General features: G+C 65.5%; 42 protein-coding genes. 22 read left to right on the plus strand and 20 right to left on the minus strand.

Features of this window, described 5'->3' with window-relative positions; genetic code table 11:
• Nucleotides 1–5,218 (minus strand): Ig-like domain-containing protein (locus ACAG25_RS23325; RefSeq protein WP_370490857.1); only part of this gene is annotated, 5,218 nt, incomplete at its 3' end.
• Between the two features lie 333 nt (nucleotides 5,219–5,551).
• On the opposite strand from ACAG25_RS23325, the gene ACAG25_RS23330 reads away from it, so the two are divergent.
• From ACAG25_RS23330 to ACAG25_RS23340, 3 genes are all read left to right on the plus strand, one after another.
• Nucleotides 5,552–6,589 (plus strand): flavin reductase family protein, encoded by a 1,038-nt coding sequence (locus ACAG25_RS23330; protein ID WP_370490858.1) that lies wholly within the window; start codon nucleotides 5,552–5,554, stop codon nucleotides 6,587–6,589.
• A gap of 24 nt (nucleotides 6,590–6,613) precedes the next feature.
• Nucleotides 6,614–7,714 (plus strand): fatty acid desaturase, encoded by a 1,101-nt coding sequence (locus ACAG25_RS23335; RefSeq protein WP_370490859.1) that lies wholly within the window; start codon nucleotides 6,614–6,616, stop codon nucleotides 7,712–7,714.
• A 94-nt stretch (nucleotides 7,715–7,808) separates the two neighbouring features.
• Complete coding sequence (locus tag ACAG25_RS23340) at nucleotides 7,809–8,234, plus strand: hypothetical protein (protein ID WP_370490860.1); 426 nt, start codon at nucleotides 7,809–7,811, stop codon at nucleotides 8,232–8,234.
• Nucleotides 8,235–8,346: 112 nt separating this feature from the next.
• On the opposite strand, the gene ACAG25_RS23345 is transcribed toward ACAG25_RS23340, so the two are convergent.
• From ACAG25_RS23345 to ACAG25_RS23355, 3 genes are all read right to left on the minus strand, one after another.
• Nucleotides 8,347–9,249, minus strand: a complete 903-nt coding sequence (locus ACAG25_RS23345; RefSeq protein WP_370490893.1) for a hypothetical protein — start codon at nucleotides 9,247–9,249, stop codon at nucleotides 8,347–8,349.
• Nucleotides 9,250–9,356: 107 nt separating this feature from the next.
• Entirely contained in the window at nucleotides 9,357–10,109 is a 753-nt protein-coding gene (nei2, locus tag ACAG25_RS23350; RefSeq protein ID WP_370490861.1) for an endonuclease VIII Nei2, read from the minus strand.
• Nucleotides 10,109–14,623: an ATP-dependent helicase gene (locus ACAG25_RS23355; protein WP_370490862.1), complete on the minus strand. Its 4,515-nt coding sequence runs from the start codon at nucleotides 14,621–14,623 to the stop codon at nucleotides 10,109–10,111. The genes nei2 and ACAG25_RS23355 overlap by 1 nt, the downstream gene beginning before the upstream one ends.
• Nucleotides 14,624–14,774: 151 nt before the next feature.
• Between ACAG25_RS23355 and ACAG25_RS23360 the strand changes: the two genes are divergently transcribed.
• Both ACAG25_RS23360 and ACAG25_RS23365 read left to right on the plus strand, forming a co-directional pair.
• Nucleotides 14,775–15,143, plus strand: a complete 369-nt coding sequence (locus tag ACAG25_RS23360; protein ID WP_370490863.1) for a heme-binding protein — start codon at nucleotides 14,775–14,777, stop codon at nucleotides 15,141–15,143.
• Between the two features lie 118 nt (nucleotides 15,144–15,261).
• Nucleotides 15,262–17,421 carry an AAA family ATPase gene (locus ACAG25_RS23365; RefSeq protein WP_370490894.1) on the plus strand — a complete coding sequence of 720 codons (2,160 nt, stop codon included), beginning with the start codon at nucleotides 15,262–15,264 and terminating at the stop codon, nucleotides 17,419–17,421.
• Here ACAG25_RS23365 and ACAG25_RS23370 read toward each other — a convergent pair whose 3' ends face one another.
• The 3 genes from ACAG25_RS23370 to ACAG25_RS23380 are packed head-to-tail and all read right to left on the minus strand — an operon-like array spanning nucleotide 17,422 to nucleotide 20,314.
• Nucleotides 17,422–18,435, minus strand: a complete 1,014-nt coding sequence (locus ACAG25_RS23370) for a hypothetical protein (protein WP_370490864.1) — start codon at nucleotides 18,433–18,435, stop codon at nucleotides 17,422–17,424.
• Nucleotides 18,432–19,760 carry a Dyp-type peroxidase gene (locus tag ACAG25_RS23375; RefSeq protein WP_370490865.1) on the minus strand — a complete coding sequence of 443 codons (1,329 nt, stop codon included), beginning with the start codon at nucleotides 19,758–19,760 and terminating at the stop codon, nucleotides 18,432–18,434. The genes ACAG25_RS23370 and ACAG25_RS23375 overlap by 4 nt, the downstream gene beginning before the upstream one ends.
• On the minus strand, nucleotides 19,757–20,314 hold the full coding sequence (locus tag ACAG25_RS23380; RefSeq protein WP_370490866.1) for a hypothetical protein: 558 nt from the start codon (nucleotides 20,312–20,314) through the stop codon (nucleotides 19,757–19,759). Before ACAG25_RS23380 ends, ACAG25_RS23375 begins: the two co-directional genes overlap by 4 nt.
• A gap of 323 nt (nucleotides 20,315–20,637) precedes the next feature.
• Here ACAG25_RS23380 and ACAG25_RS23385 point away from each other — a divergent pair, with 323 nt between their 5' ends.
• The 3 genes from ACAG25_RS23385 (at nucleotide 20,638) to ACAG25_RS23395 (ending at nucleotide 21,724) form a co-directional block, all read left to right on the plus strand.
• Nucleotides 20,638–20,985 (plus strand): hypothetical protein, encoded by a 348-nt coding sequence (locus tag ACAG25_RS23385; protein ID WP_370490867.1) that lies wholly within the window; start codon nucleotides 20,638–20,640, stop codon nucleotides 20,983–20,985.
• Between the two features lie 149 nt (nucleotides 20,986–21,134).
• A complete protein-coding gene (locus ACAG25_RS23390) occupies nucleotides 21,135–21,344 on the plus strand; it encodes a hypothetical protein (RefSeq protein WP_370490868.1) in 210 nt (69 codons plus the stop codon).
• 26 nt (nucleotides 21,345–21,370) lie between these two features.
• On the plus strand, nucleotides 21,371–21,724 hold the full coding sequence (locus ACAG25_RS23395) for a heme-binding protein (protein ID WP_370490869.1): 354 nt from the start codon (nucleotides 21,371–21,373) through the stop codon (nucleotides 21,722–21,724).
• Between the two features lie 12 nt (nucleotides 21,725–21,736).
• On the opposite strand, the gene ACAG25_RS23400 is transcribed toward ACAG25_RS23395, so the two are convergent.
• Nucleotides 21,737–22,537 (minus strand): SDR family oxidoreductase, encoded by an 801-nt coding sequence (locus tag ACAG25_RS23400; RefSeq protein WP_370490870.1) that lies wholly within the window; start codon nucleotides 22,535–22,537, stop codon nucleotides 21,737–21,739.
• 94 nt (nucleotides 22,538–22,631) lie between these two features.
• Nucleotides 22,632–23,174: a restriction endonuclease gene (locus ACAG25_RS23405; RefSeq protein WP_370490871.1), complete on the minus strand. Its 543-nt coding sequence runs from the start codon at nucleotides 23,172–23,174 to the stop codon at nucleotides 22,632–22,634.
• A 103-nt stretch (nucleotides 23,175–23,277) separates the two neighbouring features.
• Between ACAG25_RS23405 and ACAG25_RS23410 the strand changes: the two genes are divergently transcribed.
• Nucleotides 23,278–23,622, plus strand: coding sequence for a hypothetical protein (locus ACAG25_RS23410; protein WP_370490872.1), 345 nt, complete (start codon nucleotides 23,278–23,280; stop codon nucleotides 23,620–23,622).
• Between the two features lie 53 nt (nucleotides 23,623–23,675).
• On the opposite strand, the gene ACAG25_RS23415 is transcribed toward ACAG25_RS23410, so the two are convergent.
• On the minus strand, nucleotides 23,676–23,912 hold the full coding sequence (locus tag ACAG25_RS23415; protein ID WP_370490873.1) for a CsbD family protein: 237 nt from the start codon (nucleotides 23,910–23,912) through the stop codon (nucleotides 23,676–23,678).
• A gap of 184 nt (nucleotides 23,913–24,096) precedes the next feature.
• Complete coding sequence (locus ACAG25_RS23420; protein ID WP_370490874.1) at nucleotides 24,097–24,243, minus strand: hypothetical protein; 147 nt, start codon at nucleotides 24,241–24,243, stop codon at nucleotides 24,097–24,099.
• Between the two features lie 118 nt (nucleotides 24,244–24,361).
• Here ACAG25_RS23420 and ACAG25_RS23425 point away from each other — a divergent pair, with 118 nt between their 5' ends.
• Entirely contained in the window at nucleotides 24,362–24,793 is a 432-nt protein-coding gene (locus ACAG25_RS23425) for an ATP-binding protein (protein ID WP_370490875.1), read from the plus strand.
• 59 nt (nucleotides 24,794–24,852) lie between these two features.
• Nucleotides 24,853–25,578, plus strand: a complete 726-nt coding sequence (locus tag ACAG25_RS23430) for an RNA polymerase sigma factor SigF (RefSeq protein WP_370490895.1) — start codon at nucleotides 24,853–24,855, stop codon at nucleotides 25,576–25,578.
• Here the strand turns inward: ACAG25_RS23430 and ACAG25_RS23435 are convergent.
• On the minus strand, nucleotides 25,549–25,986 hold the full coding sequence (locus ACAG25_RS23435) for an STAS domain-containing protein (RefSeq protein ID WP_370490876.1): 438 nt from the start codon (nucleotides 25,984–25,986) through the stop codon (nucleotides 25,549–25,551). The genes ACAG25_RS23430 and ACAG25_RS23435 overlap by 30 nt on opposite strands.
• A gap of 228 nt (nucleotides 25,987–26,214) precedes the next feature.
• Here ACAG25_RS23435 and ACAG25_RS23440 point away from each other — a divergent pair, with 228 nt between their 5' ends.
• On the plus strand, nucleotides 26,215–26,769 hold the full coding sequence (locus ACAG25_RS23440; protein WP_370490877.1) for an NTP transferase domain-containing protein: 555 nt from the start codon (nucleotides 26,215–26,217) through the stop codon (nucleotides 26,767–26,769).
• A gap of 6 nt (nucleotides 26,770–26,775) precedes the next feature.
• On the opposite strand, the gene ACAG25_RS23445 is transcribed toward ACAG25_RS23440, so the two are convergent.
• Together ACAG25_RS23445 and ACAG25_RS23450 are read right to left on the minus strand one after the other, a co-directional pair.
• Nucleotides 26,776–27,090 carry a hypothetical protein gene (locus ACAG25_RS23445; RefSeq protein ID WP_370490878.1) on the minus strand — a complete coding sequence of 105 codons (315 nt, stop codon included), beginning with the start codon at nucleotides 27,088–27,090 and terminating at the stop codon, nucleotides 26,776–26,778.
• Nucleotides 27,091–27,397: 307 nt separating this feature from the next.
• On the minus strand, nucleotides 27,398–29,206 hold the full coding sequence (locus ACAG25_RS23450; protein WP_370490879.1) for a biotin carboxylase N-terminal domain-containing protein: 1,809 nt from the start codon (nucleotides 29,204–29,206) through the stop codon (nucleotides 27,398–27,400).
• A 168-nt stretch (nucleotides 29,207–29,374) separates the two neighbouring features.
• Here ACAG25_RS23450 and ACAG25_RS23455 point away from each other — a divergent pair, with 168 nt between their 5' ends.
• Both ACAG25_RS23455 and ACAG25_RS23460 read left to right on the plus strand, forming a co-directional pair.
• Nucleotides 29,375–29,506 carry an ANTAR domain-containing protein gene (locus ACAG25_RS23455; protein WP_370490880.1) on the plus strand — a complete coding sequence of 44 codons (132 nt, stop codon included), beginning with the start codon at nucleotides 29,375–29,377 and terminating at the stop codon, nucleotides 29,504–29,506.
• Nucleotides 29,507–29,788: 282 nt separating this feature from the next.
• Nucleotides 29,789–32,110 carry a putative bifunctional diguanylate cyclase/phosphodiesterase gene (locus tag ACAG25_RS23460; protein ID WP_370490881.1) on the plus strand — a complete coding sequence of 774 codons (2,322 nt, stop codon included), beginning with the start codon at nucleotides 29,789–29,791 and terminating at the stop codon, nucleotides 32,108–32,110.
• A 4-nt stretch (nucleotides 32,111–32,114) separates the two neighbouring features.
• Here the strand turns inward: ACAG25_RS23460 and ACAG25_RS23465 are convergent, their stop codons facing one another.
• From ACAG25_RS23465 to ACAG25_RS23475, 3 genes are all read right to left on the minus strand, one after another.
• On the minus strand, nucleotides 32,115–32,441 hold the full coding sequence (locus tag ACAG25_RS23465) for a hypothetical protein (protein WP_098003828.1): 327 nt from the start codon (nucleotides 32,439–32,441) through the stop codon (nucleotides 32,115–32,117).
• Nucleotides 32,442–32,539: 98 nt separating this feature from the next.
• Nucleotides 32,540–32,944 (minus strand): SufE family protein, encoded by a 405-nt coding sequence (locus ACAG25_RS23470; protein ID WP_370490896.1) that lies wholly within the window; start codon nucleotides 32,942–32,944, stop codon nucleotides 32,540–32,542.
• Nucleotides 32,945–32,946: 2 nt separating this feature from the next.
• On the minus strand, nucleotides 32,947–33,834 hold the full coding sequence (locus ACAG25_RS23475; protein WP_370490882.1) for a sulfurtransferase: 888 nt from the start codon (nucleotides 33,832–33,834) through the stop codon (nucleotides 32,947–32,949).
• A gap of 414 nt (nucleotides 33,835–34,248) precedes the next feature.
• Here ACAG25_RS23475 and ACAG25_RS23480 point away from each other — a divergent pair, with 414 nt between their 5' ends.
• The gene (locus ACAG25_RS23480) at nucleotides 34,249–34,560 is read left to right on the plus strand and encodes a hypothetical protein (protein WP_370490883.1); all 312 of its coding nucleotides are present in this window, start codon (nucleotides 34,249–34,251) and stop codon (nucleotides 34,558–34,560) included.
• A gap of 162 nt (nucleotides 34,561–34,722) precedes the next feature.
• The gene (locus ACAG25_RS23485; RefSeq protein ID WP_370490884.1) at nucleotides 34,723–35,166 is read left to right on the plus strand and encodes a hypothetical protein; all 444 of its coding nucleotides are present in this window, start codon (nucleotides 34,723–34,725) and stop codon (nucleotides 35,164–35,166) included.
• A 118-nt stretch (nucleotides 35,167–35,284) separates the two neighbouring features.
• On the opposite strand, the gene ACAG25_RS23490 is transcribed toward ACAG25_RS23485, so the two are convergent.
• Genes ACAG25_RS23490 through ACAG25_RS23500 form a run of 3 tightly spaced genes read right to left on the minus strand, consistent with a single transcriptional unit; the run spans nucleotide 35,285 to nucleotide 37,860 of the window.
• Entirely contained in the window at nucleotides 35,285–35,914 is a 630-nt protein-coding gene (locus ACAG25_RS23490) for a nucleoside triphosphate pyrophosphatase (protein WP_370490885.1), read from the minus strand.
• A complete protein-coding gene (locus ACAG25_RS23495) occupies nucleotides 35,914–36,195 on the minus strand; it encodes an acyl-CoA carboxylase subunit epsilon (RefSeq protein ID WP_370490886.1) in 282 nt (93 codons plus the stop codon). The genes ACAG25_RS23490 and ACAG25_RS23495 overlap by 1 nt, the downstream gene beginning before the upstream one ends.
• A 39-nt stretch (nucleotides 36,196–36,234) precedes the next feature.
• On the minus strand, nucleotides 36,235–37,860 hold the full coding sequence (locus ACAG25_RS23500) for an acyl-CoA carboxylase subunit beta (protein ID WP_370490887.1): 1,626 nt from the start codon (nucleotides 37,858–37,860) through the stop codon (nucleotides 36,235–36,237).
• 320 nt (nucleotides 37,861–38,180) lie between these two features.
• Here ACAG25_RS23500 and ACAG25_RS23505 point away from each other — a divergent pair, with 320 nt between their 5' ends.
• The 6 genes from ACAG25_RS23505 to ACAG25_RS23530 all read left to right on the plus strand — a co-directional run bounded on the left by ACAG25_RS23505 (nucleotide 38,181) and on the right by ACAG25_RS23530 (nucleotide 45,768).
• Nucleotides 38,181–38,996, plus strand: a complete 816-nt coding sequence (locus ACAG25_RS23505; RefSeq protein WP_370490888.1) for an endonuclease/exonuclease/phosphatase family protein — start codon at nucleotides 38,181–38,183, stop codon at nucleotides 38,994–38,996.
• Between the two features lie 270 nt (nucleotides 38,997–39,266).
• Nucleotides 39,267–39,698, plus strand: coding sequence for a hypothetical protein (locus tag ACAG25_RS23510; protein ID WP_370490889.1), 432 nt, complete (start codon nucleotides 39,267–39,269; stop codon nucleotides 39,696–39,698).
• Nucleotides 39,699–39,789: 91 nt separating this feature from the next.
• Nucleotides 39,790–41,643, plus strand: coding sequence for a DUF4012 domain-containing protein (locus ACAG25_RS23515; protein ID WP_370490890.1), 1,854 nt, complete (start codon nucleotides 39,790–39,792; stop codon nucleotides 41,641–41,643).
• A gap of 100 nt (nucleotides 41,644–41,743) precedes the next feature.
• The gene (locus ACAG25_RS23520) at nucleotides 41,744–43,198 is read left to right on the plus strand and encodes a polysaccharide biosynthesis tyrosine autokinase (RefSeq protein ID WP_370490891.1); all 1,455 of its coding nucleotides are present in this window, start codon (nucleotides 41,744–41,746) and stop codon (nucleotides 43,196–43,198) included.
• Nucleotides 43,199–43,540: 342 nt separating this feature from the next.
• Nucleotides 43,541–44,410: a glucose-1-phosphate thymidylyltransferase RfbA gene (rfbA, locus tag ACAG25_RS23525; RefSeq protein WP_370490897.1), complete on the plus strand. Its 870-nt coding sequence runs from the start codon at nucleotides 43,541–43,543 to the stop codon at nucleotides 44,408–44,410.
• A gap of 131 nt (nucleotides 44,411–44,541) precedes the next feature.
• Nucleotides 44,542–45,768, plus strand: a complete 1,227-nt coding sequence (locus ACAG25_RS23530) for a sugar nucleotide-binding protein (protein ID WP_370490892.1) — start codon at nucleotides 44,542–44,544, stop codon at nucleotides 45,766–45,768.
• The last annotated feature ends 64 nt before the right edge of the window (nucleotides 45,769–45,832 follow it).

The following is a 45,832-nucleotide window of genomic DNA, read 5'->3' on the forward strand; positions in this document are numbered from 1 at the left end:
TCACCGGGGCGTCGTCTTCGGTGCCGGTGTTGGTGTCGTCGATCGCAACGACCGGGTCGTTGACCGCGGCGATGCTGATCGTGACGGTGCCGGTCGAAGAGCTCACTCCGTCGGAGACGGTGTATTCGAACGAGTCGATGCCGTTGAAGTTGAGGCCGGGGGTGTAGGTGTAGTTGCCCTCGGCGTCCAGGGAATACGTGCCGCCGTTGGTGGTGGTGCCACTCACGACTGGTGTGACGGTGAGGGTTTCGTCGGTGCCGTCGACATTCTGGTCGCGGTCATTGGTCAGCACGTTGCCGGTGACCGGGGCGCCGTCTTCGGTGCCGGTGTTCGTGTCGTCGATCGCGACGACCGGATCGTTCACGGCGGCGATCGAGATCGTCACCGTACCCGTGGCGGTAGTGGTCCCGTCGGAGACGGTGTATTCGAACGAATCAGTGCCGTTGAAGTTGAGGCCGGGGGTGTAGGTGTAGTTGCCCTCGGCGTCAAGGGAATACGTTCCACCGTTGGCGGTGGTGCCGCCCGCGACCGGTGTGACCGTGAGGGTTTCGTCTTGGCCGTCGACGTTCTGGTCACGGTCGTTGTCCAGGACGTTGCCGGTGACCGGGGCGTCGTCTTCGGTGCCGGTGTTGGTGTCGTCGATCGCAACGACCGGGTCGTTGACCGCGGCGATGCTGATGGTCACCGTGCCCGTCGAAGAGCTCACTCCGTCGGAGACGGTGTAGGTGAAGCTGTCTTCACCGTTGAAGTTGAGGCCCGGGGTGTAGGTGTAGTTGCCGTGCGCATCAATGGAATACGAGCCACCATTGGCGGTGACGCCGCTGACCGGGCTGACGACCAGGATCTCGTCGGGTCCGTCGACGTTCTGGTCGCGGTCGTTGGTCAGCACGTTGCCGGTGACCGCGCCAGCATCTTCAACACCAACAGCGATGTCGTCGACCGCGGTGATCGGATCGTCAATCGCGGCGATGCTGATCGTGACCGTGCCGGTCGAGAAGCTCGCTCCGTCGGAGACGGTGTAGGTGAAAGTGTCGTCGCCATTGAAGTTTGTGGCTGGGGTGTAGGTGTAGTTGCCTTCGGCGTCGATGGTGTAGGTGCCGCCGTTGGTGGTGGTGCCGCTGATCTGGGTGACGGTGAGGGTTTCGTCGGTGCCGTCGACGTTCTGGTCGCGGTCGTTGGTCAGCACGTTGCCGGTGACCGGGGCACCGTCTTCGGTGCCGGTGTTGATGTCGTCGATCGCTACGACCGGGTCGTTGACAGCGGCGATCGAGATGGTCACCGTGCCGGTGGCGGTGGTGGCACCGTCGGAGACCGTGTACTCGAACGAGTCGGTGCCGTTGAAGTCGGGCGCGGCCACATAGGTGTAGTTGCCGGCCTCATCGATGGTGTAGCTGCCGCCGTTGGTGGTGGTGCCACTGGCGACCGGTGTGACGGTGAGGGTTTCGTCGGTGCCGTCGACGTTCTGGTCGCGGTCGTTGTCCAGGACGTTGCCGGTGACGGGGGCGCTGTCTTCGGTGCCGGTGTTGGTGTCGTCGATGGCGACGACCGGGTCGTTGGCCGCGGCGATCGAGATGGTGACGGTGCCCGTCGAAGAGCTCACTCCGTCGGAGACGGTGTAAGTGAAGCTGTCTTCACCGTTGAAGTCGGGCGCGGCCACATAGCTGTAGTTGCCGGCCTCATCGATGGTGTAGCTGCCGCCGTTGGTGGTGGTGCCGCCCGCGACAGGGGTGACGGTGAGGGTTTCGTCTTGGCCGTCGACGTTCTGGTCGCGGTCGTTGTCCAGGACGTTGCCGGTGACCGGGGCGCCGTCTTCGGTGCCGGTGTTGGTGTCGTCGATCGCGACGACCGGATCGTTCACGGCGGCGATCGAGATGGTCACCGTGCCGGTGGCGGTGGTGGTGCCGTCGGAGACCTCGTAGGTGAAGGTGTCTTCGCCGTTGAAGTTGAGGCCGGGGGCGTAGGTGTAGTTGCCGGCTTCATCGATGGTGTAGCTGCCGCCGTTGGTGGTGGTGCCACTCGCGACGGGGGTGACGGTCAGAACCTCGTCGGTGCCGTCGACGTTCTGGTCGCGGTCGTTGTCCAGGACGTTGCCGGTGACCGGGCCCTGGTCTTCGGTGCCGGTGTTGGTGTCATCGATCGCCACGACCGGGTCGTTGACCGCGGCAATGGTGATGGTCACGGTGCCGGTGGCGGTGGTGGCGCCGTCGGAGACCTCGTAGGTGAAGCTGTCTTCGCCGTTGAAGTTGAGGCCCGGCGTGTAGATGTAGTTGCCCTCGGCATCAACCGAATACGTTCCACCGGTGGCAGTCGTTCCGCTAGCCACCGGGATAGCGGTCAGGGTCTCGTCGGTGCCATCGACATTCTGGTCGCGATCATTTGTCAGCACGTTGCCGGTGACCGGGGCGCCGTCCTCGGTGCCGGTGTTGGTGTCATCGATGGCCACGACCGGATCGTTGACCGCGGCGATCGAGATGGTCACCGTGCCCGTCGAAGAGCTCTCGCCGTCGGAGACGGTGTAGGTGAAGCTGTCTTCACCGTTGAAGTCGGGCGCGGCCACATAGGTGTAGTTGCCAGCCTCATCGATGGTGTAGCTACCACCGTTGGCGGTGGTGCCGCCCACGACGGGGGTGACGGTGAGAACCTCGTCGGTGCCGTCGACGTTGTGGTCACGGTCGTTGGTCAGCACGTTGCCGGACACCGCACCCTGGTCTTCGGTGCCGGTGTTGGTGTCATCGATGGCCACGACCGGATCGTTGACCGCGGCGATGCTGATGGTCACCGTGCCCGTAAAAGAGCTCACTCCGTCGGAGACGGTGTACTCGAACGAATCTTCACCGTTGAAGTTGAGGCCCGGCGTGTAGGTGAACGTTCTGTCCGGGTTCAGGACCAGCTCACCGTTGGTCGGACCGCTGCTCACGACGATGGTCACGGGATCGCCGTCGGCGTCGCGCACGTTGATCGTGCCCGAGGCGACACCGTCCTCGTCAACCGCGACGGTGCTGTCCTCTGCGATGGGGGCATCGTTGACCGGGTTGATAGTCACCGATATTTGCGCGGTACCAAGCCCGCCCTGGCCGTCGGCGAAGGTGTACGTGTAGGCCGCCTGACCGGAGACATCGGCCGCGGGGGTGAAGGTGAAATTGCCGTCCTCGCCGATGACGAAATCGCCGAAGGCGTCGCTGATGTGGTCGGCGATGACGGTCACCGGATCGCCGTCGACGTCGGTGATCCGGTCGATCACGTTGCCGCTGACGGGCTGGTCTTCATCGGTGACTACCGTGACGGCCTCACCCACCGGCGCGTCGTTGATCGCAGTGACGCTGATCGTGGCGATCACCGGTGCGCTCGACAGCTCGCCATCTGAGGCGATGTAGGTGAATGTGTCGGTCCCGTTGAAGTTCTCATGGGGTCGATACACAAAGGATCCGTCGGGGTTCAGGACCACGACACCGTTGGAGGGCCCGTCCACCAACACCGCGGTCAGGGGCGAACCCTCGACGTCACTGTCATTGGCCAACACGCCGTCGCGGACAGTGATCGTCAACGTGCCGTCTTCGTCGACGGTGTAGGTGTCGTCGACGCCGACGGGTGCGTCGTTGACCGGGGTAACCGAAATCGTCACGATTGCAGGGCTGCTCGTGGCAGAGCCGTCGTCCGCGGTGTAGGTGAACGAATCGACGCCGTTGAAGTTGAGGCCCGGCGTGTAGGTGAATGAACCGTCGGCCTCGATCACCACGGAGCCGTGCTTGGGGCCGGTCTCCAACGTCGCCGAGAGGGAAGCCCCGTCGCGGCCACTGTCGTTGGTCAGGACGTTGCCCGACAGCGGGGAGTCCTCAGGGGTGGTGAAGGTGTCGGGTTTGGCTACGGGCCCCGCGGTGGCGCTGGTGCCGACGCTCACCGTCACCGTGGCACGGCTGTTGTAGTGGTGGTGCCACCCGATCTTGCTCAGCAGGCCGTGGAAGTGGGGACGGCCGTGCTTGTCGGTGACCTCGACGGTGAACTGATCGGTGCCGGTGAAACCCTCATCGGGGGTGTAGGTGAAGGTGCCTGTCTTCTGGTCGACTGTCACCGTGCCGTGCAGGGGCCCGCCGGCTTGGCCGCGGCCGGGTACCAGGTAGGTGATCTTGTCGCCGTCGCTGTCGTGCGCATCGAAGGCAATCGGATCGTTCGCCTCGCCCGACCCCGGGACCAGCGTCACCTCCTGCCGTTTGATGACCGGCGACCGATTGAAGAAGGTCCGGTTGATCTCGTTGCGGATCCAGCCCAGCACCACCCAGAGCAGCGGTGGTTGCGCGGGGTCGATCGGACCTGGGGCGAGGAACGGTGTGAGGAGCTTTCCCACGAACACCGTCACCGCATCAACGATCGCTCGTGGAATCTCGATGAAGAGCGTGGTCAGCGGGTCGACCGGGACGTGGTGGAAGGTGTGGGTGTCGGTGGATTGCTCCTGGTCCACCTGGGTGGAGAACACCAGCGGCTCCGACGACGTCGTCTCTTCGGAAGCCTCGGACTCGATGTCAGGGCCGGAGGCCGTCGTGTCGGGTTCGGGACGCGCGGAGCGCTCTGCCGCGTCGTCTATCGATGTGGTGAGTTCCAGCGATTCGTCGGTCGGTCCTCCCCCCGGAACGACCGGAGCGTTTGATCCTGTCGGTTCCTCGGGCACCGCGGTGGTGTCCTCGGGGGACACCTCTTCGGTAGGTTCGATCTCGGAACCTGTCTCGGCGACATCCTCGGTGACGTCACCGATTGTGTCGTCCTCGACATCTTCGGGGAGTGCGTTCTCGTCGTCGTCGAGTGCGTCCTCGTCGATCGAGATCTCGGTGGCGTCGGGGTCGGAGGTGTCCGTCGTCGGAGAATCAGAGATCGACGGGATGGCGGCCGGGTCGTTCGAGTCGTCCGTGCTCGGCGTCGTGTCCCGGGGGGTCTCGCGGGTGGTGTTGGCGTTCGAGGTCTTGTCCGAGGACGTCTTGTCCGAGGACTCAGACCCGGTGTCTGCGCGAGCCACGCCGAGCCCGGGCCCGGTTGTCATCACGGCGCCGACGCCGAGGGCGACCGCCAGGGCCCCGACGCGGCCGACGTAGCTACCAGAAGTCGCGAACGTCATCTTCGCCGCAGGGTCGATGCGGAACGTGGGGTAGACGGCCTGCGTCGCCGCGTTGCGCCTGGTCTTGCGGTGTCGTGCACCGCCTCGACCGGACCCCTGAACCCCCGCAGACATCGCACCCACCCTTTCGCTGGATCGGCACTCTCGCGTCGCTGTCTGACACCCCGGTCCGTTGGGATGCCATCGGCCACTGCTATTACCACCGCAAAATTTACGTCATCGAAGTAAAATTCGCCACAGTTTTCTTTGCAAGGGTCAATATTTGAGGCAAAGCTCAGAAAACCACAGGCAGACGCATGTGCAGACGACCTGCGGACATGTTGCGAAACTGCAGGACCGTAATTTGCGAGTATGATGTGAGCCACAGGTACAGGAACCGGTGTGAACACGCACACACATGCCTTTCGGCCCCTTGACGATGCAGCTGAAAGCCCGCACGGTGTACACATGTTCACTGAAACGCTCACCCGGATGCGGCGCACGTCCCTGCTGGACCTTTTGACCGGTCCGCACGGCGTGGACCGCTACACGGAGTTGCTCGATCCCACCTGGACCCGAGGTGATGCCCGGGCTCGCGTGGTGGCTGTGCGACGCGCGACGCCGCGCAGCGTGACGCTGACCTTGACGCCCAATCGCGCCTTCCACGGCTTCCGGGCGGGGCAGCACATCAATCTGTCGGTCGAGATCGACGGACGTCGTCACACCCGGCCCTACTCGCCGGCCAACGCCGACACCGAACGGCACATCGAGCTGACGATCGGCCGACATGAGGGCGGCCTGGTCTCGACCCACCTGTTCGAGCACGCCCGCCCCGGCATGGTCGTCGGGCTCGACTCCGTCGGCGGTGACTTCACACTGCCGGCGGCGCCGGGACGCGTCCTGTTCGTCTCTGGAGGCAGCGGCATCACCCCGGTGATGTCGATGCTGCGCACGCTGCATACGCAGCGGCACGGCGGCGACACCGTGTTCGTGCACTACGCCCGCTCGTCGCGGGAGGCGTGCTACCGCGAGGAGCTGGCCGCTATGGCCAAGACGATGCCGAATCTCACAGTCTCGCACGGCTTCACACGGGACCGTGCGGGTTCCGACCTGCCGCCGCGCTTCGAGTCCATGGGTGACTACGACAGCGTCTTCGTGTGCGGACCACCAGCGTTGGTGGACGCAGTCCGCGACGCATACCCGCACGCCCAGTCGGAATCCTTCGTCCCGCCGGTGTTCGACGGCGAAGCATCCGGTGGTCGAGTCACCTTTGCCGACAGCGACATCGGCGTCGTCGACGACGGCCGCCCTCTGCTCAACCAGGCCGAAGACGCCGGCCTCAACCCGGAAAGCGGTTGCCGCATGGGGATCTGCTTCTCCTGTACTCGACGCAAGACCAGCGGCGTCGTCCGCAACGTCGTCACCGGCGCGCTGTCAGCTCCCGACGCCGAGGACGTCCAGATCTGCGTCTCCGCACCCGTCGGCGACGTCACCCTCAACCTCTGAACCCACTCAACGAACGGAGTCATCATGACTGCACCGTCGATCACCCAAACCCAGGCCCGCACTCTGACCAAGACGGTCGCGGGCCAGACAATCACCCTGACCCCCGAGCAGGCCGACGCGTTCGGCCGCGAGCTCGATGCTCTCAAAGAGAGCATCATCGCCGACCTCGGTGAGCGTGACGCCACCTACATCCGGCGAATGATCAAGGCGCAGCGCACACTCGAGATCGGTGGCCGGGCAATTCTTTTCCTACCGCCGCTGTGGCTTCCAGGCACTCTGATGCTGGGCTTGAGCAAGATCATCGACAACATGGAGATCGGCCACAACGTCATGCACGGCCAGTACGACTGGATGCGTGATCCGGCGATCTCCAGCGGAGGCTTTGAGTGGGACACCGCGTGTCCGGCCGCTCAATGGCGCCACTCGCACAACTACATGCACCACACCTACACCAACATCGTCGGCCTCGACCGCGACATCGGCTACGGCATTCTGCGGATGAGCTCTGATCAGCGGTGGCGGCCGTACTACCTCGGCAACCCGGTGTATGCCTTCCTGTTGATGGTGCTGTTCCAGTACGGGGTGGCGCTGCACGAACTGGAGAGCGAGAAGATCGCTGCCGGTGAGATCACGCTGACCGACAAGCGCGACATCCTGCGCGAAATTTGGAACAAGACCAAGCGCCAGACGCTGAAGGACTATGTCGCCTTCCCGCTGCTGGCCGGCCCGTTCGCGCCGTGGGTGTTCACCGGGAACATGACCGCGAACCTGATGCGCAACGTGTGGGCGTACATGATCATCTTCTGCGGGCACTTCCCCGAGGAGGTGCAGGAGTTCTCGATCGAGGAGACGAAGGCCGAGAGCCGCGGCCAGTGGTACTTCCGCCAGGTCCTGGGCTCGGCCAATCTGACCGGCGGCAAGCTGTTCCACATCCTGTCCGGGAACCTGTCATTCCAGATCGAGCACCACCTGTTCCCGGACATCCCCGCATTCCGGCACGCCGAGATCGCACCCAAGGTGCGCGAGATCTGCGAGCGCTACGGAGTGCCCTACAACACCGGGCCCCTGCCGCGACAGTTCGCGACCGTGGTGCGCAAGATCTTCAAGTTCGCCCTGCCGTTCTGACGTGACCCCCTGAGACGGGGGGTAGGTCTTGTGGCCCGGGCGTCGGCATGATGGGGTGTCCCAGGGTCGGCTCCACTGTTTGGGAGGAATGTTCATGCGTGCTGCGCTAGCGGCGATGACTGTGATGGCTGCGGGTGCTCTGGGTGGCGCCGGGATGGCGTGGGCTCAGCCGGCGACGCCGAGCGCGGGCGAGCTGACCTCGGAGTTGCGGCAGGTACTCAACACGGGTGCCCCGACCGCCGAGCGGGCAGCCAAGCTAGCGGGCGGCGATGCGGCCGTGCCGACGGCAGACAACATCGCCAACCGGCTGAACTCCTACGGCGGCATGGTCAACTGGCAGGTGCAGAACCCTGTGCTGAACGGTGACCAGCTCGACGCCCAGATCGCGGTCACCATCCCGCTCTTCGGCACCAAGACCCACAACATCTACTGGGTGAACCAGGACGGTGCGTGGAAGCTGTCGAATCCGTCGGCGTGCGTCATCGCCCACGACGTGGCCGGCGTCGACTGCACGGTCTAGTCTCCGGCCGGAATTGCATTCCGGCAGGCCACTACTCGCACTTTCGCTGCCTGAATGCAAGCTGGGCGGAACGTCGGCGCCGCAATCTAGGCGGGCCGACCGCGCCCGGAACCTAGGCGGACCGTCGAACGCGGGAACGGGAGCGGACGTACGACGGGATCTGGATCGTGCCGTGCCAGCCGCGAGCACGCATCGAGCGCTCGAGTCGCCGCAGTACGACTACGGGATCGTCCTCTTTGACGACGCTGACAACGTCCCACCGCAGCCGCGCGAGGATGGGTAGCACGCGCCGATCCTTGAGATATTGCTTGCGGTCGGACTGGTGCTGTTCACCGTCGTACTCGAAGGCGACCAGATAGTCCTTCCAGCCGAAGTCGAGGGTGCGCACGTAGGCGCCGAAGTCGTCGACGACGGTGATCTGGGTGGCGGGTGTGGGAAAGCCGGCATCGATGACGAGCAGTCTCCAGAAGCTCTCCTGCGGCGAGGCCGCTCCGCCGTCAACCATGGGTAGCACGGCTTTGGCACGGGCGACACCGTGTGCACCGCGGTAGCGCTTCGCCAGCATGATCGCGTTCTCAATGAGGTATGGGCGCGCGTTCATCAAAGCGTCCAGGCGGGCCAGAGCCTCGAAGCGGGGACGGAACCGAGCCAGATCCAACGCGGTGCGCGTTGGGGTGGTGACGGGTATCCCGGCGATCAGTTCCCATTCGTCTTCGGCGACGCGCTCGTTACGGGCGATGACACCCTGAGGTGGCCGAGGGCAGTTGTGGATCAATTCGACGTCGAGGTCGTTGCTTATCCAGCGTGATCCGTGCAGCGCGGCCGCGGCGAGACCCGTCACGATGCCCCGTCGTCGCGACCACAGCCATGCGGCCAGTGCACGGTCCTCAGCGCAGAGCGTCGCCCCACGAGGAGCGTGCACGTTGGGAAAGACAGGGCGATGCCAACGCTGCAGTTCATAGCGTGTGACGATGCCTTGCGCGACGGCTTCGGTGCCGATGAAGATATCCCCCATGGAGAAGATCGTGCGCATCGCGTCCGACATCTTCACCCAGATTGCATCCAAGCAGGAGAAGTGCGAGTAACGGCCTGCTGGAATGCAATTCCGGCGGGGGCGGGAAGTTAGCGCTGGCAGGTGGGGCACCAGAAGGTGTTCCGGTCGCCGGTGCGGTCACCCTCGATCGTAGTTCCGCAGCGTCGACACGGTTTGTCGTCGCGTCCGTACACCCAGATGTCCTGTCCGCCACGGGTATTGCCGGTGGTGGTGCGGTTGACGCGTAGCCGGTTGAGCCACAGCATCTGCTGTGCCCGATGCACCAGTCGCAGCGGGTCGCCGACCTCACCCACAGCCGTCGACGGCCGCAGTCCGAACACGAAGCACAACTCGTTGGCGTAGACGTTCCCGACGCCGGCCATCACCCGCTGATCGAGCAGCGTCTCGGCCAGCGGCCGTGACGGGTCGGCCATCAGGTTCGCGGCAGCGACGTCTGGGTTCCAGTCCGGGCCCAGCAGGTCCGGTCCCAGATGCGCGACGGCCTGCATGTCGGTGGCCCGGTCCAGCACCTCGAGCACACCGAGATCCACGCCGGAGGCTCGGGAATCGGCGGTCTCCAACACGATCCGCACCTTGTACGACGGCACGCGTACCCGACCGATCACCCACGCACCGTCCATCTTCAGATGCGAGTGGATGCTGGCCGCGCCGACTCGGATGAACAGATGCTTGCCGCGGCTGAGCACCTCGTCGACCACCTGGCCGCTCAAGTCCACCGCGGCAAAGCGCGGCACGCGAATGTCGCAGCGGGTCAACGTCTTGCCCTCCAGTGCCTCCCGCAGTTTGGCCGCCGCGCGGAAGACAGTGTCGCCTTCGGGCATCAGCGCAACCGCAGCCCGCGCGGGGTGCGGGAGAACCCGGCATTCACCAACGACTCGGCCACCAGCGAGTCACGCTGCTCGAGCACCGGCACCCCGTCGACCCGTTCCACCAACAATCCCGGGACCCGTTGCCGCGTCACGAGTTCCGCCAGCGCAGCGCCTGCGGCGTTGTGCACCTCGGCTTCGGAGGCGAAGCTCAGCAGCGACTTGCCGCCGCGTTCGACGAACCAGGCCAACTCGCCGTCGACGAGGACGACGAGCGCGCCCGCTTTGCGTCCGGGCCGGTGCGCGGTTTCGGTGGAACTGTCACGGGTGGGCCACGGCAGCGCGGCGCCGAACGGGTTGGCCGGGTCGGTGGCTGCGAGGGCGACCGCTGCGCGGGACTGTTGTTCGTCGTCGATGCTGTCGGCGTAGCTGCGTAAACGGTCCACCGTGCTGGCGGTCGCAAATTGTGCCCCGCCCAGCGATTCGACGAAGTAACCCCGTTGGCAGCGGCCGGCCTCCTCCATCGTGGTGAGCACCTTGTACATCGCGGCGAATCCGCCGGGGATGTTCTCGGTGGCCACCGCGCCCTTGGTCAACACCCCGTGGCGCGCCAGCAGTTGGTCGGCCTGGTAGTGGGCGCGCACCGTGGTATCGGTCTCCGGCTGGGGCAGCAGCGACCAACGGCCGGCGACGGTCGGGTCGGTGTCGCGGTGCGCGCCCAGGCCCGCCGAGCTGAGGCTGTAGCGGCTCAGTCGTGGTGCGCGTCGGTGTCGGTGCGACGGGGCGGCCGCGCGGCGCGGACCCGATGCCCGGGTACCGGCCAGCAGGGCGCGCACCGGCGCGAATGTGTCGCCGCCGACATATCCGGCCCAGATCAGTTCCCACAGTGCGGCTTTCAGCGCTTCGGCACCGACTCCGTCGATCGACAGTTGCCGGAAGAAATACGCCCCGCCACCACTCAAGGCGTCCAGCACCGCGCGGTGCACCTCGGTCAATTCCAGCTCTCCGACCTCCGGCAACGACAGCGCAGCGGTGTCCGCCGGATGAAACGCCACCCAACCGTCGGAGGACGACAACGCCCCGACGCCCGACCACAACACCTCCCCGGAGGCCAGCAACTCGTCGAGCATGCCGGGCTGATAGTCACGCACCCGCTGCCCGAAGATCAGCGGCTCGACCGCCGACGCCGGCACCGGCACCCCGGCCAACTGGTCGATGACCGACGCCAACCCGTCCACCCCGGACACGGCCTCACCGCCGACGAGCTGCCAGGACGGCAGGAAGCGACCCAGCGCTGCGGCGCTGACCGGCTCGATCTGCGCCCGCAGCGCAGCCAGGGAGCGGCGGCGCAGGATGCGCAGCACCTCGGTGTCGCACCACTGCTCACCCGAATCCACGGCGATGTCGGCGAATTCACCGCGCATCAGCTTGCCGTCGGCCGCCAGCCGGCCCAGCACGTCGGCGGCCACCCGGATCCCGAGTCCGAACCGCGCCGCCGCATCGACCGTCGTGAACGGTCCCCGGGTGCGGGCGTAGCGGGCCAGCAGTTCACCCAGCGGGTCGACAACCGGTTCGAGGAACGCCAGCGGCACCCCGACGGGCACCGCGACCCCGACGCCGTCACGCAACCGGCCGATGTCCTCGACAGCCGCCCACCACGACAGCCCCGCATACGACACCGGCAGTGCCCGCTTGGCGGCCAGCAGCCCCTCGAGCCAGCCGCCGACATCGTCGACGGTGCAGCGCTCCGCAATCTCGTCGGGAGTGAGCGGTCCCAACAGCCGCAGCAGATCGGCGACGCCCTCGGCGTCGCGCGCCGCGCGCTCCGGGGTCAGGTGCTGCAGCTGCCGGGTGGTCGAGGCCATCACGTCGGGGTCGAGCAGCTCGCGCAGTTCGACGCGGCCCAGTAGCTCGGCCAGCAGGGTGGGATCCAACGCCAGTGCCGCGGCGCGCCGTTCGGCCAGCGGGCTGTCGCCCTCGTACATGAACGCGCCGACGTACCCGAACAGCAGCGACGCCGCGAACGGTGACGGAGTCGGCGTCTCGACCTCCAGGATCCGGACCCGGCGCTGCGCCACCCGTGCCATCAGATCAGTCAGCATCGGCACGTCGTAGACGTCCTGCAGACACTCGCGGACCGCCTCGAGCACGATCGGGAAGTCCGGATAGCCCTTGGCCACGTCGAGCAACTGCGCAGCCCGCTGCCGCTGGTGCCACAGCGGGGAGCGCTTGCCGGGGTTGCGGCGCGGCAGAAGCAGTGCGCGAGCGGCGCATTCGCGGAACCGCGATGCGAACAGCGCCGAGCTGCTGACCTCGGTGGTGACCAACGGCTCGATCTCGTCGGGCTCGAAGACGAAGATGTCCGCGCCGGGTGCCACATCGTCGGTGTCGGGCAGCCGGACGATGATGCCGTCGTCGGAGGCGGTCGGCTTCTCGTCGATGCCGTAGCGCTCGTAGAGCCGCTTGCCGACGGCCAATGCCAGCGGCCCGTGCACCCGTAGGCCGTAGGGGGAGTGCAGGATCACCCGCCAGTCACCGAGCTCGTCGCGGAAGCGTTCCACCACCAGCGTGGTGTCCGACGGGACGGCCGAGGTCGCGTCACATTGCTCGGAGATCAGCTGCCACAGATTCTCCACCGCGAACGCGTCGAAACCGACTTCCTCACAACGCTGTTCGAACTCTGGGCGGTCCAGCCGTGCCAGCTCACCGGTGAAGGCGCCGATCGCTGCTCCCAGTTCGGCGGGACGGCCCACACCGTCGCCGCGCCAGAACGGCAGCCGCGCCGGTTCGCCGGGGGCGGGGAGCACCAGCACCCGGTCGTGGGTGATCTCGGTGATCCGCCAACTGGTGGCGCCCAGCGAGATCACGTCGCCGGGCCGGGACTCGTAGACCATCTCCTCGTCGAGTTCGCCGACGCGAGAGGGGGTTTCGGTGGCCAGGAAAACGGTGAACATCCCGCGGTCGGGGATCGCGCCGCCGGAGGTGACCGCCAGCCGCTGCGCACCGGGCCGGGCGGTGAGCGTGCCGTTGTCGCGGTCGTAGACGATGCGGGGCCGCAGCTCGGCGAAGTCGGTCGACGGATACTTGCCTGCCAGCAGATCCAGAGTCGCTTCGAACGCGCTGCGCGGCAGCGTCGCGAACGGCGCACTCCGCCGCACGGTGTCGAACCACGCGTCCGCGTCGACCGGTTCCAGAGCGCACGCGGCCACGGTGTGCTGGGCCAGCACGTCGAGCGGGTTGGCCGGAACTCTCATCGTCTCGATCTGGCCACCCAGCATCCGCTGCACGCTGACCGCACAACCGATCAGATCGGTGCGGTGCTTGGGCAGCAGCACGCCTTGGCTGATCTCGCCGACCTGGTGGCCCGCGCGGCCGACCCGCTGCAGGCCGCTGGCCACCGACGGCGGCGTCTCCACCTGGATCACCAGATCGACCGCGCCCATGTCGATGCCCAACTCCAGGCTCGACGTCGCGACCACAGCTTTGAGGCGCCCACTTTTCAGCGCGTCTTCGACCTCGGCGCGGGCCTCCTTGCTGACCGAGCCGTGGTGGGCGCGCGCCAGCACCGGTTCGGCACCGAAGGTCTGGCCGCTGCCCATCAGGTGCGCCGGTGCCCCGCCGGCGACGGTCGGGTTGTGGGACCTCAGCTCGACCCCGGTGCGTTCGGCGTGAATCTCGTTGAGCCGCGCCGTCAGACGCTCGGCCAGACGGCGGGAGTTCGCGAAGACGATCGAGCTGCTGTGCGCTTCGATCAGGTCGACGATGCGCTCCTCGACGTCGGGCCAGATCGAGTTGTTCTCGAGATTGGCCATGTCGGGCACCGGCACCTGGACCGCGAGGTCGAAGGTCTTGGCCGCCGGCGGGGCGACGATGGTCGTCGGCGTCGTCCCGGACAGGAACCGGGCGACCTCCTCGGGTGGGCGCACCGTCGCCGAGAGACCGATGCGCTGGGCGGGCCGCTCCAGTAGCGCATCGAGCCGTTCCAGAGACAACGCCAGGTGTGCGCCACGTTTGGTGGCTGCGACGGCGTGCACCTCGTCGACGATGACCGTCTGCACCCCCGACAACGTGTCGCGCGCGGCGGACGTCAGCATGAGGAACAGGGACTCCGGGGTGGTGATCAGGATGTCGGGCGGCTTGCTGATCAGCTCGCGTCGCTTGGCCGGCGTCGTGTCGCCGGAGCGCACCCCGACACTGATCGCGGGCGGGGTGACGCCGTTGCGTTCGGCGATCCGCGAGATCCCCGTCAGGGGGGTGCGCAGGTTGCGTTCGACGTCGACGGCCAGAGCCTTGAGCGGCGAGACGTACAGCACCCGCGTCGACGGTTCGGTCCGCGGCTCGCGGGCCAGGCCGTCGATGGCCCACAGGAACGCGGCCAGCGTCTTGCCGGACCCGGTCGGGGCGATGACCAGGGTGTTGTCGCCGTCGGCGATCGCATCCCAGGCTTGGGCCTGTGCCGCGGTGGGCTCGACGAACGTACCCGCGAACCACTCGCGCGTGAGTGCGCCGAATCGCGACAGCGAAGACATGCATCCATGGTGCCCGCGCGGTCTGACATCCACTCCGGACCACGACGTAAACCGCGAATCTTTGATCCGCTAATTATTTGGGTACCTAGGATGGCGGATGCGACAACAGAAGCTGCCCTGACGGGCATGACGGAACGAAAAGGAGCGATACGTGTCTCACAAGATCTTCGCCAAGGGTGTCCTGGCGGCGGCCGCCGGTTGCGGTGCGGTGCTCATCGGCGTCGCGGCGCCCGTGTCCGCCCAGCCCGCCCCGCCCGCCCAGCCCGGCTGTTCCGCGGGTGACATGGCCAAGGTCATGTCCGGTGTCGCGAACGCCAAGGGCGATTACCTGCTCGCGAACCCGCAGGTCAACGATTTCTTCACCTCGCTGAAGGATCTCCCGAAGGAGCAGAAGAAGGAGTCCATGAGGACGTATCTGGACGCGAACCCGCAGGTGAAGGCCGACCTGGAGGGTATCCGTCAGCCGGCCAAGGACTTCAAGAACCGCTGCGGTGGCGGTCACGGTGACCATCACAGCTAGTAGCTGAGCGCGCCACCCCGGTCACCGCCTCGAGAAAATCCTCGTCTGTGCAGGTAGACGGGCATAAACTCAGCGGGTGGTAGCGGGAGACTGGCGTCCTCGTATTCCGGCCGCCACGATGGCTCGGCCGCGTATCGCGGACCGGGTCATCGGGCGGCCGGACATTCTTGCGCGGTTGACGGCGGCCACTGAGAGGCTCATCACCGTCACCGCACCTGCCGGCTACGGCAAGACCACCGTGGCCGCCCAGTGGGCCGACGCCGATCCGCGACCGTCCGCTTGGATCCGCATCGATCACCTCGACAACGATCCGGTGCATCTGTTGTTGCACATCGCCACCGCCGTGGCCGGTCCCGACGGCGCCCATCAGGAGCCGGTGAACTATCTGCGAGCGCCGGGCCGCGATCTGTTCATCCACCTTCTTCCCGCGGTGATCCAGATTCTCGAACAGCGGAGCGACGTCGTCCTCGTGCTCGATGATGTGCACAAGCTGACATCGACCGACGCCGTCGCAGTCCTGGGGGCGTTGCTCGACGCGACACCGGTATCGGCCACCACGGCGCTGCTGAGTCGGTGTCGGCTACCTCTGAACGTGGCGCACCGTCGGATGCAGGAGGACGTGCTGGCAATCGACGCCGAGACCCTCCGTTTCACCGACGAAGAGACGGCCGAAGTCGTCGAGTCCATCCATGGAGCCTGTGATCCGACGACGCTGGCGACTGTCGTCGATCTCTGTGAGGGCTGGGCCGCCGGGGTGGTTCTGACGGCGATGGCGCTGCGCGACGGCGCCTCGGTGGACACGCTGACGGGTCGGCACGACGTCATCGTCGATTACATGGTGCAGGAAGTCATCGACCGACTGGACTGCGATGTGGCGACGTTCCTCACCGAATCCGCTGTGCTCGAGACGTTTACCGCCGAGCAACTCGATGCGGTGCTGGGGCGCGCGGACTCGGCCCGGATGCTCGAACTGCTGGTGCGGTCGGGCAACCTCTTCCTGGTCTCACTCGACCGGGAACACCGTTCCTACCGCTACCACCACCTGTTCGCCGATGTTCTCCGTAACCGGTTGCGCGACATGTCCCCGGATCGTTACCGCGAGTTGGCTTCTCGCGCAGCCGATCTCCTCGAAGCTTCCGGCGACATCGACGGCGCGTTGATCTACGCCGTCGCGGCGGGGGACCGGGCACGCAGCGCGGCGCTGGTGGGTCGGGAGGCGGTGCGGCTGGGTTTCGACGGTCGGGCCGGTGTGCTCGCTCGCCGGTTGGCGATGCTTGATGCCCGAACATTCGTCGAGTGGCCGGATGCCGCGGTGGCACAGGCGTGGCTGGGGGTCGTCGAAGCCGACGCGGAATTGATTCAGCGATCACTGATGGCGGCGCTGCGCGCCGATCGAGGGCGCCCCCTGGCCGACGGTACGCCGTCGGTGAAAATCGCCGTGGCGCTCGTCAGTTCGCTGGTCGGTGGCGGAGGCGTGCGGGAGGTGGTCAGACAGGCCGACGTGGTGTGCGCTGCCGGCGGCGCGCTGATGAATCCGTGGTGGGGCGCAGCGACGGTGATGAAGGGTGCAGCGGAGTCGATGTTGGGGCGGGTCGACCGTGCCCGCGTACTGCTCGAATCAGCGCTCGCGTCCATCGAGGATCTCCCGGGTTTTCACGCCGCCGCGTTGGCGCACCTGGCGCTCCTTGACCTCGGTGCGGGCGAGGACGAGTGGGCGGTGCAACGCAGCGACGCCGCAAGGGCTCTGGTGGACAAGTTCGAGTTGCGCGACGTCGTGCCGATGGTGGTGGTGTACGCCACCAATGCCGCCATCTCCGCGCGGCTCGGGGACGAGGCCGCGGCCCGCGAATCCGTCGCCGTCACCGAGAAGTTGCTCGGCAGGCTCGATCATCTGGCGGCCCGCACCGCGCTGCTGAGTCACGGGCTGCTGGCGTGGACCGGCACGGTGCTGGGGGATCTCGACCTTGCGCGGCGGCATTTGGACGCTGCCGAGCGTGCGCGGCGGCGCGAGCCGGATGCGGTGGCTCTCGTGCAACGCGTCGAGCGGGTGAAGGCGATGCTGGCCGGCGGCGTCCGACCGCTGACCTCCGCGGAGTTGCGCCTGCTGCCCTACCTGGCCACGAACATGTCTTTGCAGGGGATCGCCGACGAACTGGTGGTCGGACGTGAAACCACCAAGAGTCAGGCCGCATCGATCTACCGCAAGCTCGGGGTGTCCTCGCGCGGGGACGCCGTGATCGAAGCCCGCAGAATCGGTTTGATCAACGACACGGTGTGATCAGTTGCTCGGCAGCAGCGCCAGGTTCTGCCACAGGCGGTGCAGGCTAGGGGAGGCACCGAACAACGTGGTGAAGTGGGTGGAGTCGATCAGCACGATGTCGCCGGCGCGTTCCCCCTCCGGTGGAAGCCAGATCACCGCGTTGAATTCGCTGTTCCCACCGGTAGTGAAAGGGTGGGGTCGGTGCGGGTCGACGGGTTGGCGAGCCAGCACCCGCAGACCCGCGCCCTCGGGTGCGGTCAACTCGTAGTGGGGGAGATGCTGGTGAAAGCTCAGATTGGACACGCCGTCGAGCAGCCTGATCTCGTCGAAGTCGCCGAAAGCGTTCAGCGGTACGGGATCACGGGTGCCGGGAACTGTGGCCGGACGCAGTCCCCAGGTGTTGTGTACCGGTACGCCCAGCGCGCGCATCAGTGAGCGGGTGTAGCGGCTGAAGCGCTGTTGGCGGGGCACCAGCGGATCGCCGTGGTGTTCGTATTCGATCTGCCGCTGTGCCAGGTCGTCGGTGAACCCGACGTCATGGTGCGGCGCCAACAACAGGCAGGTCCCGCTGCGCCGCAACCAGTCCCGAATCGCATCGATTTCCTCGGTGTCCGCCTCGAGTCCGCACCCGAGGTGATCGAGGCCGAAGACCATCACCGTGTCGGCGTCGGCGAGCACCCGCTCGTCGAGGGGCTGTCGGTAGCCGGCTTGATCGACCCGTTGGAACACCGCGACCGGATGCCCCGTGATCTCGGCGGTGAGATCCTGGAACGTCAAGGTCGAGCGGTGGAAGAGTTCCAACGTCCCGGCGACACCCTGAAGGAAGCGCGAGGAGTCGAATTCCGGTGTCTCGTAGGCGGGGTAGACGGCGTTACGCACCTCGGTGATCGTCGAGAAACGGTTCGACATCAGGGTGGGATCGCGTTGGGCCTCCCACGGGTAGCTCCATGTCCAGTAGATGGAGACCCTGCGACGCCCGTCTGTCGGACGGGCCACGTGAGCCTGGTTGTACGTCCGGGCCGCCGGTGTCATCGATCGCCTCCCTGACCGGCCAGGTAACGCAAAGCGCGCAGACCCGGCATGAAGAAGTACGCGCCGCCCCGCAGTGTGGTGAACGCGGGAATACCCTTGTGAACCTTGCGGATGGGCCGTTTGGGGACGGTGAAGTCCAGCGCACCGTCCTGTGTTCCACAGATGGGGTCGTGCTCGTTGTCGAGTTCGTGGAAGGTCTTGTCGTTGATCCACACGTTCTGGGCGAACTCGAACTGGCGGATGAGGCTGGCGCAGATGATGAACGCCGCGATCCCGCGGTCGACTCCGTCGTCGGGGGCGCCGTCGGGCAGCGCCGGACCGTAGGTGGCGCCCCGCCGGATCATTCTGTGCCGGTTCATGTTATGCGCCGTGTCACGTGGATTGAGCCGACGGGCATGTGAACCCAGCGGACATGCATACCCGAAGGGGTCCATCTCCTTGTAGTTGAAGTCGTTGTTGCGCTGCGGGTCCGCGCCGAGTTCGGGGTCGTCGGCAGTGGGCGCGAGGACCAGCGGTGCGCCGCTGCGCCAGCGGCCCATGAATTTCGCGGCGAGAAGCTCCTGCTCCTCGGGGGTGCCGGCGTTGTCGGCGAGGTAGGAGCGGAAGAGCCCTACGTGTTCCTGCAACCGACGGTAAGCCAGGTAGGTGCCGTTCCGTGAAAGGATCTCGGGCTCCGGAATCTTCGGATTCTCGGTGGCTTCGTCGGGGTAGCCCAGCAGGAACTCGCCCGGTTGCAGCGGCGCGCCGGACCCGGGGGTCGGCTCCTCACCGCTGCCCGCGATGACGGGCTGGGACAGCCGGTCGCGAAAACCGAAGTGGTCGTGGGCGTAATTGAACGGTGGATGGGCGTTGAGGTCGAGATGGGACACGCTGCGGACGCCATCGCAGCGGGCGAGCAACCGGTCGTGTTCGTCAACGCACCTGCGGTGTTCGGCGTCGTCTCGCGCGAACAGGATGGCGATGGCGTGGACGTCGTCCCCGGCCAGCCCGCCGACCCAATGTGAAGGTGCGTTCTCTCCGGTGTCGCCGAGGATGTCGGCGCGCGCGGCCATCCCCTCCCGGAACTCGTCGGGGAAGGTCGCCAGCGCATCGTCGGGGACGCCGAGAGCACGCAGTCCCGTCCAGGTGAACGCCAACGTCACCCACCGCCGGGAGGCGTCCATGGTCTTGCCCACCTCGGCTGCGGACTGCGCGCACGGCAGCAGCTCCGAAAGCCAGGCTCGGCCGCCCTCGGGACTGTCGAACGTCACGAACTCGTAGCGCCCCGTCATGGCCGGGGTGCGGGTCAGCACCAGGTGCTGGATGTCGTCGACTTCGAGGGTCACTGCATCTGGTCGAGCATGTCGGAGAACGCAGCCTTCAGCCGCAGGGCCTTCTTGATTTCTTCCGCGGTGACGTACGGGTACTCGCCGTACTCGAGGAAGCTCGGGACGTGGTGGTCGCGGACGAACTTGATGAAGGCGTCCGGGTTGGTCTGCCAGTCCTCGGGAAAGCCTTCCAGGTTGGTGAACACCGTGGTGATGCCGGTGGCGCTGAACAGGCGGATGGCGTCCTCGGTGTACTTGTCGAAGTCGGTGTCGAAGATGCCCTGATACTGGAAGTGCAGCCCGGATCCGACATCGAAAAGCACCCAGCGAAGATAGTGAAGTCGTAACGGGGCCAGCACATCCGGGCTGGCCGCTACGGCCTCCTCGATCTGGCGGCCGTAGGCGCGCACCGCTTCTTCCCGACCCTCTTTGACCTTCGCGATGATCGAGAACCCGTAGCAGGCGGGTGTGCGCGGGAAGACCGGTCCGTAGCGGCCGCGCTCCAGCTCGAAATACCCCTCCGGCGGTATCGCCTGCGCCGCCGGTCGGCTCCAGGTTTCGTGTGCGGCCATCGCTGCTCCCATCGCGTCGCGAGGATGCTAGGACGGTGTGAAAGGCGATGTCGTCCCCCGGATCGGGGGAACTCGAGCGGCGCGGGGGAACCTCTGGTGGGCCTGAGATCGCGCACGAACCGACTGCTAGGGATGAGCCGGCCGGGACACGATCCCAGGCCGATGAAGGTTACACCCCGGAAGGCCGCATCGGCAGGAGTTATAGCGACATCGTCCGCTTTCACCCGCTCTGGGGGATGTGGGACCCCCGGGATATTCCTAGGCTCGGAGCGCCTGCGCCGCGACAGGTCTGTTACGCGTATGCAGGGAAAGGACACACTCCGATGCGATTGGCGTATCTGCTTGCCGCGCCGGTCCTGGCGGCGGCCGGGGTGATTGCGACCCCCAACGTTGCGCAGGCCGACTGCACCAGCGCCGGTGGTACCACGCTCTGCTCCCAGGGGGACTCCCGCGGGTCGAACGCCGGGGGCGGGCCGTCGGGCTCGTCCGGCCCGTATGTGCCGTATCCGTGCGAGTACGACTACTACTACTGTGACGACGTCTACGGGTGGGGGATCAACCTGGATGTCGACCTGGACCGCCCGCAGGTCAACCCGCTACCCGCAGACCGGCCCAATATCGGTGGTGGTGGCGGGAACCGCGGGGGCAATCGTGGCGGGGGACGACGCTGAGAGACGGGGTTTTCCCCCAGAGTGGGGGATGTCTGATTTCTGCTCGCGTTCCTAGGGTTGATCTTGTTGGCACCGGCCCTGTCGCGGCCGAAACTGTCTGTGCAACCGTCAGTTTCACCGGGGTCACTCAACCCTTCGAGGAGTAGATGATGCGGGCACGGTACATCTTGATCGCGGCGTTGGCCGTCACGGCCCCATTCGGCTTCACCCCGGCGGCTTCGGCTGATTGCACCACCGCCGGAAACACCACGGTCTGTTCGATGGGTGGCCTCGACGACGAGGACACCGGCCCCTACACCCCATACCCCTGCCGCTACGACTACTACTGCAACGACGACTGGGGCTGGTTCATCCCCTGATCGCCCGACTGATCAAGGAGCACATCATGTTGTCTGACAAGACTTTCGCGCGACGTATGCTGATGACCGGTCTCGCGGCCGGAGCGGTGCTCATCGGTGGTGCGGCACCCGCGGCAGCGCAGCCGGCCCCGCCGCCGCCCCCACCCCCGAACTGCACGGCCGCCGATCTGGCCGGCATCATGTCGGGGATCACCGCAGCTACGTCGGCGTACCTGTTCACCCATCCGCACGTGAACAACTTCTTCACCTCCCTCAAGGACGTGCCCAAGGAGGAGAAGCGCACTGCGCTGCAGGACTTCCTCGACGCCAACCCGCAGGTCAAGGCAGAGCTGCAGGGCATCCGTCAGCCGGCGGTGGACTTCCGGGCCCGCTGCGGCTGAAACCCGACGTACTCAGAGCCCCCGCAACGCCCGCTGGTAGCGCCGCATGCCGCTGATCCATCGGTCGTAATCGGAGCCCTTGCGGCGGTACATGTCCAACAGTTCCGCGTGCGGCAGCACCAAGAACTGGTCGGCCTGCACCGCGTCGGCCGTCACCCGCGCCACGTCGGCGGCGCTGATGACCGGGGCCGATTGCTCGATCGATGACGCGCCCACCCGCGCGTCTGCGTCGTCGACGTCGCGGATCGCCTGCAGCAGTGGCGTTTCCACGCCGAGCGGGCAGACACAGCTCACGCCTACCCCGTCGTCGCCGTAGGTGACGGCCAGCCATTCCGCGAAGCCGACTGCTGCGTGCTTGCTCACGGCGTAACCGGCGGCACCCAACTGTGTCAGAAGCCCTGCCGCCGACGCCACCGTCACGAAATAGCCAGACCCGCGTGACTGCCAGTTCGGCACCAGTAACCGCGCCGCGCGGATGTGTGCGCGCACGTTGACATCCAGGATGAGGTCCCATCCGGATTCGTCACCGAGGCCCGGCTGCCCCATGACGCCCGCGTTCGCGACGTAGAGGTCGACGGGTCCGAAGTCGGCTTCGGCCCGGGCGATCATCGACTCGATCCCCGCCGTGGTGGCCGCGTCAGCGCAGACCGCGACGGCGCGATCCCCGATGGCATCGGCCACGCGGGTGGCGCCGGGCAGATCGAGATCGCCGACGACGACGCGCGCACCGCGGCCCGCCAGTTCGGCGGCCAGTGCCGCGCCGATCCCTGAGCCGCCGCCGGTGACAATCGCTGTTGCGTCCGTGAGGTCCATGCGCACCATCATCGGCGGCGAGCGTGCGCAAATGCCGGTCACCAGCGGCGTGTCGACCAACAGACGCGCGCGGTCGCCGAAACGACAGGGTCACCTACGCGGTCAGGCGGCGGATGATCGAACGCAGGCGGGGCAGGTCGGCCCCGGTCACCAACTCGCACCCGTGCTTTTCGGCGAGTTTGCGTGCCGCAGGCGTGAAGTCGTGGTTGGTCACCACCATGGTGCGGGTGCAGTCCTGCATCGGCGCCCCGGCGACGACTTCCTGCACTGCTGCGGCGCCGACCGGGCGGGACAGCCGCTTGCACTGCACGGCGAGCCGATCCGGGCGGTGCCCGACGATCAGATCCACGCCCCAGTCGCCGGTCATCGACGTCATGATCACCGGTACGCCGCACGAGCGGGCAATTCGCGCCACGTAGTCCTCGAATTCGGTGCCCGACATCGCGGTGGTCGCCGGGTCCTCCCGCGGCGACGGGGTGGTTGCGCCGGAGACGAAGCCGGAGAAGAACGCCATGAGCAGCCGCGGCAGCAGCGGCGCGGCCAGCGCGACGGCCACACTCCAGCCCACCCCCAGTCCGGACAGGAACGCCGTGAGGCCGGCGGCGACCGCCAGCGCAACCCCCAGCTTCCAGAGCACGGCGCGAAGCGTAGACCGGCCCACCGACGTTTCAGTGCAACCCAGGGCGGGAATCCGCGGTCCGCAGCGCCGACGATCGAGCTGTTTTCAAGGGGAAATTCAGATGTTGCCGCAATTATCCCGGGAGGGCAGCCACACCCGCGGGACCGAACGCACGTCCGCCGCCGCGGCGCGCACCGCACTGGTTTTCACTGCAGCCGGCATCGGCTTCCTGGCTCTCGCCGCGATCTGGCTGGGCACCTGCACAGGCTCCACGATCGACCCGCTGGCCTGTGGCGCCCCGCAGCGCGCACTGCTGGGGGTCGGCGCACCGGCGATTCTTGCGATCGGCGGCATCTACGCCGGAGCCCGCAGCAGCCGGGCGGAAGCCGACCAGATGCCGTGGCTGGTTGCTGCGGGTTGGCTGCTGGTCCTCACGGTTCTTACCGCGATACCTCACCTGCCCTGACACAGAGATGGGCCCAACCGGCGAACCGGTTGGGCCCATCGATCAAGTCAGATCTACTGCTCGCTCTCCTGGCGCTTCTCGGCGGCCTTGGCACCTGCGCGTGCCGATTCGGCCTCGGCTTCCTTCTGAGCGGCGTCGCGCTGAGCGTCGGCCTTGTCCTGCTGGGCCTTGCCCTCGCGGACCATGTCGTCGCGGCCGGTCACGGTGCCGACGGCTTCCTTGGCCTTGCCTTTGACGTCCTCGACGACGCCCTTGATGCCTTCTTCGGGTCCGCTGTTCTTCTCGGTCATGGGGCTTCCTTCCGGTCAGTTCGACTTGTCCGGACTTCCAGAGCCGGATGTCAGAAGGCTTCCCAAGCGGTCCGGGCATTAAACAACAGTGACCTGGGTCTCAACGAACTTCATTGAGTTCCAACGCTTTTCATGTGGTGTTTGGGTGACGCACGACCTGGGGTATCACAGCCCCACCATGACCTCACTGCATCATCGGAGCCAAGATCAGAAACGCACCCGCATAGATGGCCGCACCGAGCAGAATCAACGCCCCCAGGACCGTCGCCGCGATCACCAGGATGCGTCGCAAAGGCCGTTTGTGGGTATCGGCCGGTTCGATGTCATTCATGATCAACGGTTACCCGACCCGGGTGGCCGTTTAACTTTGTCCGCATACACCCGGAGCACCCGTGGATAACGGGGGAGTGGCCTGGGGTAATCTCGCTTCGACATTTCCGGGAGGACAGATGGCCGAAGTCGCTAGCCAGGCTATTGGGCAGCGCTACAGCGCTCAGTCGGTCGAACTCCGTGTCGCCGCGACCCTCGAGAATCTGGCTGTGCTGCGCACGCTGGTGGCGGCGATCGGGACCTTCGAGGATCTCGACTTCGACGCCGTGGCCGACCTGCGGTTGGCGGTCGACGAGGCATGCACCCGTTTGATCCGCTCCGCGGTCCCGGACTCGACTCTGCTGCTCGTGGTCGATCCGCAGCCGGAGGCGCTGTTGGTGCATGCGTCCACGAACTGTGCCAGCCCCGACATTCTCGCGCCGGGCAGCTTCAGCTGGCACGTGTTGAGCTCGCTGACTGATGAGGTGACCACGTTCTCTGACGGCCAGTCGTCCGGGGGTCAGGTATTCGGGATCTCCATGACGACGAGGCGAGCGAGTTCGTTGCAGTGACGCGCTCGTCGTCCAAGGGCTCGTCGCGTTCGAGCTCCGAGTACGCCGACGTCGCCGAGATGTTCCGGGCGTTGGAGAAGCTCGAGGAAGGCACCTCCGCCTTCCAGCGTCAGCGTGACCGGATCGTGGAACGGTGCCTGCCGCTGGCCGATCACATCGCGCGCCGCTTCGACGGCCGTGGTGAACCGCGCGACGATCTGGTTCAGGTCGCGCGAGTCGGCCTGGTCAACGCGGTGATCCGCTTCGACGTGAACGCCGGCTCGGATTTCGTGTCGTTCGCCGTGCCGACGATCATGGGCGAGGTCCGCCGCCACTTCCGCGACAACAGCTGGTCGGTGAAGGTGCCGCGGCGCCTCAAGGAGCTGCATCTGCGCCTGGGCGCGGCCACCGCGGAGCTGTCCCAGCGGTTGGGCCGGGCGCCGACGGCCACCGAGTTGGCGGCCGAGCTGGAGATGGACCGCGACGAGGTGATCGAGGGCCTGGTGGCCGGCAGCTCCTACAACACCCTGTCGATCGATAGCGGTGGCGGCAGCGGCAACGAGGACGCGCCCGCGATCGCCGACACCCTCGGTGACGTGGACATGAGTCTCGACCAGATCGAGAACCGCGAGGCGCTGCGTCCGCTGCTGGAAGCACTCCCGGAGCGCGAGCGCACGGTGCTGGTCCTGCGGTTCTTCGAGTCGATGACCCAGACCCAGATCGCCGAGCGCGTCGGCATCTCACAGATGCACGTGTCGCGCCTGCTGGCGAAGTCGCTAGCTCGTCTCCGGGATCAGCTCGAGTAGACGGGGCGGCTCGGCGTGCACCGCGGTCAGCGCGGTGGCGGTGTCGACGCAGATCGGCAGCGTCGAGTCCGGGTCGCACAACCGGAGCAGCCGGTCGACGGCCAGGCTGGGCACCAAGGCCCACCGGATGTTCTCGCCCGCGCAGCGCACGTTGAGCGTGTGCAGCGCGGAGAAGCCGGCGGTGGCGAAGAAGCTCAGCCCGGTCAGGTCGAGGACCAGCCACTGGGTCTGTTCGCTGTCGACCAGTGAGAAGTCGACCAGTTCGTTGCAGTTGGCGGCGTCGAGCTCGCCGTGTGCCGAGATGACGACGGTCGACTGTTGCGGCCGGCTGCGCTCGAATTGAGCGGCGTGGCAGCTCAGCTTGTCGTCGGCTGTCTCGGGGGTTGATTCGGGGGCGAAAGTAGGCATCGTGACTCCATCTGATCGGAAGTGCACGCCAAGGGGGCCCTGGTTCTGAAAGCCTTGCGCGGGTCGATTGACCGCGTTCGATGACGTTGTCGGAAGGCTGGAAATTTCAACCCGTGCTTCGAACCATACGCTCTTTCGTCGATCTTGGACAATGGTTCTAGGTAGATGGTCACAATTCTCAGGAAGGGGCTGACGGCAGCGTCAGTAGATCCGGTGTGTGTAGCGAAAATGGTTGAGCAGCAGACGATTACTGCTGGTGGCATCTTGTTGGCCGCTGGCGCCGGTCTCAGGTTCGGGCAACCGAAGGTGCTGGCGGCCGATGGTGCCTGGTTACGGGCCGGGGTCGCGGCGCTCAGCGGCGGGGGCTGCGACGACGTTGTGGTGGTCCTCGGCGCGGCCATCGTCGACGTGCCTGAACCGGCCCGCTCTGTCGCAGCTTCGAATTGGGCTGTGGGAGTGAGTGATTCGGTGCGCACCGGGCTGGTCGCGCTGGGCGACGCGGTCGACTTCGCGGTCATCACCACGGTGGACACCCCCGACGTCGACGCCGCGACGGTGCGCCGGGTCGTGCAGGCAGCCCGGGCCTCGTCGTCGGGGTTGGCGCGCGCTGTCTACGACGGCCGTCCGGGCCATCCGGTGGTGATAGCCCGCCGGCACTGGCCGGAGTTGCTGGCCATGTTGGGCGGGGACGAGGGCGCCGGACCGTTCCTCAAGGCGCGCGACGACGTCGTCGCCGTGGATTGTGCGGACCTGGCTACGGGACAGGACATCGACGAGCCCTGAAAGGCCTCACAGCATCGCGTCGGCGAAGCGGCGCACCGCTTCGCCGCCGGTCTGCCCGGCGTCGTCGTGACCAGGCCGGCAGCGAACGGTGAGCGTCCGGCTCGCCGGGTCCAGGGCGACTTCGGCCAGCAGTTCACCGGTGGTCGGCTCGCATACCGCCCAGGTGAATCGGGTTTCGCTCGCCCAGTCCTCGGCAGCAACGGCCACGTAGTCGGCGCGGCGTTCACCGAGGTCGGCGAGGGCCGGCCGGTCGTCGACGCGTTCATCGGCGCGCAGGGCGCGCAAATACCATGCGCCGGCGTTGATTTCGACGGGTTCCACACGCTCAGCCTGCCATGCGCGTTCGAGACAGGGATCGGCCCCGCTGCGAAGCTTCGCAGCGGGGCCGTTCCACCCCTCGATTTGTGATGCCGGCTGTATTGAGGACCGCTGGCAAACGACGTCGTCGGTTCGACGCGAATGTATACCTCCGTCGTCGACAGAGGGAAGCTTTCCGGGAAAATGAATTTCGCTTCCCGGAGGGGCGTTATACGAACTGTTGATTCCGAGCCCGGCTAAACACCGGAATCCCGCCGCTCGGCGTTGCCGAGGGCGGGATTCCGTGTGTCGGACCAGCAGCTGGAGAGGTCTACTCCTCGGAGCTCTTCAGCTCGCAGATCACAGTGCCCTGGGTGATCGCGGCGCCGGGCGCTGCGGACAGGCCGGTGACGACACCGTCCTTGTGCGCGGTGACGGGGTTCTCCATCTTCATCGCCTCGAGCACCACCACCAGGTCGCCGGCGGCGACGGTCTGGCCCTCTTCGACGGCGACCTTGACCACGGTGCCCTGCATCGGCGCGGTGACCGAGTCGCCGGACGCGGCCGCGCCGCCGGCGCCACCGCGCTTGCGCGGCTTGGGCTTCTTGCGGATGGCGCCGTGCGGCGCGCCGCCACCGCCGTTGCCGAGCGCGAGGTCGCCGGGCAGCGACACCTCGAGGCGCCGGCCGCCGACCTCGACCACCACGGTCTGGCGGGGGATGGTGTCTTCCTCCTCGATCGGGTCGCCGCCGGTGAACGGCTCGATGGTGTTGTCCCACTCGGTTTCGATCCAGCGGGTGTGCACGTCGAACTTGGTGCCGTCGCCGATGAACGCCGGGTCGGAGACGACGGCGCGGTGGAACGGGATGACCGTCGCCAGGCCCTCGACGTGGAACTCGGCCAGCGCGCGGCGGGAGCGCTGCAGCGCCTCGTCGCGGGTGGCGCCGGTGACGATCAGCTTCGACAGCATCGAGTCGAACTGGCCGCCGATGACCGAGCCGGCCTCGACACCGGAGTCCAGGCGCACGCCCGGGCCGGTAGGGATGTCGTAGCGGGTGACCGGACCGGGGGCGGGCAGGAAGCCGCGGCCGGCGTCCTCGCCGTTGATGCGGAACTCGATGGAGTGTCCGCGCGGGGTCGGGTCTTCGGTGATGTCGAGCGGCTCACCGTTGGCGATCTTGAACTGCTGGCGCACCAGGTCGATGCCGGAGGTCTCCTCGGTGACCGGGTGCTCCACCTGAAGGCGGGTGTTGACCTCGAGGAAGCTGATCAGGCCGTCCTGGCCGACCAGGTACTCCACGGTGCCGGCGCCGTAGTAGCCGGCTTCCTTGCAGATGCGCTTGGCCGACTCGTGGATCTCCTTGCGCTGCGCGTCGGTCAGGAACGGCGCGGGCGCCTCCTCGACCAGCTTCTGGAAGCGGCGCTGCAGCGAGCAGTCGCGGGTGCCGGCGACGACGACGTTGCCGTGCATGTCGGCGATGACCTGTGCCTCGACGTGGCGCGGCTTGTCGAGGTAGCGCTCGACGAAGCACTCGCCGCGGCCGAACGCGGCGACGGCCTCGCGGGTGGCCGAGTCGAACAGCTCGGGGATCTCCTCGATGGTGCGCGCGACCTTCATGCCGCGGCCACCGCCGCCGAACGCGGCCTTGATGGCCACCGGCACGCCGTACTCTTTGGCGAACTCGACGACCTCGTTGGCGTCCTTGACCGGGTCCGGGGTGCCGGGCACCAGCGGCGCGTCGGCGCGGGCGGCGATGTGGCGGGCGGTGACCTTGTCGCCGAGGTCGCGGATGGACTGCGGGCTGGGCCCGATCCAGATCAGGCCGGCGTCGAGCACGGCCTGGGCGAAGTCGGCGTTCTCGCTGAGGAAGCCGTAACCGGGGTGCACGGCGTTGGCGCCCGATTTCTTCGCGGCGTCGAGGAGCTTCTCGAACACCAGGTAGGACTCGGCGGAGGTTTGGCCGCCCAGCGCGTAGGCCTCGTCTGCCAGGCGGACGTGGGGCGCGTCGGCGTCGGGTTCGGCGTAGACCGCGACACTCTCGAGTCCGGCGTCCTTGGCTGCGCGGATCACCCGGACGGCGATCTCCCCGCGGTTGGCGACGAGCACCTTGGAGATCTTTGAGCTGGCGTGACTGGCCACTGAGCCTCCTGATGGCGTGTTTTCTAAGAGCGTCTTTAAGAATGTATCCCGGGGCAGTTTATGCGCACGAAGCCGGGTGTCGGCGAGCCGGTCCCTTACCGGCGAGTAACCCCGTTGGGTGTCGTGGCCCTCGGGGTACGCCCTGGCGGCGAGGCGCACCGAGTCGCATTGATCACCGTCGACGCGGTGCAGGCGTTCGAACTGCTCAAGCGGCTCTCGCAAGACTCCAACGCCACGCTCGTCACCGTCGCGCGCCAGCTGATCGAGGCGGATCACCCCGCGAAGCGGCTGACTGAGTGACACCGGCAGATTTCTAATCAAGCGAAATTCAGCAAACATGTGCCGGGTTATGTCGCGCTCGCTTACGCTACGGCCAGATTCACCAGATAGGCACAGCTCGGCTGTGTGAAGAAAGCTTGATTGTCATGAGAATTTCCAGGCTGACAATCCCGCTGACGCGATCAGTGCAATCTGCGACACGATCGGTCACGGGTGAGCGCCGTCGCCCCAGTCGGTGACGCGTCGACTGAGCTGGAGCCGGCGACGAGTCGGCTGTTGCGTGCCGCCCGGAGACTCCTGAGCGTGCGGCCCCCGGCGGTGCAGCTGTGGCTGCTGGTCATCATCACGGGATATCTGGTGACCACTCTGCCCGGTATGCGGCCCCAGCCCGGCTACTCCTGGTGGTTGGACGGCATCGGCCAGAACCTCGCCTGGGCGGCGGCCACCGTCCTGTGCGTCGTGCGGACGCCGGCGACGTCACCGGATCGGATGGCGTGGCGGATCATCGCGGCCGGCCTGCTGTCGTCCGGAGCGGCCAACATCTATTACCTGTGGTTCGTGCAGCCGACCACGGTGTTGCCCACGCCGTCGGTCTGGGCGGGGCTGTGGCTGGCGTTCTACCCGTGCAGTTGCCTGGGACTGATCCTGCTGACCCGCCCGCGGATGCGGCGCGTGCCGCTGGGGCGGGTCCTCGACGGGGTGGTGGTGGGGCTGGGAACGGCCACCGTCGGCGCGGCGCTCGTCGTGCCGCAACTGCTGGCGTATCTGGGTCCCGGCTTCACCCGGGCAGCGGCGACGCTCGTCTATCCGATCGCCGATCTGGTGCTGCTGGCACTGGTGGTGTTCTCGCTGTCTTCGCTGCGGTGGCGGGTGCCCCCGGCGATGTGGTGGTTGGCCGCCGGACTGGTGGTGTTCGCGGCGACGAACTCGTTGTTCGTGATGCGGCTGGCGCGCGGCGACTATCAGCCGGGTGGCCTGCTCGACGGCAGCTGGGTGCTCGCGGCCCTGCTGGTCGCGGTGGCTCCGGGGTTCCCCTCGCGCCCGTTGCACCACCGTCCGCCGCCCACGTGGGCTCCGCTGGCGGCACCGCTGCTGGCGGCGTGCGCGGCCATCGGCGTGCTGGCCGCGGCCGGCTACATCTCGATCACCCCGGCCGCCCGGTGGTTGGCGGTGGCCACGCTGCTGGCCGCGCTGGCCCGGCTGGCGGTGGCTTTCTTCGAAGCACGGTCTGCCGGAGTCCGCGCCCGCGAGGCACGCACCGACGAGTTGACCGGGCTGCTGAACCGCCGCGGATTCTACGAACGGGCCTCGGAGGTGCTGGCGCAAGGATGTACCGACGACAGCGGATTCCATTGCGCCCTCCTGCTGTTCGACCTCGACCACTTCAAAGACGTGAACGACTCGCTGGGGCACGCCGCTGGTGACGAACTGCTGCGGATGGTGGCGTCGAGGCTGGCTGCTTCGGTCGAGGACACCGCCGTGGTGGGCCGGCTGGGCGGCGACGAGTTCGTGGTGCTGCTGCCCGATGCCCGGGTGGACGCCGCCGTGGCGCTGGCGTCGACGCTGATCGCCGTACTTCAGGAAGGGCTGGAGCTCGACGGAGTGGAGATTCGCACGGACGCCAGCGTCGGGATCGCGGTGGCCGGTCAGCACGGCCGCGAGCTGACGACGCTGTTACGCCACGCCGACATCGCGATGTACCGGGCCAAGCACTCCCGCGCCGGTGTGCTGGTTTACGCCGCCGATCAGACCGGGCAGAGCACGACGCGGGCGGGCATGGAGATGCTGGCGCAGCTGCGCCGCGCGATCGAGCTCGGTGAGCTGACGGTGCATTACCAACCGAAGGTGGCCCTGCCGACGCGGGAGATTTGCGGGGCGGAAGCGCTGGTGCGCTGGCCGCATCCGAGGCTCGGGATGCTCTACCCCGACCAGTTCCTGCCGCTGGCCCGACACCACAGCCTGATGGACGCGATGACCGAGTTCGTGATCGACCGCGCTCTGACCGACGTCCGGCGGTGGAGCGCCCACGGCCACCCGCTGCCGGTGTCGGTGAACCTGCCGGCACCGTTTGTCACCGACCGCGGGCTGCCCGAGCGCATCACCGAGACGCTGGCCCGCCACCAGGTGCCCGCGGCGCTGCTCGCGGTCGAGATCACCGAGGAGTTCATGCTGGGCCATCTGGAGCAGGCGCGCGCCGTCCTCGACCAGATCTGGACCCTCGGGGTCGCGATCGCGATCGACGACTTCGGTACCGGCTATTCGGCACTGTCCTATCTGCGGGACCTGCCGATCGACGAGGTCAAGCTGGACCGATCATTCATCGCCTCGGTCACCGACGACGCCGACGCCGCGGCCATCGTGCGCGCGGTCATCGACCTGTCGCACACGCTGGGCCTGATCACGGTCGCCGAGGGCGTCGAGACGTCCGACGCTGTCGCAGCGCTGGAATCGTTCGGCTGCGACGTCGTGCAGGGCCACCATTTCAGCCCGCCGGTCGACGCGGCAGAAATGCAGCGCCTGCTCGTCGCGCAGGACGAGCGCAGCGGTATGCGGTCCGCCGCAGGGTCGCCAAGGCAGCGGCTGGCGCGGCTGATGTCGCCGCGCGCCCGCAGGCGTGCTCGTTAGCCGTTTAGCGGAAGCTGTTGGGCATGCCCCAGGTGCCGTAACGCCACTTCTTGCCCTTGGTGCGGCCCGGAACCGCGATCATCGAATCGCGGACGTCGCCGTGCGCGTGGACTTCACCGATGTCGGCGCCGCGCACGTCACCGTAGGTGGCGTCGCCCTTGATGATGCCGATCGAGTCGGCCTGGCCGCTCTGGACGCCCGGGGTCGGACGGATCTCGTCGGCGTGCGCGGAGGCGACGCCGAGCGCGGCCACCGTGCCGAATGCGGCCAGCGCAATCACACTTCCCATGCCGAGCTTCTTGCCGATGCGAATCGCGTTGAGTTCGGCCATAAGTCAGTGTCTCCTGAACGTCGTCGGTCATGGATGGCGTCGGGCCCCCCGGACAAAGGCGACCCTACCCGACTAATTCGCTGCGACGTCGGGCCCCGTTACTGCAGGCGACGTTTGATGCGGGTCAGCATCGCCGACATGCCGCGCAGCCGCAGCGGGCTGATCAGCTTGGCCAGCCCGAGATCGGTGTAGAAGTCGTCGGGGACGGCCAGGATGTCGTCGGCGGACTGGCCGTCCAGGCCGGTGGCCAGGATCGCCGCAAAGCCGCGCGTGGTGGGCGCTTCGGCGGGCGCGCTGAAGAACAGCCGGACATGGCCGCGGTCGGCGGCGTCGACGTGCAGGAACAGCGGGGACTGGCACTCCGGTACCGGTTCCATCGCGGCCTCTTCAAGCTCCTCGGGCAGCGGTGGCAATTCGTCGGCGAATTCGAGCAGCAGCGCGAGCTTGTCCTGGCCGTCGACGTCCTGGAAGTCGGAGACCACGTCGGCCAGCGCGCCCGGCATACTCACGGCGCCTCGCCGGGTTCCTCACCGACGGCGACGGGCACGCGCACCGCGTTGCCCCACTCGGTCCAGGAGCCGTCGTAGTTGCGCACGCCGGGCAGCCCGAGCAGGTGGGTCAGCACGAACCAGGTGTGGCTGGAGCGTTCCCCGATGCGGCAATACACGACCGTTTTGTCGTCGGGCTTGATGAACCCGTAGAGCTCCTCGAGTTCGGTCCGGGGACGGAACTTTCCATTGTCCAGCGCGGCTTTGGCCCACGGGATGGACACCGCGGTGGGGATGTGGCCGCCGCGCAGCGCGCCCTCTTCGGGGTAGTCGGGCATGTGGGTGCGTTCGCCCGTGTACTCCTGCGGGGAGCGCACGTCGATGAGCGGCTGTTCGCCGAGGATCGCCAGTACGTCGTCCTTGAAAGCGCGGATGGCGGCGTCGTCGCGCTCCACGACCGGGTAGCCGCTGGACTGCTTGGTCGGCACGTCGAGGGTGGTGTCGCGGCCGTCGGAGATCCACAGGCTGCGGCCGCCGTCGAGCAGCCGCACATCCGGGTGGCCGAACAGCGTGAATACCCACAGCGCGTAGGCGGCCCACCAGTTGCTCTTGTCGCCGTAGATGACGACGGTGTCGTCGCGCGCGATGCCCTTGCGGTCCATCAGCGCGGCGAATTGCTCGCCGGTGATGTAGTCGCGCACGTTCGGGTCGTTGAGGTCGGTGTGCCAGTCGATCTTGACCGCGCCGGGGATGTGGCCGGTGTCGTAGAGCAGCACGTCCTCGTCGGATTCGACGATGGCCAGCCCGGGCCGGCCGAGGTTGCCCGACAGCCAGTCGGCGGTGACCAGGCGTTCCGGGTGGGCGTAGGACTGCAGGGCGGGGCTGGGATCAGGCGGTAGCGGCACGTGATTCAGCCTACCGCTGCGGTGATGGCGGGCCCGCGTGTGTCGGCCCGCAGCAGACCGGCTGCGGCGCGGCCGTGACGGTGCCGACCGCGATGACCGAAGCGCACCAGGGCGGGGGAGAGGCGGCTCAGGAGGCAATAGTTTGCTCTTTGTGCACGCTGTAGCCGTCGCTTCGATGAGTGACGGTATCGGTCGAGCGCAGGCGGCACGGGGTACGGCCGCCAACTGATTGTTGATACGCACAACTGTTCGCTGTTCTCACGACCTCGCGTTGTGCCGACTCGAATCATGAGATTCATCGGAGAGCACGGGGGAACGGCGACGTCTGGACGTGTCAATGGGCTACCGTGGTAGCGACTTTCAGCAGTCTTTCAAGGAGAGGTTGAGGCCATCAACAAGAAGTTGCTTGCATCGGTGGCGACGGTGGGGCTGGTAGCCGGCGGTTCGATCGGCATGGCCGGTCCGGCCACGGCGCAATCTGATCCCGTGTGGCGGATGCCCGACGTGCGTCAGATGATCCTGCAGCGAGCCGTCGACGAGGTGGCCGAGATTGCCGCGCCGGAGAAGCTCAACTTCTTCTTTCAGGACACTAAAGGCCCACGTGAGGTTATCAACCTGACCAACTGGACGGTATGTGCCACCTCGCCCAGTCGGGGGGGACGTATCAGCCCGACGACCAAGCGGGTCATCTTTGCCGTCAAGCGGGCTGCAGACGACACCTGCTAGCGATCATGCCGTTTGCCGTTCGGGCCGGGCAGCACCGGCCCGTTTCGCCTGTTGTCGGGAAAATTCTTTAACATTCGCGAGTTCCGATTGACAGGCTGAGCGTTAGCTGAGAAGCTTTCACCAACATTGCAGGACATCAAAACCTTTTGGGGGGAAAATCAAATGAGTGCCTTCGTGACCAAGTTCCAGGTGACGGCCGCTGCCGTCGCGATGGGGGCTGCTGTTGCGTTCACGCCGGCCGCCGCGAGCGCGACCCCCGCTGTGCAGCAGGTTGCTGCCGCCCCGGTGCAGCAGATGGCCGGCGGTGTGGCGGAGGCCCCGGGCGACCTGCTCTACTACAGCCGCGTCATCTCGCTGCAGTTCGTTGCCGCGTCGATCCGCTTCAACAGCGAGATCCTCGAGCGGCGCGCTCTGCGCCTGCAGTCCTATGCGGACCGGTACCCCGATACCTTGTTCGGCCGCTGGGCAGCTGCTGCCGCGCAGCGCACCATCGAGCGCTACAACGCCTACGGTCAGTTCGAGCTGAGCGCCTGCCGTGGCAGCGAGGGCATCCAGGTCGGCCCGTACGGGAACGTCACCCGCGGCTGCGCCAGTACTACCACCTAGTCACTGCGGAGCCGCAGCTCAGACATCCGTAATCGGAGCCCGTAGACCTATGAGTGTGTGTACGGGCTCCGGTGCGTCTGCGGTATGAAATCCCGTTGTGATCGACTGTCCTGTCGGTTTATCGCTCCCACAAATCTGCCACCGACACCCCAGCCGCGGCGAGCATCGCCCGAATCAGCGGCAGGCTGATCCCGATGACATTGGACGGATCGCCCTCGATGCGGTCGATGAACCAGCCGCCCAGCCCGTCCAGTGTGAATGCACCGGCGACGTTGACCGGTTCCCCGCTGCCGACATAAGCCGCAAGCTCGTCGTCCGTCGGATTTGCGAAATGCACGGCGGTGCTGCCGGTTTCGCTGTCGGTGTGGGTGATGACACCGGTGGAGATACGTAGCAGCGCGTGTCCGGTAAGCAGATGCCCGGTCACGCCGGCCATCGTGCGCCACTGTTGAAGTGCTGTGTCCGCGGTACCGGGCTTTCCGCGTAGCTGCCCGTCGACGTACAGCATGGAATCGCAGCCCAGGACGACGCAGTCGGAGGTGACGTCGGCGGGAAGTTTTGCCGCGACCTCAACGGCTTTCGCATTCGCGAGCCTGGCCACCACGGCCTCCGGTGGCGTGCCCGGGTCCATGGCATAGATGATCGCGTCCTCGTCGACGTCGGAGACGACGACGAGAGGGTCGATACCGGCTTGCTGCAGCACCCGCAGCCGGCCGGCCGACGCCGACCCGAGAACAACGCGGGTCATCAGTGCCGCATGTGCATGCGTTCCCACAACGTGACGCGCTGCCAGCTGGTCGGGGAGTAGCGCAGTTTGTCGACCGGGTGACCCCACAGGTTGAGTTCCTGCGGGCCCGGGTCGTGGGCGCCCGCGCCGCCGGCGGATCCGAGCACGGCCACCAACGCGGCGATCTCCTCGACCGACGGGTTGCCCTTGACCACCTGAAAGTGCGGCTCCGGAGGTGGTGGGTCGTCGATCGTCATGTCCCGCGGGTCGGAGACCTCGACGATGTCGGCGTCATGGTTCATCAGCGAAAGTCCTTGTCTGGCAGGCGGTGACGGCCGGGTCTACAGCGGGATGTTGCCGTGCTTCTTCGGCGGGGTCTGGGTGACCTTGCGCTCGAGCAGCCGCAACGCGGTGCCGATGTAGCCGCGGGTGTGCGAGGGCGGGATCACCGCATCGACATAGCCGCGCTCGGCCGCGATGTAGGGATTGACGAGGGTGTCCTCGTACTGCTGCTGCAGCTGCAGCCGCAGCGCATCCACGTCCTCGCCGTTCTGCGCGGCCTCCTTGAGTTCCTTGCGGTAGACGAAGCCCACGGCGCCGGAGGCACCCATCACGGCGATCTGCGCGGTCGGCCACGCCACGTTGACGTCGCAGCCCATGTCTTTGGACCCCATCACGCAGTAGGCACCGCCGTAGGCCTTGCGGGTGATCACGGTGACCTTGGCGACCGTGGCCTCACCGTAGGCGTAGAGCAGCTTGGCGCCGCGACGGATGATGCCGTTGTACTCCTGGTCGGTGCCCGGCAGGAAGCCCGGCACGTCAACCAGCATCACGATCGGGACGTTGAAACAGTCGCAGGTCCGCACGAAGCGGGCGGCCTTCTCCGAGGCGTCGATGTCCAGGCAGCCGGCGAACTGGGTGGGCTGATTGGCCACGATGCCGACCGGGCGGCCGTCGATGCGACCGAACCCCACGATGATGTTGCCCGCGTAGCCGGCCTGAATCTCCAGGAACTCGTCGTCGTCGAGGATGCGGGTGATGACCTCGTGCATGTCGTAGGGCTGGTTCGGCGAATCCGGGATCAGCGTGTCGAGCTCGAGATCCTCGTCAGTGAGGTTCTCCTCGATCGGGCCGGGCTGCGGGGCCGGGTAGCGCGGCGGCTCGGCGTAGTTGTTGGGCGGCAGGTAGCTCAGCAGGTCGCGCACGTACTCCAGGGCGTCCTGCTCACCGGAGGCGACGTAGTGCACGGTGCCCGACTTCGACATGTGGGTGTGGGCGCCGCCGAGCTCCTCCATGGTGACGTCCTCACCGGTGACGGTCTTGATCACGTCGGGGCCGGTGATGAACATCTGGCTGGTCTGGTCGACCATGATGACGAAGTCGGTCAGCGCGGGGGAGTACACGTGCCCGCCGGCCGCGGCGCCCATGATCAGCGAGATCTGCGGGATCACTCCGGAGGCCTTGATGTTGTTGTGGAAGATGCGGCTGTACAGGCCCAGGGAAACCACGCCCTCCTGGATGCGGGCGCCGGCGCCGTCGTTGATGCCGATCAGCGGGCGGCCGGTCTTGATGGCCAGCTCCTGGACCTTGACGATCTTCTCGCCGTAGACCTCGCCGAGGCTGCCGCCGAACACCGTGGCGTCCTGGCTGAACACGCAGACATCGCGGCCGTCGATGGTGCCGTACCCGGTGACCACGCCGTCGCCGGTGGGCCGGTTCTTCTCCAGCCCGAAGTTCTTGCTGCGGTGCTTGGCCAGCGCGTCGAGCTCGACGAACGAGTCCTCGTCGAGCAGCGCGAGGATACGCTCGCGGGCCGTGAGCTTGCCCTTGGCATGCACCTTCTCCACGGCGGCCTCACCGACCGGGTGCTGGGCCTCCTCGGCGCGCTTGCGCAGGTCGGCCAGTTTCCCGGCGGTGGTGTGGATGTCGATGTCGTGCTCGGCGGCGGGCTCAGTCACGCTGGTCATGCGTTGATGCTAACGGCGACGCCACTGGCCGTCGCGAGCGGCCCTTACTAGTCCCTTAAGAAGTCTTTGGGGGCGCGGTCGGCGCCCCGCGATCGGGCGCTGCGGTTGGTAGCCTGCGTTCAACCGCGGACCGCGGGACGGGGGAGAGGATATGCGCTATCACTCGGAGGAATCGCGCGCGGTTCGGGCGGTTGCGCACGTGGCTCGCGGTTGTCGCCCTTGGTTATGTAGGTCTCACCCTGATTCTGCGGTCGCTGCCACTGACTGCCAACATTTCGTTGCTCGTCGCGGTGAGCGCCCCGTACGCAGTTCTACTTGCCGTGGCGACGTTTTTGGGTGCCATGCTTGCCCGGCAGGCGGTGCTGGCCTTCGTCGCGGTACTCGTGATGGCTGCCAGCGCTGGCGTGCAGCTGCATTGGTACTACGGCAACCAGGTGCGACCACCGGCAGAGGGGATCGAGATTCGCGTCCTGTCGGTCAACCTGCGGAAGGGCCGCGCCGATGTCCAATCGGTAATCGATCTTGCCCGGACGGGTGCCGATGTCATCACGTTGTCGGAGTTGACCCCCGGGTGGGTGAAACAGTTCTACGCGGCGGGCATGCGCGAGGTGTTTCCGCATTCAGTGCTGGTACCCGCACCTGATGCCGGGGGGATCGGCATCTGGAGTAGATACCCGCTCGAGAGCATCGCATCTCTCAAGGGTGGGAGCATGGTGGCGGCCCGTGTGACCGTCCCGGGCCTCCCCGACGCCGCCATAGTCGCCGCAGTCCACGTCATTAACCCTTTGACGTTTTATGGACGCGCTTTCGAACTGTGGCGAGCCGGCATGGCTACGCTCGACACTCGGATGATCGACTTGGCGGAGCGGGCGGGCGCGGCGCCGGTAATCATTGCTGGTGACTTCAACAGCACGCCCGATATGCGGCAGTTTCGCGATTTGCTTCGCGTGGGCTTCAACGATGCCGCTGCTCAGCTCGGTTCCGGGTGGGCTCCGACGTTTCCTTCAGGCCGTCGGATACCGTCCCTTGTCACGATCGATCACGTCCTCACGCGGCACGCGACGACGGTGTCGCTTCGCACTGTTGAGGTACCCCAGACTGACCACCGTGCACTTGCGGCCACCATTGTTGTGTGACGCACTGGGGCGCCGAATAGGAATATCCGCTAGAACATGCGGTCTCGGCAAATGATCTGACTTGGATGAGCCAGTCAGGGCCCTCACCCGCAAATGCCTGCTACACCCTGGCGACTTCCTCGCAACTCGCGTAGCGGACCTGCTGGTCATAGATGTTTCGTCATAGGGCAAGTGTCCGAATTTCTTTCGCGCGTTTTGGTTGACAGTGGGGGTGCGGTCTGGGATGCTTCCAGCAACACAGAGGGAACCAACCGTCTTTGGGGGGAACAAATGAACGCCATTGCAACTAAATTTCAGGTCACCGTGGCTGCCGCTGCGGTTGCAGCGACGACCGCCCTTGCGCCGGTCGTCGCTAATGCCGCGCCCGCGAATGTGCACGTGCCCGCCGCCCCGGTAAGTCAGATGGTGGGTGAATTGCCGCAGGCGCCCGGCGACTTCCTCTGGTTCGTGCAGGTGGCCTCGCTCCAGAACATTGGGACGATTATCCGGGCGCGGTCTGCCCGCCTCGACAGCAGGGCTCAGCGACTGCAGGCATACGCCGCCCTGAACCCCGACACGTTCTTTGGCCGGTGGGCTGCGGCCGCCGCAGATCGGTTGATCGCACAGCGAAATGCGTACGGCCAGCTCAACTTCAGTGCATGCCGCGGTGGCACCGGCATCGCGGTTGGCCCGTACGGCACCGTGACCGCGGGCCCCTGCTAAGCATTTAGACGCCAACGCAATTCATCAACCGTAGAGCTGAAGCCTGCACGTCCTGACGTGCAGGCTTCAGCCATGCAATAGGAAGCTCTGAGTGCGATTTCTTCCGCGACGTCACGCTGATTCCGATCCCAACGATGACGAAGGTGACGGCACCGAAGCCGATTACGACGAGGACGGGCGGCGACTGCCGGCTTTTCTGCGTCGTCGGGAGTTCATCTGGGGCGCAGCCGTATTGGCGGTTGTGATCCTCGGGCTGGGCGCCTGGGTGGCCGTCGGCGCCTTTCAGGCCAAGTCGAATCTCGAGCGCGCCCGCGACAGTGCGCAGTCCGCCAAAGACGCGTTGTTGGACGGCAATACCGAAGACGCTTCGGCAGCGGCGGACGACGCGCTCGAAGCCGCGCAGGCCGCCCGCGACGCCACCCACTCCGTGGCGTGGAACCTCGTGTCCGGGGTGCCCTGGCTGGGCAGTCCCTTCAAATCAGGCCAGCAGGTCACCGATGTTGTCCTGGGGCTCGCGGCGGATGTTCTACGGCCAGCCGCGGATGTCGGGCTGACCATCTCGCCGGACCGGCTCTATCAAGACGGACGGGTCGACGTCGACCTGTTGCGCAGCCAGGAAGCCGAACTGTCCGAGTTGGCGACCAGTGCTCGCCGATTGAATGGCGAAGCTGGCGCAATCACCGACCCTCGCTATGTGTCGCTTCTAAGCAACGCGCGTACCCAACTGCAAAGCCAGATCGCGGGAGTGTCATCGATCATCGAGAACACAGCCTTGGCAGCACGTTTGGCTCCATCGATGATGGGTGCCGACGGTCCGCGTTCCTATTTCATGGGCTTCCAGACCAACGCTGAAGCACGCGGAACGGGTGGATTGCTTGGTGGTTTCGGGATTCTCCGATTCGAGAATGGCGAGGCAAGTGTCGACACACTGGCGTCCAATACGGACCTTGAGGGGGCTGTCGCGCCCATTGACCTCGGCGCAGAATACGACCAGCAGTACGCGTTCGCCGAGCCATTCACCGATTTCCGTAACAGTAACCTGAGTCCACATTTTCCATATGCTGCACAAATCTGGAAGACGATGTGGCAGGAGCGTACTGGGCAAGTCGTGGACGGTGTCATAGCGATTGACCCGGTAGCGCTGAGCTACATCCTCGGTGCCACGGGACCGGTGACCATGCCCGACGGGGAGGTGATCACCCGGGACAACGTTGTCGAGCTCACCGAATCGACTGCTTATATCCGCTTCCCGGAAGACCAAAGTGCGCGAAAACAGTATCTGCAAGACATCGCAAACGCTGTAGTCACGAAGATGACAGGGCCGGTCAACTCGCCTCGTCAGCTTCTCGATGCTCTGGGTAAAGGCGTGAGTGAGCGTCGGATCGCGGTCTGGAGCGCGTCTGCGACCGAGCAAAAGATTCTCGAGGAGACTCCTTTAGCTCATGTCCTGCCCGAAGACGACGGACCGTTCGCATCGGTCGTTATCAACAATCTGGGCGGCAATAAACTCGACTATTACCTCAGGACACAAATCGAGTACGCGGCGGACGAATGCCGCGGCGACACCAGGGCGTCGACGGTCAATGTGAAGTTGACCAACACAGTGCCCGATGGCCCGTTGCCCGATTACGTTGCGGCCGCGGCAGGTCTTTCCCCTGAGCTGCTGATCCGCGTGCCTAAGGGCACCAACATTGCCTCGGTGCGTTTGTTTGCAACTAAGGGTGCGGAGCTGTCCAGCGTGATTTTGAACGGGGAGAAAGTGCCGGCGATCCTGAATACAGAGCGCGGGCATCCGGTGTTCGAGGTTCAGGTGATAATCCCGCCCGGCCAATCCGCCGACATTACATACCAGATGTCCGAACCCACTGTTCAGGGCGAGCCGCGCGTGCTCACGCAACCGCTGGTCCAGACCGTTGAACCTAAAGTGCAGGTACCTCGGTGCTGATGTGGCCGATTATATGAAGATCTCGAATGCAAATGTGTTTTATTGCGCAGGGGCGCCGACCGTCTTTTGTGCCCTAGACGCTCAGTAGTGGAGGGCTCCATTGAATCTGCAAGAATTAATCAAGGTACTGCGTTCTCGATGGATAACCATTGCCGTCATGGTAGTCATCTCATTGCTCTTAGCTGTATTGGTTAACCTCTTCACCACTCCGCTATATCAAGCGTCGACACGTTTATTTGTCTCCACGACTGCTGGCTCATCGCTCTCTGATGTTTACCAAGGTAATAGATTTTCGCAAGAGCGCGTGATCTCCTACGCAGAACTTCTGAGGGGCGAGACGATCGCTCAGCGGACTATCGATAAAATGGGTCTAGATATGTCGGCAAAGGAGCTACAGGAAAACGTAAAAGCGACGGTAAAGCTGGACACCGTACTTATTAATGTCGATGTGCTGGACATTTCTCCGATTCGGGCGCGCGATATCGCGAACACACTTTCGGGTGAATTTGTGAAACTGGTTGAGGAGCTCGAGACTCCGCAGGACGGCACCAGTCCGGATGCGCGGGTCGTGATAGAGCAGCGCGCAACAATTCCAGAATCTCCTGTGACACCCAGGACTAATCGCAACTTGGCAATTGGGCTGATATTAGGTCTGCTCGCAGGCACCGGTCTCGCGGTCGCTCGTGATCTGCTGGATAATACCGTCAAAGACCGTGACCTCCTGCAGGAACTGACTGAAACTGGAATCGTTGGCAGTATTCCTCTTGATAAGGAAAGAAGGAAGACTGCGGCTATCGCGTTTGACGCCGACAACTCGATTATTTCGGAGGCGTTTCGCAAGCTGCGCACGAACCTGAAGTTTTTGTCAGTTGACAATCCGCCGCGGTTGCTAGTTATCACGAGTTCGGTACCGAGCGAGGGTAAATCAACTACTTCTATTAATATTGCACTAGCCCTGGCTGAAAATGACAACAAGGTTGTACTCGTGGATGGGGACCTGCGCCGGCCGGTGTTGCACAAGTACCTCGACCTTGTCGGATCAGTGGGGTTTAGTACGGTTTTGAGCGGGCAAGCCACCCTGTCTGACGCTCTTCAAAAGACCCGATTTCCTGGCTTGACAGTTCTCGCCTCTGGAGCGATTCCGCCGAATCCGAGTGAATTGGTCGGTTCACAGTCGGCCAGGAATATCCTCGCACAGTTGAGCAGCGAATTCGACTACGTGATAATCGACTCCACGCCGTTGCTTGCCGTTACCGACGCGGCGCTCCTCGCGGCAGGTGCTGACGGCGTATTGCTGATCGCTCGCTACGGCCACACACGGCGTGAGCAGATTTTACATGCCGTTCAGAACCTCCGCGATGTAGGAGCACCCCTGCTAGGGGCAGTGTTTACGATGACGCCGACACGCGGGGGAGGATCGTATGGCTATGGATACTCCTACTACGGAGCCGAGGCTGAGGGGCGACCACAAGCATCGCCTCATGGCGCTGGCGCCCGTCGGAGCGCGACGTTTCGTCGTAAAAATGCCCAGCGCGCGCGAGAAAAATCGGAATGAACCTGTAGCGCGGCATCAGATGGCACCGGCGCATAGTGGTATGGAGCAGGATGACTGGGTCTGAGGGCGCTGGGAAACACGGCATCTGCATTGGAGCTTTTCCAAGCCCATTCAAATTGACTGATACGCAGACCTCGAATCGGTTGGTGCGTAGGATCAGATCAGAAAAAGCGTCTGAAGCGTGGGTGACGCTCGCTACGAACCTCTAAAGACGGATACTGCTTCTATTGCCCTACGTCCGTCTCGTGCAAGCACTAAGGCAACTCCAGATTAATTGACTCTCTATTTATCGATCTATGTCGCCCGTTTGCATTTGGAGAGATTCGTGTCACGATGGCACGCGTGAAAGGCATAATTCTGGCAGGCGGCTCGGGGACGCGCCTACACCCGATCACACTCGGAGTGTCGAAGCAATTGATTCCGGTCTATGACAAGCCGATGGTTTACTACCCGCTTTCGACCCTGATGCTGGCGGGTATCCGGGATATATTAGTGATTACGACACCGCACGACGCTAAGCACTTCCAGCGGCTTCTTGGCGATGGCTCGCAATTCGGAATATCTATAAGCTTCGCCGCGCAGCCGCGGCCCGACGGCCTCGCCCAAGCCTTCACGATTGGCTCGGATTTTATTAGGCACGACAAAGTAGCGTTAGTGCTTGGTGACAATCTGCTGCACGGGCCCGGGTTGGGTACACAATTACAGCGGTTCACAGAAGTCAGCGGCAGTGTCATCTTCGCTTACCGGGTAGCTGAGCCTTCAGCCTATGGCGTTGTAGAGTTCGATGAGCGCGGCAGCGCGATCTCGCTTGAGGAAAAACCTCGCATCCCCAAGAGCAACTTCGCGGTACCCGGACTGTATTTCTACGACAATGACGTGCTCGCGATCGCCCGAGAATTAAAACCAAGTAGTCGTGGAGAATACGAAATCACTGACGTAAACCGAATCTATCTGAAGCGAGGAATGCTACGGGTGGAGGTGTTGCCCCGTGGGACCGCATGGCTCGACACCGGAACGTTCGATCAGATGACGGACGCCGCGGAGTACGTACGCACCATAGAACGGCGGACTGGTCTGAAAATCGGCGTACCCGAAGAGATAGCCTGGCGGCAGGGTTTCATTTCTGACGATGAGCTATGCGAGCGCGCCGGTACGTTCGCTAAGTCCGGGTACGGAACCTATTTGGCGGAGTTGTTGGAACGGGGTCACTGATGGGCCGAATGCTGGTGACGGGTCGTCCAGAATTCATCAGCTCGAAATTCGTGCCCGCCAGCGCGGCCCATACCGATCATCAAGCTATCCGAGCGTTTTCTTCTCTACTCAAGCAGTGACCGGAGCGCACAATGACCGTATTCGGCAAGAAATTGACATCAGGGCCGACGCCCATACCTGACCTCGAAATCTGGGAGTTGACCGTGCACGGCGACAATCGGGGATGGTTTAAGGAGAACTGGCAGCGCGAGAAGATGGTGGATGCGGGTCTTGCCGACTTCGGTCCCGTTCAGAACAACATCTCCTACAATTCGACGGTCGGAACGACCCGCGGCATTCACGCGGAGCCGTGGGACAAATTTGTCTCGGTGGCATGTGGACGCGTCTTTGCTGCTTGGGTCGACTTGCGGGAGGGCCCTACATTCGGCACCACGTTCGCCACAGAGCTCGACGTGTCACGAGCCGCATATGTGCCCCGCGGCGTCGGTAACGCCTTTCAGACTCTCGAACCTCAGACGACGTACACATACATGGTTAACGACCACTGGTCGCCCGGTGCTCAATACATTTCGCTCAACTTGGCCGATGATACTGCGGCGATCGAGTGGCCTATCGACCTGCGACGCGCAAAGATATCGGACAAAGACCGTCAGCATCCGGTGTTAGCGGACATCATCCCGATTCCAAGGCGAAAAACTCTGGTGTTAGGAGCGTCTGGACAACTGGGCCGCGCCTTGCGGGTTGCCTATGCTGACGCTCGGCACGCCGAATTCGCCGACCGCAATGAAATTGATCTCACGGGGACCGACCTCGTGTCGATGCGGCGGTGGCAAGATTACGACACCATTATCAATGCTGGGGCATTTACCGCCGTTGACCGCGCTGAGACACCCGACGGTCGAGCTGCAGCGTGGGCGACAAATGTCACCGGCGTGGCGGCATTGGCTCGGATCGCATCTCGATTCGGTATTACCCTTGTGCACATCTCCAGTGACTACGTCTTTGACGGCACGGGGAGGCGAGCCTATTCCGAGGACGATTTTGTCGCCCCGTTGGGGGTGTATGGGCAGACTAAAGCAGCAGGCGACCAATTGGCAGCCACCGTGGCGCGTCACTACATCGTGCGCACCTCTTGGGTTATCGGAGAAGGCCGGAATTTCGTAAGCACCATGCTGTCATTAGCGCATCGGGGGGTTAACCCGTCCGTGGTGGATGATCAGTACGGGCGATTGACATTCGCCTCCGAGTTGGCGAGAGCGATAGTTCACTTAGTCGACAGCGGGGCCCCATATGGCATCTATAACGCAACGGGCGGGGGACCCGTCATGTCGTGGGCGGATGTATGTCGACGGACATGAAAAGCTGCCCACTGGCGGACATGAAAATGCCCATCCGCGGCCAATAAGTACTGCCCATCGGCGG

The organism is Mycobacterium sp. pV006, from assembly GCF_041287115.1.
Taxonomy (GTDB): domain Bacteria; phylum Actinomycetota; class Actinomycetes; order Mycobacteriales; family Mycobacteriaceae; genus Mycobacterium.

Bases quoted from the DNA above. Each gene is read 5' to 3' on its own strand.
- ACAG25_RS23465 (WP_098003828.1), bottom strand. From the start codon at position 32,441: ATGGCCGAACTCAACGCGATTCGCATCGGCAAGAAGCTCGGCATGGGA.
- ACAG25_RS23495 (WP_370490886.1), bottom strand. From the start codon at position 36,195: ATGAACCATGACGCCGACATCGTCGAGGTCTCCGACCCGCGGGACATG.
- ACAG25_RS23470 (WP_370490896.1), bottom strand. From the start codon at position 32,944: ATGCCGGGCGCGCTGGCCGACGTGGTCTCCGACTTCCAGGACGTCGAC.
- ACAG25_RS23530 (WP_370490892.1), top strand. From the start codon at position 44,542: ATGACCGTATTCGGCAAGAAATTGACATCAGGGCCGACGCCCATACCT.
- ACAG25_RS23380 (WP_370490866.1), bottom strand. From the start codon at position 20,314: ATGGCCGCACACGAAACCTGGAGCCGACCGGCGGCGCAGGCGATACCG.
- ACAG25_RS23330 (WP_370490858.1), top strand. From the start codon at position 5,552: ATGTTCACTGAAACGCTCACCCGGATGCGGCGCACGTCCCTGCTGGAC.
- ACAG25_RS23355 (WP_370490862.1), bottom strand. From the start codon at position 14,623: ATGTCTTCGCTGTCGCGATTCGGCGCACTCACGCGCGAGTGGTTCGCG.
- ACAG25_RS23395 (WP_370490869.1), top strand. From the start codon at position 21,371: ATGTTGTCTGACAAGACTTTCGCGCGACGTATGCTGATGACCGGTCTC.
- ACAG25_RS23420 (WP_370490874.1), bottom strand. From the start codon at position 24,243: ATGAATGACATCGAACCGGCCGATACCCACAAACGGCCTTTGCGACGC.
- ACAG25_RS23425 (WP_370490875.1), top strand. From the start codon at position 24,362: ATGGCCGAAGTCGCTAGCCAGGCTATTGGGCAGCGCTACAGCGCTCAG.
- ACAG25_RS23335 (WP_370490859.1), top strand. From the start codon at position 6,614: ATGACTGCACCGTCGATCACCCAAACCCAGGCCCGCACTCTGACCAAG.
- ACAG25_RS23490 (WP_370490885.1), bottom strand. From the start codon at position 35,914: ATGACCCGCGTTGTTCTCGGGTCGGCGTCGGCCGGCCGGCTGCGGGTG.
- nei2 (WP_370490861.1), bottom strand. From the start codon at position 10,109: ATGCCCGAAGGCGACACTGTCTTCCGCGCGGCGGCCAAACTGCGGGAG.
- ACAG25_RS23340 (WP_370490860.1), top strand. From the start codon at position 7,809: ATGCGTGCTGCGCTAGCGGCGATGACTGTGATGGCTGCGGGTGCTCTG.
- ACAG25_RS23440 (WP_370490877.1), top strand. From the start codon at position 26,215: ATGGTTGAGCAGCAGACGATTACTGCTGGTGGCATCTTGTTGGCCGCT.
- ACAG25_RS23430 (WP_370490895.1), top strand. From the start codon at position 24,853: ATGTTCCGGGCGTTGGAGAAGCTCGAGGAAGGCACCTCCGCCTTCCAG.
- ACAG25_RS23400 (WP_370490870.1), bottom strand. From the start codon at position 22,537: ATGGACCTCACGGACGCAACAGCGATTGTCACCGGCGGCGGCTCAGGG.
- ACAG25_RS23500 (WP_370490887.1), bottom strand. From the start codon at position 37,860: ATGACCAGCGTGACTGAGCCCGCCGCCGAGCACGACATCGACATCCAC.
- ACAG25_RS23370 (WP_370490864.1), bottom strand. From the start codon at position 18,435: ATGACACCGGCGGCCCGGACGTACAACCAGGCTCACGTGGCCCGTCCG.
- ACAG25_RS23485 (WP_370490884.1), top strand. From the start codon at position 34,723: ATGAGTGCCTTCGTGACCAAGTTCCAGGTGACGGCCGCTGCCGTCGCG.
- ACAG25_RS23390 (WP_370490868.1), top strand. From the start codon at position 21,135: ATGCGGGCACGGTACATCTTGATCGCGGCGTTGGCCGTCACGGCCCCA.
- ACAG25_RS23385 (WP_370490867.1), top strand. From the start codon at position 20,638: ATGCGATTGGCGTATCTGCTTGCCGCGCCGGTCCTGGCGGCGGCCGGG.
- ACAG25_RS23345 (WP_370490893.1), bottom strand. From the start codon at position 9,249: ATGGGGGATATCTTCATCGGCACCGAAGCCGTCGCGCAAGGCATCGTC.
- ACAG25_RS23365 (WP_370490894.1), top strand. From the start codon at position 15,262: ATGGCTCGGCCGCGTATCGCGGACCGGGTCATCGGGCGGCCGGACATT.
- ACAG25_RS23415 (WP_370490873.1), bottom strand. From the start codon at position 23,912: ATGACCGAGAAGAACAGCGGACCCGAAGAAGGCATCAAGGGCGTCGTC.
- ACAG25_RS23410 (WP_370490872.1), top strand. From the start codon at position 23,278: ATGTTGCCGCAATTATCCCGGGAGGGCAGCCACACCCGCGGGACCGAA.
- ACAG25_RS23435 (WP_370490876.1), bottom strand. From the start codon at position 25,986: ATGCCTACTTTCGCCCCCGAATCAACCCCCGAGACAGCCGACGACAAG.
- ACAG25_RS23510 (WP_370490889.1), top strand. From the start codon at position 39,267: ATGAACGCCATTGCAACTAAATTTCAGGTCACCGTGGCTGCCGCTGCG.